Genomic DNA, 53,957 nt, shown 5'->3' on the forward strand with positions numbered 1-53,957 from the left:
CCTGCTGACCCGCGCTGCCATCAAGGAGATGCTGATCCCCTCGCTGCTGCCGGTGTTGTCGCCGATCGTGATCTATTTCCTGGTGCTGTGGATCACCGGCTCGAAGTCGGATGCCTTCGCCGCCGTCGGCGCCATGCTGCTCGGCGTGATCGTCACGGGCCTGTTCGTCGCCATCTCGATGACGGCGGGCGGCGGCGCCTGGGACAATGCCAAGAAGTCGTTCGAGGACGGTTTCATCGACGCCAACGGCACCAAGCACCTCAAGGGCTCCGAAGCCCATAAGGCCTCGGTGACCGGTGACACGGTCGGCGATCCCTACAAGGATACGGCAGGCCCCGCCGTCAACCCGGCGATCAAGATCACCAACATTGTCGCGCTGCTGCTGCTGGCCATCCTGGCCCATCACTGAGCTTTCGCGATAGTCTATGGCGGGTGAGGGAGGGCAATGCCCTCCCTCATTCGTTTTGAAGCGGCAGCCATGGTTCTGACCGATGATCGAGACGCGCCTCCTGCACCAGTTCGTCGTCCTCGCCGAGGAACTGCATTTCCATCGCGCGGCCGAGCGCCTGCATATGGCCCAGCCGCCGCTCAGCCAGGCCGTGCGCAAGCTCGAGGAGAAGGTCGGCGCCCGCCTGTTCACACGCAGCAATCGTCATGTCGCCTTGACCGATGCCGGGGCCGCGTTTCTGGAGACGGCGAAAGCCTGCCTGGCAACCCTGGAGCAGGGAGCCCTGCGCGCACGCCGGATCGAGGCGGGACTGGCGGGTCGGCTTGCCATCACCTTTGTCGGCACGGCCCGCCGCGATCTGGTTCCACTGGCACTGCGAACCTTCCGCTCCCGTTTCCCGGAGGTGGAACTGGTTCTGCGCGAGGCGACCACGGCCAAGCAGATCGAGGCCCTGCGAGGCAAACAGGCCGATATCGGCTTCATGCGCTGGCCGGGCGTACCGGCAGCCGATATTCGCTTCGAGCGGATCGAGCGTGAGCCGGTCCTGGCGGCCTTACCCGACGATCATCCCCTCGCAGCCGGTACAGCGATAAGGCTCGAGCAACTGGCCAGGGAGGATTTCATCATGACTCCTCGCGACGAGGGAGTGAGCTTCCATGACCAGTTGATCGCCCTATGCCGCCATGCAGGCTTCGAGCCGCGCATCACCCAGGAGGCCTGCGAGATGCAGACCGTCGTCGGCCTGGTGGCAGGCGGCCTCGGAGTGGCGCTGGTACCGGCCTCGGCCACCCAGGAGAACCGCAAGGGCGTGGCCTTTTGTCCGATCGTCACCACCGCACCGGATGAATTGAGCCACATGGACATGGTTCTCGGCTGGCGCGCCGATATCGCCTCGCCGATCCGCGACAGCTTCATCGAAATCGTCAGCCGGTTGAGTACGCTTGATATGTGATAACTATCAATCGATTATCTATAATATATTTTACAATGATCGTTGGGTGATCAAAATCGCTTCCGAGCTGAGCGGGAGCGGTTGCCATGAACCTTCAGACCACGGACCGACGCGATGTCCTGAAATGTGCAGCGGCTGCCATGACGGCGGCCTTTGCTCGGCATACCGGCTCCAGCCATGCCCGAAGGAGCAGGAAATCAATGATCTATCAATTGCGCATCTATGAAATATTCGAGCACAACAAGGCAGCTTTCCATGCTCGCTTTCGTGACCATGCCGTCCGTATCATGAAGACCTATGGCTTTGATTTCGCTTCGCTATGGGAGACGACCACGCCGGAGAGGACGGAATTCGTCTATCTGCTGCGCTGGCCGGATGCCGAGACCATGAAAGCAAGCTGGGATCGCTTCATGGCCGATCAGGAATGGCAACGCATCAAGGACGAAACCGTGGCCCGTGACGGCAAGATGGTCGGCGTGATCGAAGATCGCGCCATGCAGGCTGTCGACTACGCGCCCTTGATCTGAGAGGCGGCAATTTCCCCTGACGCAGGCTCTCTGCCTACCTTTCCGACCGCGTCTTTCATGTCGGTTGACAGGATGGGGAGAACGCGCAAGCTGGATTGGGGTTGAGCCGAAACAACCCGGTATGCTCCTCGATATGCGAGGGCGGCCGGGTTGGCCGCGACCCGCGACGATCCAACGAGACTCAGAGGAGCGGAGGGATATATGGCCCGCAAGCGCGACGTTCCCGGGATCAGAGCCTATGACAGCCCCGCCGGCGGCTGGGGTGCCCTCAAGGCGACGGCAGCGGCCGTGCGCACGCAGATGGAAGTGCTCGAGGCGCCGCTGACCTTCCTGCGGATGAACCAGCCGGACGGTTTCGACTGTCCGGGCTGTGCCTGGCCGGACAAGGAGCACCGCTCGACCTTCCAGTTTTGCGAGAACGGTGCCAAGGCGGTGACCTGGGAGGCGACGAGCAAACGCGTCACGCCGGAATTCTTCGCCGATCACACCGTGACCGAGCTCCTGGGCTGGAGCGACTATCACCTCGAGAACGAGGGCCGCCTCACCCATCCGATGGCCTATGATTCGGAGACGGATACCTATCAGCCGATCGAATGGGACGATGCCTTCGCGCGGATCGCCGCCGCCTTGCGCAGCCTGCCCGATCCAAACATGGCCGAGTTCTACACCTCTGGCCGGGCCTCTAATGAGGCGGCCTTCCTGTTCCAGCTCTTTGCCCGCGAATATGGCAGCAATAATTTTCCCGATTGCTCCAACATGTGCCACGAGGCGACCAGCGTCGGCCTGCCGCAATCGATCGGCATCGGCAAGGGCACCGTCTCGCTGGAGGATTTCGACCATTGCGAGCTGATCCTCTCGCTGGGCCACAATCCGGGCACCAACCATCCGCGCATGATGGGCACGCTGCATGAATGCTCGCGCCGCGGCGTGCCGATCATCGTGTTCAATCCGCTGAAGGAACGGGCGCTCGAGCGCTTCGCCGACCCCCAGAACCCTGTCGAGATGGGGACCTTCGGTTCCACGCGGATCGCCTCGTCCTATTATCAGGTCAAGGTCGGCGCGGATGCCGCTGCCCTCAAGGGCGTCATGAAGGCCCTGGTCGAGATGGACGAAGCATCGGACAACAAAGTCCTCGACCACGATTTCATCGCCAATCACACACGTGGCTTTGCCGAGTTCGCTGCCGACCTCGCTGCGACGTCCTGGCAGGCCATTGAGGCCATCAGCGGCTTCAGCAAGGCCCAGCTCGGCGAGGTCGCGACGGCCTATGCCCGTTCGAACGCCACCATCGTCGCCTATGGCATGGGCATCACGCAGCACAATCGGGGCACTGCCAATGTGCAGCAGATCGCCAATCTCCTGCTGCTGAAAGGCAATTTCGGCAAGCCGGGGGCCGGCATCTGCCCCCTGCGCGGCCATTCCAACGTGCAGGGCAACCGTACGGTCGGCATCACCGAAAGGCCCAATGCTCCCTTGTTCGAGGGTATCGAGCGTACTTTCGGCTTCAAGCCGCCAAGTCATCACGGCCATGACGCGGTGGCCGCCATGGAGGCGATCGACGCAGGCAGCTCGAAGATCCTGATCTGCCTGGGCGGCAATTTCGCGGTCGCCATGCCGGATCCCGAGCGCAGCCATGCCGCCATGCGCAAGCTCGACCTGACGGTGCATCTCGACACCAAGCTGAACCGCTCGCAGCTTCTCATCGGCAAGCAGTCACTCATCCTGCCGGTATTGGGGCGGACCGAGCGCGACATGCAGGCGAGCGGGGCCCAGGCCGTGACGGTGGAGGATTCGATGTCGATGGTGCATGCCTCGCGCGGCAAGCTGCCACCGGCCTCCGAATATCTGCGCTCCGAGACGGCCATCGTCGCCGGCATCGCCATGGCGACGCTGCCCGACAGCAAGGTCTACTGGGCCGAGATGGTGGCCGATTACGATCTCATCCGCGATGCGATCGAGAATGTCCTGCCGGACTTCAAGGATTATAACCAGCGTATCCGCATCCCCGGTGGCTTCCGCCTGCCCTTGCCGCCGACCGAGCGCATCTGGCCGACCCCATCGGGCAAGGCCGAGTTCCTGTCCTTCAAGGGGCTGGAAGAGGATACAGCCAGCGCCGACGCCGACGTGCTCAAGCTGGCGACCATCCGCAGCCATGATCAGTACAACACCACGATCTACGGCTTGAATGATCGCTATCGCGGCGTGTTCGGCCGTCGTGACGTGTTGTTCGTGAATGCGGCGGATCTGTCCCGGCTGGGACTGGAGCATGGCGATCTCGTCGAGATCGAGACGGCGCTGCCATCGGGCGAGCCGCGACGACTCAAGCTTACCGCCATTGCCTATGATATCGCGCGTGGCTCGGTCGCGGCCTATTATCCCGAAGCCAATGGGTTGGTGCCCCTCGACTACAAGGATGAGGAAAGCGGGACCCCTTCCTACAAATCCGTGCCGGTGCGGATCCGGAAAACAGGCTGATGCACAAGAAGGCCAGCCGACGGGGCGCTCAACCCGCCTTCGCGGCCCCGACACACAGGCCGTCGACGAAAACGTCGACGAGCCGCTGCACGGCTTCCAGCCAGCCGGGATGGTCGCGCATGTAGCACATGCCCACCAGGGCCCGCAGCAGATCTTCCGGCGTCACGTCCGCCCGCATCTGTCCGGCGGCGACGGCCCGGTTCAGCAGGATGCCAAGCGCCGTGGTCAGGCGATCGAAGGAATAGGCATAGAGTTCGGACGGGGCGTAGGCAGCGAGTGCCAATGCCGTCAGCATGCCTTTCTTGGTCGCGACCAGCTGGACATTGGCATGCAGCCAGCGGCGGACCGCATCGACCGGCTCTGCATCGTCCTTCAGCTGCTCCGCCAATTCGCTGAGATGATCCACTTCCTGCCGATAGACCGCCTCGAATAGTGATTCGCGGGTGGGGAAGTGGCGGTAGAGCGTGCCGATGCCGACTTCCGCCTGCCTTGCGACCGCCTCCAGACTCGCTTCGGAGCCGCCTCTGCTGAAAACGGTCTTGGCAGCCGCCAGCAGCCGTTCCCGATTGCGGATCGCATCGGCGCGCGGCTTGCGTCTTGTTTTCTCGGTTTGCTCCACCATCTGAATTCAGCCAGCCTGCCCCTTGCAAAACGGAGGGACCCTCCGTATAAATACTGCATGAGCATCAAATCAGACAGATGCTCTCCAATCAAATCGATGCCCGATTCCCTTGGGCAGCCCGTTTGCATCCGGCCGCCCAGATTGTGTCTCGCGGCCTGAAGCCTGGAGTTCGACCCGCCTGGATCGTGCTCCTCCAGAGTCTCTGAAGAGACAAGCGCCTCCGATCCGAGAGAATCGGCCTCCCTCTAAGGCGCCTTGGCCTCGGCAGCCTGGACCGTCCAAAAATCAGTCGATTGGAGCAGTGCATGACTTTCTCCATCAGCCTCACCGTCAACGGTGAGCAACGTCACGTCGAACTCGACGATCCGAGGGTGACGCTTCTCGACCTCCTGCGGGAACGCCTCGATCTCACCGGTACCAAGAAGGGGTGCGACCGTGGTCAATGTGGCGCCTGCACCGTCCTGGTGGATGGCCGCCGCATCAATTCCTGCCTGGCGCTTGCCGTCAGCCATGATGGCGCGGAGATCGAAACCATCGAGGGCGTCGCCCAGGGCGAGCATCTTCACCCCATGCAGGCGGCCTTCATCGCCCATGATGGGTTCCAATGCGGCTTCTGCACACCCGGCCAGATCATGAGTGCCATCGGCCTGATCCGCGAAGGCCAGGCCGGGGACGATCCCGAGCGCATTCGAGAAGGCATGAGCGGCAATCTGTGCCGCTGCTCGGCCTATGCCGGCATCACCGAAGCGGTGCTGGAGGCTCACCATGTCCTCGCCGAGGGCGGACGGAGGAAATCGGCATGAAGAGCTTCGATTATGTGAGACCGTCGACGATTGCGGAGGCGGTCGCGGCGGCATCCCAGCCCGGTTCTGCCTTTCTGGCCGCCGGCACCAATCTCCTCGACCTGATGAAGACAAACGTTGTCAGTCCCGACCGGCTCGTTGACGTCACCCGACTGCCGGATCTCGGCGCGATCGACTGGCTGCCCGATGGGGGCGTCAGGATCGGTGCACTCGTGCGCAATGCCGACCTTGCCCATGACCCGGCTTTCGCAAGAACCTATCCTGCTGTCGCGGAGGCGCTGCTGTCCGGGGCATCGGGCCAGTTGCGCAACGCGGCGACTGTCGGCGGCAATCTGATGCAGCGTACGCGCTGCGCCTATTTCTTCGACGTTGCCGGCGCCTGCAACAAGCGTGCACCAGGCTCGGGCTGCGATGCCCGCGGCGGCGAGAACCGCCTGCATGCGATATTGGGCTGGAGCGAAGCCTGCATCGCCACCCACCCTTCGGATTTCTGCGTGCCGCTGGCGGCTTTCGGCGCCACGGTGGAAATCGAGGGCAGGGCAGGGCGGCGCGAGATCCCGCTGGGCGAGTTGCATCGCCTGCCGGGAGATACGCCGGAGCAGGATACGGCCCTCGAGCCGGGCGACCTGATCGTGGCGGTGCGATTGCCCGCCGACGCCGCCGGCTTTGCCGCTCATGCCCGCTATCTCAAGGTTCGCGAGCGGACATCCTATGCCTTTGCCGTAGTATCGGTGGCCGCTGCCCTGCGTCTCAGGGATGGGGTGATCGATGAGGCACGGCTGGCGCTGGGCGGCGTCGCGGCCAAGCCTTGGCGGCCGCTCGAAGCGGAGGCGGTTCTGGCCGGCGCCACCCCGGACGAAGCCGTCTTCCAGCGCGCCGCGCAGGTGGCTCTCGCCGAGGCGAAGCCCTCCGGCGACAATGAATTCAAGATCGAACTGGCGCGCCGCACGCTCGTGCGCGCCCTGGCCGAAGCGGCTACCGGCACGCCGGATCGTATCCCCGCTCTGCCAGGTTCCCCTTTCTCAACCCTCCCCGGAGCCCGTCGAGATGCCTGAACTCATTACGCCCGACCTCAAGCCGAACCAGGCTCCGGCGCATGTCCGGCACGGTTCCAATATCGGCCAGCCCCTGACGCGCCGGGACGGCGTCCTCAAGGTCACCGGAGCTGCGCGCTATGCGGCTGACAACCATCCCGCCGGCATGCTCTATGCCGTGATGGCGGTTGCGCAGATTGCCCGCGGCCGGGTTTCTTCCCTCGATGTCCAAGCGGCCAAGGCCCATCCGGGCGTGGTGGAGGTGATGACGCCGGACCACAAGCCGGCCTTGGCGCAGGATCCGGATGCCAAGGATCATCCCTTCATGTTCCGGCTCGACGTGCTGCAGAACGATCGCGTGCGCTATGCCGGCCAGCCGATCGCCGTGGTGATCGCGCAGTCGCTGGAGGCTGCGACGGAAGGGGCCGCGCTGCTGGCGCCGCGCTACGAGGCCGAGACAGCGCGGATCGGCCTCGATGGGGACAGCTTCGTGCCGCCGGCCGTTGGCGTCGGCAATCCGTCGCAAGCCGTGCATGGCGACATCGAGGCCGGCTTCGCCGGGGCGGACAGGAAGATCGAGGCGGTGTATGAGACGCCCGCCCAGTATCACAACCCGATCGAGCCGCACGCCATCGTCGCGCATTGGCAGGGCGACAGCCTGTCGATCGACACGCCCAGCCAGGGCATGGCGATGGCGCAGGGCCGCATTGCCGGTCTCTTCGGCATCGCACCCGACAAGATCCACATCCGCAGCCCGTTTCTCGGCGGCGGCTTCGGCTGCAAGGGTCTCGTTGCCGGGCCGCAGATCCTGGGCATCATGGCGGCCCGCCTCGTCGGACGGCCAGTGAAGCTCGTGGTCAGGCGCGACCAGATGTATGGGCCCGTGGGCCATCGCGCTCCGACCCGCCAGACCTTGCGGCTCGGGGTTGCCGGAGACGGGGCACTGACGGCGCTCGTTCATCACGCGCGCACGGCATCGTCCACCTTCGACGATTTCTTCGAGCCTGCTGCCGGCGCTTCGCATGCGCTCTATGCCAGCCCCGCCATCGCCACCACCTATGACGCCGTGCGCACCGATACGGGAACCCCGCTGTTCATGCGGGCGCCCGGCGAGGCCACTGGTTCCATTGCCCTGGAAAGCGCGATGGACGAAGCGGCCTGGGCAAGCGGCATCGATCCGCTGGAATTCCGACTCAGGAACTATGCGGAGATCGAGCCGACCACCGGCAAACCCTTCTCCTCCAAGGCCCTGCGTGAATGCTATGCCGAAGGCGCCAAGCGCTTCGGCTGGGCCGGCCGGCCGCTGAGTCCCCGCCAGATGCGCGACGAGGCAGGCTTTCTCGTCGGCTGGGGCATGGGCACCGCCATCTTTCCGGCCCTGATGTTCCAGGCCGAGGCGCGGGCCGTGATTCGGCGAGACGGTTCCGGTCTGATGGAAACCGGTGCGCATGACATGGGGCAGGGGGCCTGGACGGCTCTCGCCCAGATCGCTGCCGACGGCCTGGGCCTCGATATCGAGCAGGTGGAATTCCGGGCGGGTACCTCCGACCTGCCGGATGCCGGTATCGCCGGCGGCTCGGCGCATACCGCCACGGCTGGCGCGGCCATCCACGAAGCCGGCGCGGCGGTGATCGCCAAGCTGGCGGAACTGGCCGTAGGCGACGAGCGCTCGCCGCTGTTCGGTGCGGGCAATGCCGGCGTGATCGCCCGCGAGGGCCGGCTCTTCCGCCGGGACGACGAAAGCCGCAGCGAGAGCTATGCCGAGATTCTCGGCCGGGCCGGCCTGGCAGAGGTCGAGGCCAGGGGACGCGGCAGCGCCGATCCGGCATCGCAGGCAAGCTATGCCATGCATGCCCATGGCGCGGTCTTTGCCGAGGTCAAGGTCGATCCCGATCTTGGGCAGGTGCGTGTCAGCCGGCTCGTCGGCGCCTTTGCGGCGGGGCGGATCGTCAACCCGCATCTGGTGCGCAGCCAGTATCTGGGCGGCATGATCTGGGGCGTGTCCTTCGCCCTGCACGAGCATGCGGTTGTCGACCATCGCTCGGGCCGGATCATGAATGCGGATCTCGCCGAATATCACGTGCCCGTCAATGCCGACGTCCCCTCGCTGGAGGCCATCCTGGTCGAGGAGCACGACCCCCATGTGAACGCGCTCGGCATCAAGGGCGTCGGCGAAATCGGCATCACCGGTACGGCGGGCGCGGTGGCCAATGCCATCTGGCACGCAACCGGCAAGCGCGTGAGGAAATTCCCGATCGCCATCGAGGAGTTGCTGTGAGGTAGCGGTCATCCCGGACGCGCAGCAGCACGAAGTGGTGCAGCGCAGATCCGGGATCGCCCAAGGAATGGATCTCGTTCTCATTGCGGTCCCGCGTCTGCGGCGCACCACTTCGTGCTGCACCGCGCGCGGGATGACGGTGGACTACACCCGGTCGCAGAGCATTTCGCGGGCGGCGTTGTGGCCGGGGGCGCCGGTGACGCCGCCGCCGGGATGGGTGCCGGAGCCGCAGATATAGAGCCCCTTTATCGGCGTGCGGTAATCGCCGTAGCCGAGCATCGGCCGGGCCGAGAACAATTGGTCGAGCGACAGGGTGCCGTGGAAGATGTCGCCGCCGACAAGGCCGAACACGCGTTCGAGGTCGAGGGGCGTCAGCACCTGGCGCCCGAGCACGCTCTGCTTGAAGCCAGGAGCGTAGCGCTCCACCGTGTCGATCATCAGGTCGGCGACTTCCTCACGATGGGCATCCCAGCTCCCGCCGTTCGGCAGATACGGTGCCACATATTGGCAGAACAGGCTGGCGACGTGCTGGCCCTTGGGCGCGAGCGTGTCGTCGAGCGTTGAGGGGATTAGCATCTCGACGATGGGCTGCCGGCTCCAGCCGAGGCGGCGGGCCTCCAGGAAGGCATCTTCCATATAATCGAGGCTAGGCCCGATGATGATTCCGGCGGTGTGGTGGACGCCCTGTTCCTTGCCGGGTAGGGCAGTAAAGCTGGGTAATTCGGAGAGCGCGACATTCATGCGCAGCACGCCCGAGCCGCATTTGAAGCGGCGGATGCGCTGCAGGAAATCGGCCGGCACGGCTTCCTCGGGCACGATCTTGTCGAAGAGCAGGCGCGGGCCGATATTGGCCGCCACGGCCTTGGCCCGGATGACCCGGCCATCCTCCAGTTCGACGCCGGCTGTGACGCCTTTCTCTATGATGAGCCGGCGGACCGGGGCCTCCGTCTCGATTTCCGCACCGGCCTCGCGGGCAGCCTTGGCCATGGCCTGGGTGATGGCGCCCATGCCGCCGACGGCATGGCCCCAGGCGCCCTTCTTGCCGTTCACCTCACCGAAGACGTGGTGCAGCAGCACATAGGCCGAGCCCGGCGTCGAGGGGGCGGCATAGGAGCCGACGATGGAATCGAAGCCGAACAAGACCTTGGCTTCCGGGCTTTCGAACCAGCCGTCGAGATAGTCGCTCGCCGATTTGGTGAAGAGGTCGAGCAGCACGCGGCGATGATGCATGTCGAGCTTGGACAGCCGATGCCCCAGCTTGCCGGCGCGCAGCAATTCCGGCAGCGAGCCGAACCAGCCGTCGTCGGAGATGTTGGGCGGCGTCTCCAAAATGAGGTCGCGCAGCACGTCGGCAATGGTGTCGATCTCGTCGCAATAGGCCGGGAAGCGGGCGGCATCCTTCTGGCTGAACTTGGCGATCTCGCTCTGGGTGCGGCCTTCGCCGGAGAGGATGTAGCGTCCGTCGGGGAAGGGGAAGAAATTGGAGGCCTGGCGCTCGACTACCTTGAGGCCGTGACGCTCCAGCTCCATGTCCCGGATGACCTTGGGATTGAGCAGGCTCACCGTGTAGGAGGCCATGGAATTGCGGAAACCCGGATGGAACTCCTCCGTCACTGCGGCGCCGCCGACGACGGAACGGCGCTCCAGCACCTTGACCCGCCGGCCAGCTCGCGCGAGGTAATAGGCGCAGGTCAGGCCGTTATGGCCACCGCCGATGATGACCGCGTCATAGGGAGTGTTCGCGCTGTGGACCGCGGGCGAAGTTGCGTCAGCCAATTCCTCGAAGCCTTCTTGTTATGACGCAGCGGCTGGCGCCGCGGACGTCCCGTCGGCTCCTTCTTATGCCGCCTATGCCGCGCCTCCAAGAGGCGGATGTGGCACCTGCTGTGACGCTTCGGCTTCTCAGCCGCGGGCAGCTTCCAGGATATGCTTGCACTCGCCGAGTTCCAGCAGCACCGTCTGCAGCCGTCGGCGACGCTCGTCGCCCAGCGACAATCCACTGCCGCTTTCAGCCTGCGCGACCGGAGGCGGCGCGGGGCGCGGCTCGCTGCGCATGGGCGGTCCCGCGAGGGATGACAGCGGCAGCGAGGCCTGGACTGGCGGCGGCTCGTAAGCTTCGGACTCTTCGTCGAAGACGGGCTCGATCCGATCATCGCGCTCGTCATAGTCCCCGGCCGGATCACCCGGTGCAGGAGCCTCCGCCTCCGGCCATTCGGCCCGCTCACGGCGGCGCTCTTCCTCGTCCGCCCGCGGGATCACCGCGACGGGTGGTACATAATCCTCATTCTGCGCGCGGCCGATCTCGATCACATGCCGGTTGCCACGCTCCTTGAGGATGCGCTGCACGCCCTTGATGGTGTAGCCTTCGCCATAGAGATAGTAGCGAATGCCCTTGAGCAGATCGATGTCGTCAGGGCGATAATAGCGACGCCCACCACCGCGCTTCAGCGGCTTGATCTGGCTGAAGCGGGTTTCCCAGAAGCGCAGGACGTGCTGGGGCAGGTCGAGATCCTCGGCGACCTCGCTGATGGTGCGGAACGCGTCAGGTGCTTTTTCCATGCTGCCGGACTCCCGAGCGGAAAGCGGCGAATCGTGCCTTTCCCCTATCACTCGTCCGATTCTGTGATGAAAGACAAGCGTTTATCACTTGTTTCCAACCCAAAACTTCATCGGATGGTAGTTTGAAACCGTTTGAGGAGGAAAGAGATGCCCATTGCCGACAGGCGATGACGGCTGTCGCTGCGGGCCGCTTCAGGGATGCCTCGCCATGCGGGCGGCCAGCGCCGGCAGACCGGAATTTCCCATCTCGCAGAAAACAGGACTGATTAGTCCATTATTGATTTGGCTGGCCGAGGCCAATGCCCGACTAGTCGTCGGTGACGCCATCGACATTCTCGCCATTGATCTGGGCCTTGAGAATGTTGGAAGGCTTGAAGACCATGACACGGCGCGGGGAGATCGGCACTTCCTTGCCGGTCTTGGGGTTGCGGCCGATACGCTCGCCCTTGGAGCGCACGACGAAGGAGCCGAAGGACGACAGCTTCACCGTCTCGCCCCGTTCGAGGCAGCTCGAGATTTCATGCAGGACCATCTCGACCAGTTCCGACGACTCGGTCCGCGACAGGCCTACTTTCTGGTAAACCGCTTCGCAAAGATCTGCTCTTGTGACGGTATTTCCCGCCATCGCTTTCATGCCCCACGTTGGACAGGCTCCGTGAAGAGGCCACCTGTCTGTTATCCGTTCGATGCAGCCCGGAACGGCGGGAAGCCTGTCCCGCCACGAATCCGCCCCGCAAATCATCCCAGCAGGGCCGGCACTGAAGTCCCGACTCTATGTCACTGAAAACGCGAAGCTATTGACGAAATCGGTCAAGGTCAACCACCAATCGAAACCGGTGTTCGCTTCGACCTCGGTTCGGTAACCGTCAAATTCGTCAGACTACCAGCGGATCAGGGCCGCGCCCCAGGTGAAGCCGCCGCCCATGGCCTCCAGCAGGACAAGGTCCCCTCGCTTGATGCGCCCGTCCTTGACTGCCGTGTCGAGCGCCAGGGGAATCGAGGCCGAGGAGGTGTTGGCATGCTCGGCAACGGTGAGCACCACCTTCTCCGGCGGCAGGCCAAGCTTTTCGGCCGTAGCGTGGATGATGCGGGCATTGGCCTGGTGCGGCACGAACCAATCCACCGCGTCATAGGGCAGGCCGAGATCGTCCATGGTGTCGATGATGATCTGCGGCACCATGCCGACGGCAAGCTTGAAGACTTCCTTGCCGTCCATGCGCAGTTTGCCGACCGTGCCCGTGGTGGAGGCGCCGCCATCGACGAAGAGCTTCGATTTGTGCCGCCCGTCCGAGCGCAGCTTGGTGGCCAGCACGCCCTGATCGTGGATCGAACCGTCATTCATGGTGGCTTCCACCACCACGGCGCCGGCACCATCGCCGAACAGCACGCAGGTGGTACGATCCGACCAGTCCAGAATACGCGAATAGGTCTCGGCGCCGATGACGAGCGCATGCTTGGCCGAGCCCGAGCGCAGGAAATTGTCGGCGATGGAAAGCCCGTAGACGAAGCCGGTGCACACGGCCTGCACGTCGAAGGCAGCGCCGCCTGTCATGCCGATATTGGCCTGCACGGTGGTGGCCGTAGCTGGGAAGGTGTTGTCGGGCGTCGAGGTCGCCAGCACGATCAGGTCGATATCGGAGCCCTTCAGGCCGGCATCGGCCAAAGCGCGCTCGGCCGCCTTGGTGGCGAGATGCGAGGTGAATTCACCCTCTGCGGCCTGGTGGCGGGCGCGGATGCCGGTGCGCTGCACGATCCACTCGTCGGAGGTGTCGACGAGCTTGGACAACTCGTCATTGGTGACGCGTTTCTCGGGCAGATAGGAGCCGATGCCCCGGATAACAGAACGGATTGTCGCCATTATGCAGCGTCCGGATTGCTGGCGGCGGCCATCACGGCGCGGTGGTCGAAGCTCAGGCTTTCGGTGATTTTCGTCATGAGTTCTTGTTTCACCATATCATAGGCCAGATCGATGGCGGCAGCGTAGCCTTCGGCATTGGCGCCGCCATGGCTCTTGATCACGATGCCGTTGAGGCCGAGGAAGACGCCGCCATTGACACGGTTGGGATCGAGCTTTTCGCGCAGGGCCTGGAAGGCACCGCGGGCGAAGAGATAGCCGATGCGCGCCATCAGGGTACGCGACATCGCCGAACGCAGATAGGAGGCGATCTGCTTGGCCGTGCCTTCGGCGGTCTTGAGCGCGATATTGCCGGCAAAACCTTCGGTCACCACCACGTCGACGGTGCCCTTGCCGAGGTCGTCGCCCTCGACGAAACCATGATAGGTCAGGTCAGGCAGGCTGGTCTCACGCAGGATGCGGCCGGCCTCGCGCACCATTTCGAGACCCTTGACCTCCTCGACACCGACATTGAGCAGGCCGACGGTGGGGCGCTCCACGCCCAGCACGATACGGGCCATGGCCGCGCCCATCACCGCCATGTCGATCAGGGCGTTGGAATCGGCGCCGATGGAGGCCCCGACGTCGAGCACGATCGATTCGCCCCGCAGGGTCGGCCACAGCGCGGCGATGGCGGGACGGTCGATCTCGGCGAGCGTGCGCAGGCAGAAGCGTGCCATCGCCATCAGCGCGCCGGTGTTGCCGGCCGAGACGGTCGCATCGGCTTCATCCTTGTTGATGGCATCGATCGCCAGCCACATCGAGGATTTCTTGCGGCCATAGCGCAGGGCGTGGCTAGGCTTGTCGTCCATGCGGATGGCGACATCGGTGTGATGGACGCTGGAAACGGCCTGAAGGCGCGGGCGGGCGGCCAGCAGCGGGGCGATGGCGGCTTCATCGCCATAGAAGGAGAAGCTCAGGTCGGGATGGCGGGTCAGCGCCAGCTCGGCGGCCGGAATCACGACCGTGGGGCCGTGATCGCCCCCCATCGCGTCGAGAGCGATACGAATTTTCGAAGCCCGATTGTCGGAAGCCATGAAGTGTTCGGTTGCCCTGTTGCGTCTGGCCGCTGTGCACGGCGGGGGAGGCGCTGCGTTTTGCAGCAAAAGACCATGCACCACAAGAGTGTAGCGAAGGTTGACGGCCGGAATTTAGGCACGGCCAGGATGTAGAAGCCGTCGATTGACCGATTCTCACGTCAAAATCATGGTGAGGAAGGGCGCGATTGCAAGAAAATGCACGCTTGCCTCACTTCGCCCCGCAGGACACTTTCTCAGGCGCCTCAGGACGCCAGCCGGAACCTCCCGCCGGCAACGGCCTCGCGGACGGCCGCCAGCATGGCGGCACGATCCTGCCCTTCCGTCGCGATGACATGGCGCTCGAGCGCACCCAGATCGGAGAATTGCCGGTGCAGCGCGGTGATCGGCTCGGGGTCGCTCAGGGTGTCGCCGCCGCGCAGGCGGCAGCGCTCGATCGCAGCTGCCAGGAGCGGGCGCAGCACCACATAGTGGACCGGCAAGGCGAGCGCCCTGAACGGCGCCAGGAACCAGGGACCGACAATGCCGTCCAGGATCACGAAATAGCCACCACGAGCATAGGCTTGCACTGCACTGACCAGAACGTCGATTACCACCATATTCTGATGATGGGCTTCAGCCAGATAGGGCGCGATCGCGCCATTCTTGATGAAATGCCAGAAATCGTCGGCGTGCAGATGCACGGCCGGCGCGCCTGGTTCGGACGCAAGGGCTTGTGCCGTCGTGGTCTTTCCCGAACCCGGAGGGCCGGTGAGAATGAGGATCTGGCCTGCAAGGTCGGTCATTGGCTCAAACATAATTGGCGGACAAGGAAGGTCGCAGCCTTATTGAGCTTGCATCGAAGCGGCGCAAGTCTTTGTCATCGCCGTCACGGGGCATCGATTGCGCCTGGTTCGGAGCCGACCCCAGGAAGCGAGTCGATAGGCGTCAGCACTCCACCGCATTGACGGCGAGGCCCCCCTGCGAGGTTTCCTTGTATTTGGACTGCATGTCCGCGCCGGTGACGCGCATGGTGGTGATCACCTGGTCGAGGCTGACCTTGTGGGTGCCGTCGCCACGCAAGGCGAGGGAGGCGGCGGCGATCGCCTTGTTGGCCCCGAAGGCATTGCGTTCGATGCAGGGAATCTGCACCAGGCCGCCGATCGGATCGCAGGTCATACCGAGATGATGCTCCATGCCGATCTCGGCCGCGTTCTCGACCTGGGCGATATTGCCGCCGAGCGCGGCGGCAAGCCCGCCCGCCGCCATCGAGGCCGCGACCCCGACCTCGCCCTGGCAGCCGACCTCGGCGCCCGAGATCGAGGCGTTCATCTTGAACAACATGCCGATTGCGGCGGCCGTGAGCAGGAACTCGTCGGCGCCGGCCTCCGAATAGTCGCAGAAATCCCGATAGTAGCGCAGTACCGCCGGTACGATGCCGGCAGCGCCGTTGGTGGGCGCCGTCACCACCCGCCCGCCGGCAGCATTTTCTTCGTTCACGGCGATCGCGAAGAGGGAAACCCAGTCCATCACCTCGTGCGGCGCGCGGACATTGCGGCCGATATCGGTGAGCAGGCGATCGTGCAACGCCTTGGCGCGGCGCTTTACCCGCAGTCCGCCCGGCAATTCGCCCTCCTGGCTCATGCCGCGGTCGATGGCGGCATTCATGACGGACCGGATGCCGGCGAGCCGCTCGCGGATGGTGGCTTCGGGCTGGCTCGCCATTTCATTGGCGAGCACGATGCCGCCGATGCTCAGATTGTGCTCGACACCAAGGCGCAACAGGTCGGCGCTGCTGCCGAAAGGGTAGGGAACGTCCACCGTCGCCAGCGTCGCTGCGCTTTCCCCCTCGGCCAGCACGAAGCCGCCGCCGATGGAATAGTAGAATTCCGTGGCGAGGGCAGTGCCGCCCTCGTTCCAGGCCGTGAAGGACAGGGTGTTGGGATGGCCCTTGGGTTGCGTCTTGCGATCGAAGACGATGTCGCGGTTGTGCTCGAAGCTCATGGCCCGGCGGCCGCCGAGGGCGAGCATGCCCTTGCTGGTGGCGTCTTCGACGATCGCGGCGACGGTCTCTGGATCGACGGTTTCCGGTTCCTCGCCGGCGAGGCCCAGGATCACGGCGATATCGCTGGCATGCCCGTGACCGGTCCAGGCCAGCGAGCCGTAAAGCACGGTTTCAATCCGGTGGGTGTGGATGAAATGGCCCTGCTTGCGGAGCGACTGCACGAAGCGATTGGCGGCACGCATGGGGCCGACAGTGTGCGAAGACGAGGGGCCGATGCCGATCTTGAAGATGTCGAAGACACTGATCATCGGCGTTGAGTTCCCACCAAACTGTTGCAGCTGGACCCTCACAATCGAAACGCACCACCATCGAGTGGAGCGTAACAAATGTTACACCAACTTTCGTTGCACAGGAAACTTGCGCGAAGAGGCCCGAATTGCTACCCCAAAACCGACGCCGGTTTAGCTCAGCTGGTAGAGCAACCGCCTTGTAAGCGGTAGGTCGCGAGTTCAAGTCCCGCAACCGGCACCAAAAACGCCTTAAAAATCAATAGTTTATGAGGTGTTTTGATTTTCGCCGATGCCGTTTTGTCGGATCGGGCGGTTAGAAATCCGACAAAACGTCTATTTTTGTTCCTGAAGTTTAGTGGCTTTTGGCCGTCAAAAGTGGTGCAGGGAAGCCTCTACGGCCGCCTCGCTCAGCCATCCTTGCGGGTTGCCCGCCGCTTTTGGGCGACCTTGATCAGCTGTTTTTCGGTCGCCTTCACATAGGTCGGCAGCACGTTGGACTTCTGGCGCGACTGGGCGCGGATCTCCGCGTCGGTCAGCTCGGCATCGCCGCCCTCGGTCAGGCCGCCATGGCGGAAGGAGCGGAAGGACAGTTCCTCGCGCAGGCCGGCGGCCAGGATCAGCTTCTTCACGTGCTTGCGGAAGTCATCGATCCGGTCGTTGATCACCCATGGGCGATGCGCCTTGAGCCTGGGGTCGATCTTGTCGCGCAGGATCAGCGGGCCGCCGCCGATTCGGTCGGCGACCATGCGATCCATTCGGGCCATCAGCTCAGGATAGAGGGGCGCGCCCTTGCTGTCGAACAGGGGGATCCAGACGAGTTCGTTCGTCTTGTTGTGAACCACCTGCGCGTGCCCGGGCCGGTTCTTCGGCCGGTAGTCGTCGCGGGTGAGGCGCATCATGATGTCGTCCATGCGTTGCCACCATTCCCAGGCGATCATCGCGGCCGTGGCGATCGAATGGCTGCCGACGCTGTCGCAATAGTCGACGAACGCCCGGTACTCGTCATAGGTCGCTGTCGGCGTCGCCTCGTGCTTTTCCTTCAATCCCATCTTCGAGAAGGGATTGGCGGCCGGGACAATCTTCGGGTTGCGCCGATGGGCGACAAACCAGGCGCGTCGGCAGGATTTCATGGCGTGGTTGATGGTCGTGCGACGCTCGCGTTTGACGGGCGCGCCTTTCTCGTCGACCACTGGCTTGCCGTCGTCATCAAGGACTTCGACATAGAGCAGAGCCTCATGAAGGCGCTCGGTCACGCCGGTGTGGATATCGGCAAGGGGGAGCGCGCCGAGGCGGCGGCCGTCCTTCAGCACGTAGTTTCCAACCAGGCCGAAGCCGTATTCGTGATTTTCCTTCTGCGATCGGGAAAGCCCTGTGTATTTGTCGCTCGCCTTGTAGTCGGCCACCATCCAATCGAACGTTCCCCGCTCCGCTCGTGCTGGCACGATATCGGCGGCGCCCTGCGTCCGCCAGGAATCGAAGGCGGCGATCAGCAGGGCGGCACGCTCGCGCATCGCGGCGAAAACCGAAGGCAGGGTTTCATTGTCGAGCTTGCAGGGGCCGCGCGGATCGTCGGCGGCCGGTTGCCGCGCCCAGCTGGGTACCTCGAAATAATAGCTCAGGGCGCCGTTCTTCATGCGCCTGGCGCGGACATATTTCGGCAGCGCCGTCTTCGATTGTTTGGGCACGTCAGATAAGGTCCGCGACATCGATCGTTGCCTTATGATTGGCCGGGCCGCCGCGCTTGGCAAGCCAGTCGTCGCAGAGGCTGCGGTACCAGAGCGGCGCGCGGCCGCGACGGTCATGCGGTCGCGGCGCGACACCCTTCACGACGCCGCGGCGCAGCTCGGCCGTGTCGTGGAAACCGAGATAGCCGGCAGCCTGTTCGGCGCGAAGCACGGCCGGCCAGTTGGTGGGGAATTCGGCGGGAAGGGTGCGGGGCGCGGACATAGCGTTAGGCCCCCTTAACGATGGCTCTAAGCCGTGCGGGATTTAGGTTGAGCCGGCGACAGAACGCGTCATACGCTTCTGCCGCACGATACCCGCCTCGCATCGTCCCCGTGTCCTGCCAGAGCAAAAATGACGCAACGCAAAGGATGTCGTGGCTGGCCTGATCATCCATCGGTCGATTGATCGTCTTGAGAGGCTGCTGCGGCGCGCCACCATCCCTTGCGATGTATTTGTCGGCGAGAGCTTTTGGATCGAGCGTTTTGCGCATTTCAGGCCGCCTTCACAGCTTCGCAGGTGATCGCGCGCCTGGCGGCGTCGCGGCGTTTCTGATTGAGCTTGTGAGTCACCATCTCGGTATGGACGACGCAGAGGCGTCGCCGGCAGAGATGGTCGAGCTGCTTTCGCGGCGGTATTGGCCCGTGTTCAACGACGAAGTAGGCGATATGCGGCGCGACCGTTCCGCCATCCAGGCTCATGCGGCCATAGCCGGCGCCGCGGCCGCTGTCGCCGGAGGTCGGGCCCGTCCAGAGTCTGCAGGGCGTGGTGAGGCCGAGCCCGGGCGGCGGCGGCACCTCGACCGTGCGGGCCAGGATCTTCTCGCGGATGCGGTCGCGGCGCGAGGTCATGTGGGCCCGCTTCCGGAACTTGAGAGGAAGCCAGGCGGGAATGCGCCTGCCAGCAACTGCTCGACCGTCATGGTCTCGATCTTCGGATCGTCAATCTGCGCTGCCATCGCTTGGAGGAGGGCAATGAGGGCCAGCGTGTTGTCGGGGGAGTAGGTCGCAGTCAGGCCGGTAGCGGCCGACAGTCGAAGTTGATCGATTACCGGCTTGATAAAGTTCTGCCATTGGCCGGCGACCGGCCAGGATGACAATCGGGTCTGCAGCCCGTTCGCTTCCGATGTCCGGTTAAACTTGCCGATCACCGCCCGCTCGGCATCGATGCCGTAGTGCATGGCGACAAGGTCAAGGGTGATGATGCCGTCGGCGATCTCCTCGGCCAGGTGTTCGATCGTGTCGCGCGAGCCCCTGACGCCGATGCGTTCGCGCTCCAGCTTCTTGACGACGTTGCAGATCTCGCCGACTTCGCCGGCAAGCTCCGTAGTACGGAAGGTGGCCGACAGCTTTTCTCCGCCAATATCCCATTCGACATTGCGGGCGATGTTGGCAGCACGGAGGGCGCCAAGGGTGAGGGCGTTCGGCATTTCAGTGCTCCTTCGGGAGGTCGAGGCCCACCACGTAGGTTCGGCTGTTCTCGCCTTCGAGTTGGTTCAACTCGGCGACGAGGCGGGTAATCTCGCTGCGCAGCGTGGCGGCGCGATCGGGGCTGGCGCTTGCTTTTTCGGCGGCCTCGATCATGTCGGCGGCGACGTCGCGAGCCTGGGCGACGGAGAGGTAAAACTGCTCGTACTTTGGCGGCCAGGCCGGCCCGGGCGCCGTGACGGTGAGCATGACGGTCGATCCGACCGCCTGGACGATATAGCTGTTAGGCATTGGTCTTCCTCATCGGCATGAGCACGAACTGCGCGGCGGCGCCGGCCGAGGGCTCGAACAGGAAGGGGGACATCGGATCGCTGACGCGCATCAGCACCTGGTCGCCGGGGCAGTGGGCGAGGATGTCGAGCAGGTAGCGCGAATTGACGTAGATCTTCATCGGCTCGGGGCCGTCGAAGCTGGCGTCGAGTTCATCGCCTCCATCGCCGACGTCGATAGAGCGGCACGAGAGGCTCACCTTGTCTGCTTCCAGCGCCAGTTCGATCTCGCGGCTCTTGGCTGTGGAACCGATGGCGGAGACCCGATCGACGGCGGCCGCCAATTCGGCGCGCGCCGCAGCGAGCGTCAGGCCGTTGTCGCGCGGGATGACGCGGGCATAGTCGGGAAACGTGCCGTCGACTAGCTTGGACTGCAGGACGGTGTTTGCGGCCGAGAGCCGGATCATCGTCTCGGCGATCTCCAGCTTCACCTCGCCGGCCGTCTTGAGCGACGACAGGAATCGGGATGCCTCGCCGACGAAGCCGGTGGGAACGATGATGCCCGGCATGCCGGTGGCATCGGCCGGAGCCTCGACCTGATCGCGCGCCAGGCGGTGCCCGTCGGTCGCGACGGCGCGCAGCACGGCTGTGCCGGCATCGTCAACGGCGTGCAGGTAAATGCCATTGAGGTAGTATCGCGTCTCCTCGGTCGAAATCGCGAAATCGACCGTCGTCAGCAGTTGCTGCAGCGCGGCGGCCGGTATGGTGAATTCGCGGCGCCATTCCTGCGGCTGCATGGTGGGATAGTCGAGCGCCGGCAGTGTCAGCAACGTGAAGCGGCTGCGGCCGGAGCGGACGATGACGCGGGTATCCTCGGCCGTCATGCTGACCTGCGCGCCATCGTCGAACTTGCGCACGATGTCGCTTATGGCGCCGGCCGGCACCGTGAGCGCGAAGGCCTCGCCATCGGCCGGCACCGTCGCCTCGATCCGCATGTCGAGATTGGTCGAGGTGAGCGTGACGGAGCCGGTGTCGGCGACGATCAGCACGTTGCCGAGGATCGGGATGGTGTTCTTGCGGTCGATGATGCGTGAGACCGCCTGCAGGGCAGCCCAAAGGCTTCCCCGCTCCATGGTGATGGTGGCTGGCATTAGAAGCGAATTCCTGTGACGGGGATGGCGCCGGCCTTGCCGGTTTCGCACCAATAGAAAGAGGCGTCTTCGGGGGCGTCTTCCCTCTGGTACATCCAGACGTTGCCGATGCTGTCGGGGTCGACGCTCCAGTCGGCCCATTCCTCGTCGACCTCGCCGAGGCTTCGATGCTGTTCGAAAGCCAGCTGCAGATCATTGGCTACGGAGATCGGGTCGACATGGCCGTAGACGAACAAGCCCCAGGGCTCGCCATCTTCCGTCCTGAAAAATTCGACGAGCCTGGTCATCGATCACTCCATGCCGAGGGCTTGGAGGTAGAGTTCGAGGATGGCATCTTCCTCGGCGCGCTCGGAAGCGGGCTTCTTGCGGAGCGAGACGATCTTGCGAAGGGCGGCGGTGTCGAAGCCGTTGGCCTTGGCCTCGCCATAGACTTCCTTGATGTCATCGCCGATGGCCTTCTTGTCCTCCTCGAGGCGCTCGATGCGCTCGATGATGGATTTCAGCTGATCGGCGGCGACGGAGGTTGCGTCGGTCATTGAAGGTTACCTTTGGAGCTTGCGAACGGCATCGTGCAGCCCGTCGAGGGCCGGGATCGCGCGTTCAAGGTGAATGAGGGCTTCGAAGAGATCGCCGCGCCGCAGGCGGGCGACGGCTTCAAACAGTTCTGGATCTTCAGAAGCGTCGTCGCTGAGGAGCGTAATCAGGCTGGGCTCTTTGCCGGCGATCACATCGCCATCGTCGTCCCAGGCGCAGAACTCGACGTTGCGCGATGTCAGCTCTTCGAAGATGTCTTCATCTTCGGCCTCCTCCAGCAGGACGGGACCTGCCTGGGGATCGTCGAGGAAGCCTTCGATATCGTCCTTCACGCTTTCCAGCGTTTTGACGAGGTCGCTCAAGACCCGGTGGCGACGGCGAGTTGGTGTGGAGGCAGGGGGGGCAGGTACATTCACGGCCGGTTCATCCTCGCCTTGAGGGAGGGGGCAGCGGCGAGGGCGGCCGGCAGGTGCTGTTCGATCTCGTCGCTGGTGAAGGTGGCGCGGCGCAGGGTGCTGCGCAGGCGCTCCATGTCGTCGCTGCCTTTGAGCACGACATAGAGCGCGATCTCATAGGCCGTCTGGTGCATCGGCCTGGGCTCAGGCCGCGCGGGGGCGCTCGCCGGGAAAGAGCGGGCTGGTACGGCTGATGGGGGTGGAGGTGACTTCCTCGATCACGGCGGCGCCGTGCTGCTCGACCTGCTCGGGCGTCCAGCCCTTCGACCAGAAATAACGCTCGGTGATGCCTTCGAAATCGCCGCGCAGCTCCTCGAAGGCGCGGGCATCCTCGGCCATCCGGTCGCGGATGGCGACGCCGTCGGTCATGTGGTGGCGGGCGCGCGGCCAGATATAGCCATCATGGGTGGCGCGCTTGGCGTCGAGGGTGCGGGAGGCAGGGCGCACGGCGGCGCCGGTAGCAACTGCAGGCATTGGGGTTCTCCATCGCATGGAAGGGCGGTCTCGCCGGTTGCGATAGGAACGGATATTGAGCGATATTTTTATCTTGTCAATCAGAATTACGCTAAATTTATCGCTTTCAAATTAGCGCTTTGCTGCTGTAGCGTCGCTGCTGGGTTCCAAGGGGTTGAAAATGAAGGTCTTTCAGGGAGTGATTCTCGCCGCGGCCGGGCTTGTTTTGGCGAGCTGCACGACAACGGGAGGACAGGGGCAGGGCGAGGCCGCCAGCATTGCGGGCAACGTTCCACCAAACTATCGCGGTGCCGTGGTTGAGAATTTGCGACAATCACTGAAGGATCCTTACTCCGTCCGATCGGCGGAGATCTCCCAGCCTAAGATAGGGTTCGCAGGATTGCTGCGCGGCGGGAATGTTCCGGTGGTCTGCGCTAAATTCAATGCGAGGAACAGCTTCGGGGCGTACACCGGCGTTGAAGAGCATGTCTTTGTCTTCAAGGGCGGCAGGATATTCGACAGTTACAGCGGAATGAACGCTGCGTGTGGTGATGCCGCCTACGCGCCCTTCCCTGAATTGGAGCGGGCGCCGGGATAGTCAGATCCCGAATAATTCGTTCATGGTGAGCACGCGATGAACGTGAAGAATGGTCGCAGGCGCGAAACTCATCTCCATTGCGGGATTAAGCTGTGAGGCGACGATTGTGCCGTCTGGCTTGCGGCGAACGAAGTTCTTGATGAAGGATTTGAGTTCGCCGTGTTCGCTGCCGCGGGTCTGGATAATGACGCTGTCGCCGGGGCGTGCGGGCTTCCTGGCGTGCACAAACCGTAACTCACCGGATTTGTGTTCTGGAAACATAGAGTCTTCGACAACATAAATTGCGTAGACGTCTTTGACCCCCATGAGGGCTGGCGGACGTCGAACATACTCGATCACGTCGCCCTCTAAACTAAAGCCTTGAAACTCATCTACATATGCCCCCGCAGCGGTGCCATACACCGGTATATCCTGCGGCATTGAGTATCTCTCAGGCCGATCGATGGGCGCAAGTGCAATTTCATCTTGCGCTTCGGCGCGAGGTGCTTCCTTGGGGCCGCGCTCCTCTTCCAACCATTCCGAAGTTGTATCGAGCGCTCTTGCGATCGCGCGCACTGTTTGCCCGCGAGGGGATTTCGATTTCCCCTCCAGAATGTTGCGTATGGCGCTATCCGACAAGCCGGCGGCCTTCGACGTGGGGGTCGGATCAAGGCCGAGGTCAGTCAGGCGCTCTTTGATGCGGTCTGCGATCGTGCGGTTCTGGGGCATGAGATAATATTATCGTATTTTACCGTGGATAGATGGCGCTAAGATTATCCTTGACGAAGCGATAAAATTATCGCTTCTATGGGCCATGAACGCGATCGATGCACTCTTGTCCCTTAGTGGCTCTTTTGCTGGCGCCCGGCGGCTCTCTCAGTCCCGCGTCTCGACCTTGGTGTTCGGAGACGGGACGAGGCTCAAGCATCTGGAGGCTGGCGGCGACATGGGTGCCAGGCGTGTCGAGCGGGCAGTCCAATGGTTTTCAGACAATTGGCCCGAGGGTCTCCCGTGGCCTGCCGGCATAGTGCGGCCTTCCTCCGCCCTCCCTGTCGTTGACGCGCAGGGGGCACCTGCCGCCGAGGCGTCCGCCTCCGCCTCGGCGGCTCTTTCCGTTTCCGAGAGGGCCGCCTGATGCCGGCTCTCCTCGATCCTCGCCATGGCGGCATCGAACATGCGGAAGAAATTCCGTTCGATCCGCGTCTGTTTCGCCTTCGCCATGTCCGGGCGCCTCCGTTGATCTGACGCCTCAGCTTTTCTCATCAGCCGTCTGTTTTCGCACCGAAAAAACACAGGAGTGTTTTTCGTGACCACTATCGCTTTGCCTGATGGCCTGATGGCCATGATCAAGGCCGCTACCCGGGCTCTCGTGTTGGCCTGCGGCGGGGCGGCCACAGTGAAAAGCCTCACCGGCGCTTCCGATGGCCAGATCAGCCGCTGGCAGGGCGACGCCTATCCCGACGTGATCCCGGCCTGGGCCGTCGGCGTGCTGGAATTCAACTGCCAGCAGCCGGCGTTCACCCGGATGATGGCGGGCCTGACCGGCCACCGACTGACGCCGATCGCCGAGGATGGCGGCGATACGCCGGGAGCACGCGACTTCGTCGGCGATCTGGTGAGCGTGGCCGGCGCCGCCAGCAAGGTCACGGCCGGCATGAGCGATGCGCTCGCCGACGGCAAGGTGACGCCCGGGGAAGCGAAGGGCGGCCTTGCCAATATCGCCACGCTGGAACGCGAGCTGACCGTCGCCAAGCGCCGCCTCTCCGTCGTGGCAGACGGCGCGGCATGAGGGAAGGGGATCAGATCTTCCTCATCGTGCTGCCCTTCGCGCTGCCGATCGCCTTCACCCTGGCCTGCGCTCTCGTCTGGGGCGCCGAGGCCGCCGTCAACCGCGCTCTGCGCAAGCGGAGGCGCTCATGATCGAGACGCTCCTGTTCCTGATCTGGCTGGTGGCCTGCGGCGTTCTCGTCTTCGTCGCCCTGATCCTGGCCATGGTCATCGCGGCGCCTTTCGTCGCCATTCTCGTTGGCTGCTGGGAAGCTTGGCGGGGGCGCTCATGAACGACCTCGCCGGCTATCATCGCTTCCTCGAAGGCAAGCGCGTGCTCGATCCCGCGACGGGTATCGCAACGCCGATCGACCTGCCTGCCGTGATGTTCCAATTCCAGCGCGACATCACCCGCTGGCTGCTTCGCCGCGGTCGCGCCGCCTTGTTCGCCGGAACCGGGCTCGGCAAGAGCCTGATGGAACTGGCCTGGGCCGATGCCGTGCATCGCCATACCGGGCGGGACGTGCTGCATCTGGCGCCCCTGGCCGTGACGGCGCAGATGGTGCGCGAGGGTCGGAAATTTGGGCTCGGCGGCCGGCATGTCCGCTCGCAGGCCGAGGTCACGGCCGGCACGTCGATCACCAATTACCAGAAGATCGAGCATTTCGACTTCTCGCATTTCGGTGGCGTGATCCTCGACGAAAGCTCGATCCTGAAATCGACCGACGGGCATTTCCGCAACCGGCTGATCGCTGCCTGTGCCCAGATCCCGTTCCGCCTGGCGGCGACGGCGACGCCGGCCCCGAACGACTTCATGGAACTCGGCAACCATGCCGAATTCCTGGGCGTGATGTCCTACACCGACATGCTGGCGACTTTCTTCACGCATGACGGCGGCGACACGCAGAAATGGCGCCTGAAGGGCCATGCCGAGGAGGCCTTCTGGCAGTGGATGGCCTCGTGGGCCGTGCTGATGCGCAAGCCTTCCGATCTCGGCTATGCCGATGAGGGCTACCAGCTGCCGCCCCTACGCCAGATCCAGCACAATGTCGCGGTCGAGTACGCGCCGAGCGCAGAGACGGGCCTGCTGTTCCCGATGCAGGCGGCCACGCTGCAGGAGCGGCTGGCCGCCCGGCGTTCAACCGTAGGCGAGCGGGTTGCCCTGGCGGCCTCGCTGACACCGCGCGACCGTCCTTTCGTGTGGTGGTGCAACCTCAACGCCGAGAGCACCGCCCTGACGGCCGCCATTCCCGGCGCCGTGGAAACCAAGGGATCGGATCTCGACGACGTCAAGGAGCGCAAGCTGCTGGATTTCAGCGAGGGCCGCATCCGCGTGCTGGTGACAAAGCCGACCGTCGCCGGCTTCGGCATGAACTGGCAGCACTGTGCCGATACCGGCTTCGTCGGGCTGAACGACAGCTATGAGCAGATCTATCAGGCCGTGCGGCGGTTCTGGCGCTTCGGCCAGGACAAGCCGGTGACGGCGCATTTCATTGCGGCGGAGACGGAAGGGGCTGTCGTCGCCAATCTCCGCCGCAAGGAGGCCGATGCCGAGCGCATGGCGGCCGCCATGGTCCGCCACATGGCCGACCTTTCATCCACCGAAATCAGGGGAACGACGCGGGCCGTGCCGGCCTACAATCCGGCCATGCCCGTTGCGCTCCCGTCCTGGCTGGGAGCCGCAGCATGAAACAGACCGCGTCCATCTGCGCCGTCGAGCAAGTCGTCACGCCCGACTACGCCCTCTACCAGGGCGACTCGTGCGAGCTGATCCGGGCGATCCCGGCCGACAGCGTGCATTTCGGGGTTCATTCCCCGCCCTTCGAGGGCCTCTACAAGTTCTCCAATTTCGACCGCGACCTTTCCAACAGCGAGGGCGCGACGTTCTGGGAGCACTATGCCTTCCTGATCCAGCAGCTCTATCGCGTGACCATGCCGGGCCGCCTGCATTCGGTGCATTGCATGCAGCTGCCGATGTCGAAGATCCGGCATGGTGCGATCGGCATGCGCGATTTCCGGGGCGAGGTGATCCGCGCCTATGAGGATGCAGGCTGGATCTTCCATTCCGAGGTCTGCATCTGGAAAGATCCCGTCATCGCCCAGCAGCGCACCAAGTCGATCCGCCTGCTGCACAAGCAGGTGGTGAAGGACAGCGCCATCAGCGGGCAGGGGCTGGCCGACTATGTCGTCAGCTTCCGCAAGCCCGGCGACAATCCGGAGCCGATTTCGGGCGGGTTCGAAGCCTTCAGCGGCACCGATCTCGATATCTCCCGCGAGGCCTATGACCGGCATGCCGCCGCCCTGCGGGCCGAAGGCGGCCAGCCCTGGCCCTTCGAGCAATGGGTGTCGGTTCGGGTGTGGCAGCGCTACGCCTCGCCGGTCTGGATGGATATCGACCAGACCAACACGCTGCAGTACCGCACGGCGCGCGACGAGAAGGACGAGCAGCATATCTCGCCGCTGCAGCTCGACGTGATCGAGCGCTGCATCGATCTGTGGTCGAACCCGCGCGACGTGGTGCTGACGCCGTTCCTCGGCATCGGCAGCGAGGTCTACAGCGCGGTGAAGATGGGCCGCCGCGGCATCGGCTTCGAGCTGAAGCCGAGCTATTTCCGCCAGGCTGTGAAGAACGTCGCCGAGGCCGTCACCAAGGGATCGAACGACATGTTCGAGCAGGTGGCGTGATGGCGGCCTCTCTCAGCAAGACGCAGCGCTATGCCCTGCGGGGCCTCGCCGACCGTGCCGGATCGGGCGCCATCACCAAGACCGGTACCGTGCTCGCGGCCGGCGAGATCATCGGCACCTATTACGGCGATCAGCTCGTCGAGGCGATCGGCAGCGCGACGTGGGTGCGTCTGATGACGCTCGGCATGGTCGAGCCCGACGGGCCGAAGCGGCTCCGGATTACGGATCTCGGCCGGGCTCAGATCGTGAAGATGGGGAGGGCGGCGTGATGCATAGCCTCCTCCGCAAAGAGCTCCCACTTTTCAAAGTCTTGCGGGCACATCCTTCCGGTACGGCGACCTATGTTCTCCGTAACGTCCTCGCTGGTTCCGATCGTTCCCTCACGACCCGTCAGGTCCGTTCCAAGCTCAAGCAGCTGGAGCGCGAGGGCCGGGTGCAGCGCGTCCCTTCCTACTCGGCTTTGGATCATGCCTGGGCCGTGAAGGAACCGGCACCGATCCCGGCTCGGGATGGCTATTTCCTGACGCAGTGCGAACATTGCGGGTGGCGAGGCTCATCCGAGCAATGCACTGAGCATGCCTATTGGGATGACGCCGACGTTATCTGCCCGGCGTGTCATAGCACCTTCCTCTGTGACGAAATCGAGGAGGGCGCGCCATGCTGAAGCGTTTCCTCCTCTCCATTGCCGATCGACGGCCGCCAGATGTCACCATCGGCGGCAAGGACAATCCCTATATGCGCCGATGGTGGGTGATCCCGCGCAATCGCTGGTTCAACGTCTACCTGCATCATTTTCTGCGGAGCGACGATGACCGGGCCTTGCACGATCATCCCTGGTGGAATCTCTCGATCCTACTTCGGGGCGAATATACCGAGCACACAATCGCCGATGGCGGTGTGAACGTCCGGACGGTGCGCAAATCCGGTCAGTTCAAGTTCCGGGGCGCCAGCTCGGCGCATCGCATCGAGCTTCATGCCGGCCCGTGCTGGACGCTGTTCCTCACCGGCCCGATCGTCCGGAAGTGGGGCTTTCACTGCCCGAACGGCTGGCGCCATTGGAAGGATTTCACCGCGTTCCGGAAGACCGGCAACGGTAGTGAGATCGGCCCTGGCTGCGGGGAGGGTGATTGATGCCCACCTCTCGCAGCCTGCGCAGCGATGTGCGCAATCCGGTCCTAGCGCTGCCAAGCGCTGAAGATCTCACATCCCTACCGCCAGAGCAGCGCGTTGTAATCGCTCGCCTGCTGCGCGAGCTGTCCCTCGACGCTCGCGCTAGGGCCAACAAGAGTTGGCGCCAGAACAAGGGGCCAATGGCCGTCTATTGGAAGGCCGTCGGCGTTTATGCCGGCCATCTTTGCCGTGCGATCAGGCCAGACAAGTCTGCTTCTCCCTCGCAACCTTTCACTTCGGAGCCGGCAGAATGACTGCGCTCGCCATCGATCCATCTGAGATCAAAATCACCAACTATCGCTCCGTTCGTGAGCGCCTCATGTTCGGCGGCTCGGTGCCGAAGGCTGTTCAAGCCGCTTTGGAAAGGCGCGAGCGTGCAATCGCCCGCCGGGAAATGGCGGTCGCCCAGATCGAGGTCAGTCAGGCCGCGATGGCCTTGAAGCTCGCCAAGCGCGAGGAAGAGCTCAATGCTCGGGCCTATCGGCTGAGTGGACGTGAGAAGGGTTTCGCTCAGCGCGAACGGGCGGCAGATCGGCGCTTACGTGCGCAGCGCGGCGATCAGATCAAGCCCGAGGCGCAGTCGATCGTCGAGGCCGAGGAGGTTTCGCGGCCTCGGCCTCAACTGCGCGAGATCCTCGCATGCGTGTCCCGGCGCTGGAGCATCGAGATCGATGATCTTGTGTCGAAGCGACGGACCAGTGCGTTCGTTTTCCCCCGGCGCGCCTATTACGCGATTGCCCGCGAGCTGACCTTGCGCTCGCTACCGGAGATCGCTCGTCTGTGCGGCCGGGATCATACTACGGCCCTGCACCATGTCAGGGAGGCTCAATCGATCATCGATCGCCTGAGGGTGGAGCTCGGCCGGCAGGCCGATCTGTCCGCTTGGATCGATGCCATCTATCGCGAAATGAACGGGTGACGCGTGGGTATCGAACATGTCACCTGGGCGCTGCGCAGGGTGCGCGGCATCGATACGGCTGCCAAGATGGTGCTGATCAGCCTGTCGAACTTCGCCGACGCGGCCGGCCTGTGCTGGCCTTCCGTCTCGACGATCTGCGCCGATACCGGGCTGTCCGAGGCCACGGTGAAGCGTCGGCTTGCCGATCTCGTCAAACTCGGCGCCATGACGAAGCACGAGCGGGCCGGCGAGGGCAAGCGCCAGAAGTCCAATATCTATGCGCTGGATATCGCCTGGATGGGGCCGCCGGAGCCGGAGGCGGGGACCAGCGGCCGCATGCTCCATGGTGTGCCGCTTGATGAAATCGGCATCTTCGAGGGTGAGGTTGACGCAACGGATGGGGTTCACAGTGAACCCCATCATGGGGCTCAGGCTGAGCCTGATGGGGCTCTGTGTGAACCCCATAGGGGGCTCACCGTGAGCCCCCCGTTATCACTGAACCGTCAATTTGATCCATCAGGGAAGGAAGAAGAAGAAGCGCGCGCACTCGAAACGATTTTCCAAAAGATTGTGAAGATCGCGAACCCTGGTCCGACGGAGAGCCTGCAGCGGGGACGCCTGGCGCTTGGGGCCTTGTCTGCCGATGAGATCGAGCAGGCGGTGAAGCATGCGCCAGCCTTCTTCGCGGCGATCGATGCCGAACGGCGCAAGCGGCCGAGCATCGCGATCTACCTGACGGAACGGCGCTGGGAGGCGGTTGCCCGGCAGGCGACGATGCGGCCGAGTGAGCGGACGGGCGGCCGGGTCTTTGTGCGCCGCGACAGCGAGGTCTGGGTCCTTTGGGCCAAGCACTTGGGCAAGGATCCTCGCACGCTGCCGACCCTGCATTCGCGGGAATATGGCTGCCTCGGCTGGTATTTCGGCACGACGCTCTATCCGCCCAAGCGAGACGGGGAGGCGGCCTGACCATGCGCCTTCCCTCGCCAAACCTCGATCAATTCCTCAATCCCGAAGGACGGGCAATGCAGGGCGAAAGCGCGCGAGTTCTCCGCTGGCACGTGGTCTATCTCAGCCTGCGCGGTGCCGCCCTGGTGCCGGGCTGCGAGGAGGATGGCAAGCTCAAGCGAAGCCGGGCAGAGGATCAGCTCGCCGCCAAGGGCTTCTCCATCTTCCGGCCAAGGCATAAGGTTCACAAACTGATGCGCCGCAAGGTCATGACCTCGACCGGTCGCACGATCAAGACGGAACACGTCGAGGTCAGCCGGTTCCTGTTTCCGCGCTATGTCTTCGTCGGCGTTACCGGATCGCTCTCCTGCTGGGATATCCGCCAGGTCGACGGCGTCGAAGCGATCCTCTGCACCAACTACGTGCCGGCTGTCATCCCGCACGACAAGGTCGAGGATCTTATGGCGGCCTGCGATATGGGTCTGTTCGACCACGGATCGGCCTTCAAGGTCTCTCGCGATGTCATCCTCGTCGGCGTGCTGCGGGGCACAACGGTTCCGACAGAGGAGCCCGTCAAGGTTGGCGGCAAGGTGAAAACTGCGGTCAACCTGTTCGGACGCGAGCACTATGTGCGGGTGCCCGTTGACAAGATCAAGATGGTGAGTTAGCCATCGTATCAGGATGAATCGCGCTGGATGGGCGTATGCTGCCAGTGACAAGCGATCCCAGGTAGCGGACAATCCGTTTCTACCCCAATGTAGGTTTATGCCCGGAGCGCAAGCTGCCGGGCTTTTTCATATCTGAAGATAACAGCTGCTTTCAGGGCATTGCCCGCGAGGTCCTCGAATTGAGGGCTGGCAGCTGATCGGCGCATGCAGCGGCACGGAAGGACGTGCGAGCAAGCATCAATGGAACCTCCCGGCTTAGGTAGCCTGTGCTACGGTCAAGAGAGGCTCTCCGCGAAATTGGTGGAGCAGGTATCAAGCCCTGTCTGCATGAACCGTTCGATTGGCTCCCTGACGCCAGGAACCCAATGGCCAAGCTTACAGCCATGAAGCCTTCGCTTCGCTCGCCGCCTCCTCTCCTCTCCACGCCACCCAAGATCGCCGACAGGTTCTACCTGACGAAGGAGTGGCGCGACCTGGTCGCCTCGATCAAGCGAGAACGCGGCCCATACTGCGAGGCCGTGCTGCCAGGCGGCCAGGTCTGCCGCTCCAGCCATCGGATCATCGGCGACCATATCCACGAGCGTCGCGATGGCGGCGCCGATCTCGATCGCAACAACGTACGGCTTCTGTGCTTCGCCTGTCATCAGGCCAAGACGGCAGCCGCACGCAAGGCCAGAGCAAGAGGGCAGGTGTAGTCATGGCGATACCGACACCAGAGAACGCGCGCTTTGAGGTGCGCCTGAGCCAGATGGGCAGGATGCGGGTCTACTTTGATGGCAAGATGCTGCCCTGTGTTACTAACATTAAGCTTGAGGGCGAAGGTCGCGATCCTGCATCTGTAACCATCGTCCTATATGGCGGCGGCGTGCGGCTCGTCACTGAGGAGCCTGAGGTCGCAACGATCGACCGTCTGATTGCCGAAGGCCAGATCTGATGCTGGTTGGCATGGTAGAGGGCGCGACCCGCATCATCGGCAAAGCGCAGGGCTACATCGGCTTGCCGCTGCGCGACGAGATGGTGAACTGCACGGTCAATGGCGAGGGCACACCTGCCATGGTGTCGGCCTGGTTCCCAACAGCCGATGAACTTGCCCGCCTCAATGCAGGCGCGCCCGTCCACCTCCGCATCCTCGGCGAGGCGCACCCTCCCGTCGCGGTCGAAGTCGGCGAGGCGCCGGCCGAGCCGGCCCCGACCCCCTGACGCAACGGCAGGGGGGGTATCGAAAGTCTGGAAGGCCGCCAAGCCCCTACCGCCGTCCCTCTCATTCGCGGGTTTTTTTCGTCATGGCAGATTTTGAGCCGGCCTTTGACCTGCTTGGCGACCCCATTCCGCCCAATCACGGCAAGAGGGGTCGCCCGCAACATGTGCCGACCAAGGAAAACTCTAACAAAATCATGCTCTTATTGGCGCAGGGTTGGCCTGATGCTCGCATCGCTGGAGCGATGGGCATCACGGTTCCCACGCTGAAGAAGCATTATTTTTCTTTGCTGCGTTCCCGTGATGTCGCCCGTGATCGCGTCGAGGCGATCGGTCTGCTGACCTATTGGAACCAGGGGCGGGAAGGCAACGTCGCGGCCATGAAGGAATTCTTCCGCCGGCACGATGCTTCGATCGGGCCGATCTTCGAGGACAAGGTAGATCGGGAACAGGAGCGGGCCGGCAAGAAGGAGCAACTCCGCCAGGAAGCCAACAATCCGCCCGATGATTGGGAAGCGGTCATTCCGTCTCAGACGCACTGACGATGGTCGACCTTTCGTGCCGCGACTGGTTCGCGAAGCTCCAGGCTGGGCGGCCTCCGCTGCCCGACAATCTGCCGCTCGACGCTGAAGAGGCGAGGGCGGCCGTTGCCGTCTTCGAGAAGCTGCGCCTGCCCGATGTTCCCGGGAAACCGCTCCTTCGTGATGCCGCTGGCCCGTGGGCAAAGGCCTTTGTCAGTGCGATCTTCGGCCTCGTCGATATGAGCGAAGACCGCAAGGTCATCGTCAACCGCAAGGTGCGGCGTTTCGTTCAACTCGTCCCGAAGAAGAATTCGAAGACGACGAACTCGGCCGCCATTATGTTGACGGCGCTCCTGCGCAACCGTCGCCCAAATGCGGAATTCCTCCTCGTCGGCCCGACACAAGACACTGCCGGCCTTGCCTATGACCAGGCTGATGGCATGGTCGGGGCCGATCCCTGGTTGAAGAAGCGGTTCCACACTCGGGATCACTTGAAGACGATCGAGGATCGTAAGACGGGCGCGACACTCCAGATCAAATCCTTCGACAATCGCGTGATGACCGGACAGAAGCCGGTCGGCGTGCTGGTGGACGAGCTGCATGAGCTCGGCAAGTTCCACTATGCACAGAAGGTCATGGCCCAGATCGATGGCGGCATCCTCGCCAATCCGGAGGGGTTCGTCATCATCATCACCACGCAGAGCGACGACCCTCCCACGGGAGTGTTTGCCGCCGAGCTGGAGCACGCCAGGCAGGTGCGGGACGGAGAGCTTGTCGATGGCGAGACGCTGCCGATGCTTTATGAGTTCCCGATCGAGATCCAGGCGGCCGATGTCAAACCCGGCGAGTTGAAGCCCTGGGAGGATCCGAAGCTCTGGCCGCTGGTACTGCCGAATCTCGGTCGTTCCATCACGATCGACCGTCTCCTGCCGAAATTCCGTGAGGCCAAGGCCAAGGGCATCGAGGCCTATTCGATCTGGGCCTCGCAACACCTCAACGTCCAGATCGGCATTGCGATCACGGGTACCAGTTGGCGCGGAGCGCATTACTGGCTCGGCGCCGCCGACATCAAGCCCGTAACGCTGGAGACGATCATCGCACGCTGCGAAGTCGTCACGGCAGGGGTAGACGGCGGCGGCCTGGACGATCTGCTCGGCCTCGCGGTGATCGGCCGGGAGCGAGGTACGCAGAAATGGCTGATCTGGTTCCGGGCGTGGGCTCATGACGATGTCTTCGAGGAGCGCAAGGAGATCGTCCCCAAGCTTGAGGAGTTCATTGCGGAAGGTTCCCTGACGCGATGCAAGGAGCCGACGCAGGATATCGAAGAGGTCGCCGACGTCATCGAAAAGCTGTTCCAGGCCGGTCTTCTGCCGGAGGAGCATGGCGTCGGCTTCGATCCGTTCGGTGTTTCGGCGATGGTCGACGAGCTGGCGCAGCGTCAGATCTTCACGTCAGAGCGCGGTGGGCCAGTAACTGCCGTCTCGCAGGGCTTCAAGCTCATGGCGGCGATCAAGGGCATGGAGCGGAAGCTGAAGGACGGCACGCTCAAACACGGCGGCCAGGCCCTAGCGAGTTGGTGCGTGAGCAACGCGAAGGCGGAACTCAAGGGCAGTTCCGTGGTGATCACGAAGCAGGCGGCAGGCTGGGCAAAAATCGATCCCCTGGTCGCCGCTTTCAACGCCTTCACGCTGATGGCCCGCAATCCCGAGGCCGCAAGCGGCAACATCGACAGCTATGTCGACAGCCTGAGGAAAAGCCGTGAAGCTGTATAAATGGCTGCGCCACAAGGCGGGCAATTTCATGTCGATGCGGTCGGCCTGGTCCAAAGGCTGGAGTGGATTGCAGGCCTATTCGGGTGAGGCGGTCAATGGCGATACCGTGCTCGGCTTGTCCGCTGTCTGGGCTTGCGTCAACCTATTGGCTGGCACAATCGGTTCGTTGCCACTCAATGTCTATCGAGCCGGTGGCGCCGGCGGGAAAGTCATCGCCGAGGATCATCCTCTCTATCGCCTGCTCCACTCGAGCCCGAATGCCGATCAAACCGCGCTCGACTTTTGGGAGTATGTGAGCGCGAGCCTGGAGTTGCGCGGAAATGCCTACGCCCAGATTGACCGTATTGGCAGTCGGGTCACGTCTCTGATGCCGATCCATCCAGATGATGTCAGTGTGCGGCGCCTTCTCACCGGCAACCTGGAATATACTTGGTCACTGAACGGCAAGGTCCACGTCTCCGGCGAACAGGATATTCTTCATATCCGTGGCTTCGGTGGCTCGGCTCTTGGCGGCTACTCCACCATTACCCATGCCCGCCACTCCTTTGGGCTAGCGATAGCGATCGATCGTGCGGCCGGATCGACCTTCCGTAATGGGCTCCGCCCTTCGGGGACGCTCACCTTCGAGAAATTCCTCACAAAGGAACAGCGGGACGTCATCGAGGAAGGGCTCGCGGAGAAATTTGCCGGTGCCGTCAATGCCGGGCGTCCCTTCGTGCTCGAGGGCGGATCGAAGTGGGCGCAGCTCACCATCAATCCGGAAGACGCGCAGATGCTGCAGTCGCGCGGCTTCAGCGTTGAGGATGTCTGCCGTTGGTTCGGCGTGCCCCCTTTCATGGTCGGCCACACGGAAAAGACGACCAGCTGGGGGACTGGGCTGGAACAGCAGGTGCTCGGCTTCGTCAAATTCACGCTTCGCCGCCGCTTGAAGAGGATCGAGGCGGCCCTGGAAAAACGGCTTCTGTCGGCATCCGATCGCGCCAATGGAATCTCGATCGAGTTCAACATCGAAGGGCTATTGCGGGGTGATAGCGCGGGTCGAGCCCGCTTCTATCAGCAGATGACAGCGATCGGCGCGATGACGATCAACGAGGTTCGCGCGCTCGAGGGTCTCCCGCCCGTTCCGGGCGGTGATGTCCCCCGCATGCAAATGCAGAACGTCCCCATCACCCAGGCCGGCATCGGCCACAACGGCGGCCCGCCGCTGGAGGATAATCCATGAAGACCAAGGATTTCGCCCTGCAGGTCAAGGATCTCGGCGACGATGGCACCTTCGAGGGCTACGGTTCGATCTTCGGAAACGTCGACAGCTATGGCGAAAAGGTTCTTCCTGGCGCCTTCATCGATAGCCTGGCGCGTCACAAGCGCGAGGGCTCAAGCGTCCTGATGCTCTGGCAGCACAATTCCGATGCACCGATCGGCGTCTGGGAAGATCTCGCGGAAGACGCCAAGGGATTGTGGGGCAAGGGCCGGTTGATCCTCGAGGTGCAGAAGTCCCGCGAGGTTCACGCCCTGATGAAGGCGAAGGCGATCGGCGGTCTGTCGATCGGATATCGAGAGCAGGATACCGATCAGGAGGGCAATGTGCGCCTCCTCAAGAAACTCGATCTCTACGAGATCTCTCCGGTGTCGTTCCCGGCCAATCGCCGAGCTCGCATCGAGAGCGTCAAATCCGAGCGCATGGAGGAGATCGCCCGTCGCTTTCGCGATGGCGACCCCATGCCCGTCAAGGAATTCGAGGAAATCCTGCGAGAGGCAGGGTTCCCGAAAAGCGCAGCCGTGCAGATCGCCTCTGTCGGCTACGCCAAGGCCATTCGGAGAGAGTCCGAGGGCGAGAAGGCGAACGATATGGCCGCGTTCTTGAACGCCTTGCGCGGCTAGCTTCTTCCCGAAAAGGAAACTCAAATGAACAGGCACTTTTTTACGTCGTCTGCGGCCGTGATGCTGGCCGCCGGTGGTGTTGCCCGCTTGGCGTCTGGCTTCGGCCCGCGCATCTGCTTCGAGGCGCCCGACATTGGCAACAAATCGGTCGCGGACTTGGCCGCCGAGATCAAGGCCGATCACAAGAAGGCGATCGACGCTGTCAAGGCCATCGCCGAAGAAGCCCTTGGCAAATCGAAGTCCGGTGAGACCTTGGCGACCTCGCTCAAGGAGAAGGCGGACGAAGCCCTCACCAAAATGAACGGTCTCACCGAGCAGGTCGCCGAGATTGAGCAGAAGCTTGCCCGCTCGGCCGCTGGCGGCCAGGAGGAGGCGAAATCGTTCGGTCAGAAATTTGTCGAGACGGCCGAGTTGAAGGCCCTCGCCGATGCGCCGAGAAGCGGCGGCGCCGCGAGCATGTCGGTGAAGGCCGACATTACGACGGCGACGACGGATGCTGCCGGCTCCGCTGGTGCTGGTATCGTGCCGAACCGCCGGCCGGGTGTTCTGCAGCTGCCGCAACGACGGCTGACCATTCGGAGCCTCCTGACGCCCGGCAATACGGATAGCCCTCTGATTCAGTATGTGCAGGAGACGGGCTTCAACAACAATGCGGCGCCTGTTGCCGAGGGGGCCGCAAAGCCTCAATCGGATATCAAGCTCACCGACAAGGAAGTTTCGACCAAGGTCATTGCGCACTGGTTCCGTGCCTCTCGCCAGATCCTGTCGGACTTTCCGCAGATCCGCTCCATGATCGACGGTCGGCTGCTCTATGGCCTCGCTCTCAAGGAGGAGGGCCAACTGCTCAACGGTGACGGCACCGGAGAGAACCTGCTTGGCCTCATCCCGCAGGCGACCCCTTTCGCGGTTCCCGCGGGGTACACCGCTCCCGCTCCGGTGACCGGTATCGATACGCTGCGCATCGCTCAGTTGCAGGCCGTGCTGGCTGAGTATCCGGCCACTGCCCATGTGCTCAACCCCATCGACTGGGCCAGCATCGAAACCCTCAAGGATAGCGAAGGACGCTACATCATCGGCAATCCTCAGGGCACCCTGGCGCCGACCTTGTGGGGACTGCCTGTGGTCGACACGCCGGCCATGACCGTTGGCAAATTCCTGACGGGCGCGTTCCAGCTCGGTGCGCAGGTGTTCGATCAGTGGACGAGCCGGATCGAAGTCGGCTTCCAGAACGATGACTTCACCCGGAACAAGGTGACAATCCTTGCCGAGGAGCGCCTCGCGCTGGCCGTCTATCGTCCCGAAGCCTTCATCTACGGCAACGTCCAGCCGCCTGCCGGTCCCTGATCGGCAGGTCAAGGCCGGCTCTGCCGGTTTGAACTTGAGCGGCGGGCAATGGTGCCCGCCGTTTTCATAGGAGACGACAAATGCCGAAATACAAAGTCCTCCGGCCTTTGGATGCCGGTTCGGAAAGCTTCGCCATTGGCGCTATCCGTGAGCTTTCGAAGTTGGATGCTGCCCATCTGGTTCGGCTCAACTGCCTCGAGGAGGTCATCGAGACGGAGGCCGGCGGGGCGGGCGACGGCGGAGACGGTGGCGAGGGCGGAGGCAAGCAGGAAGGTGAAGGCCTGAACAAGGCCGAGACTGATCCCGATAACAAGGCCGAGCCTTCCGCTCCGAAGAACAAGAAGGCCGGAGCCTGATCATGCGGCTTTCCGTCGTGACGCCGGCAACGGAGCCGGGCATCACGGTTGACGAGGCGAAGAGGCATCTTCGCGTCGAGCATACCGAGGATGACGCCTATATCGGCGGGCTGATCGAGGCGGCATTCGTCTGGATCGATGCGCCTGAGGGCTGGCTCGGCCGCGCCGTGCGCGGGCAGGGTTTCGAGGCCCGCTTCGCCGGCTTCTGCCAGCGTCTCGGCGGCTACCGGGTGCCGTGGCTGTCCCTGCCGCTGCGCCCGGTCGCGGCCGTCACGGCGGTGATCTATCTCGACCAGGCCGGCAATGAGCAGACGCTCGCGCCGGCTGATTACCGCTTCGCCGATACCGAACTCCGGCCGGCGCCGGGCAAGTCCTGGCCGGTCACGCTCGACGGTCCGGAAACTGTGCGCGTCCGCTTCACGGCGGGCTATTCGGAGATCCCGGCACCGATCCGGCAGGCCGTGATGCTCCTCGTCGGGCAGTGGTATGCCGCGCGTGAGGCCGTCGGCAAGAGCGACCAGGCCGAGCTGCCGTTCGCCGTCTCGAATCTCCTTTCTCCCTATCGGGTCTGGACGGTCTGATGCTCGGCGCCGGCAAGAGAAATCACCGCATCCGTTTCGAGCGCCAAGTGGCGCATGACGATGGGTACGGCAACGTCACGCAGGGCTGGGAAGATCCGCTCGACCTCGGCTCGCGCTGGTGCGGGCTGTTGCTGCCGCCGCGGTTCGGGGCGGAGCCGGTCGAGGCCGGGCGGCCCCAGGCCAGCCAGCGGGCCGTAATCACCGTGCTGCGCGACAGCCTGACGACGGCGGTCACGGAAGCCGATCGGGCGGTGTTCGTCGCCGGTCCCTACAAGGGCCAGGTCGCGCAGATCCGCGCGGCGCGGCCGCGCACCGACAACGCCGAGATCGAGTTCGATCTCGAAATGGGAGTGGCGGTCTGATGCCGCGCGTCGTCTTCCTCGCCGATTTCGACTATCGGCCGTCTCAGCGCGTCTGCGTCGCCTACAAGGCCGGCCACTCCCTTCTCATCCCTCGCGCCCATGCTGACGCCGCTCGCGCGGCCGGAGTTCTCGCCGATGGCCATGCAAAACCGCGACAGGCTGCTGAAGAAGCTGGCCAAGATCCAGGGCAAGCCCCGCGCGGCGATGCGCAAGGCCCTGGAGCAGAGCGCTGAGGAGATCGTCGCGCTGCAGAAGCGCCTGGCGCCGAAGCGGACGGGAGCCCTTGCCAATAGTATCGGCTACAGCTTTGGCGGCCATGTGCCCGACAACGCCAATGTGCGGGGCGTCGGGGGCGGGCAGGGCGGCGATCCCGATCTCACGGCGGTAATCTATGCGGGCGACAAGGATGCGTATTACGCGGCATTCGTCGAGTTCGGCACCGCCCCTCATCCGGCGGGCGGGATGTTCGAGGGAGCGGAAAACCCGGGCACGCCGGCTCAACCCTTCTTCTATCCCGCCTATCGAGCGCTCCGGAAGCGGGCGAAATCCCGCGTCTCCCGCGCCGCGTCCAAGGCCATAAAGGAGGGGTCGAATGGCTGATCCTTCCCTCGCCCTACAGGGCGCGATCTATCCCCGTCTCCAGGCCGATTGCCCCTCGGTTTCCGGCCGGGTCTATGACCGGCCGCCGCAGGCCGTGGTGTTCCCCTATATCGGCCTGGGCGAAAGCCAGACGGTCGACGACAGCGCCGATTGCGTCGACGGTGTCGAGGTCTTCCTCACCCTGCATGTCTGGTCGCGTGCCGTCGGCCGGGTCGAGGCGAAGCGGATCGCAAGCGAGGTCCGCTCCAGCCTGCATGAGGCCGAACTCGACCTCGGCGCAAACTGGCATTTCCATCTGATCGAGCATCGCAGCACCACTGTGATGGACGATCCCGACGGCGTCACCAGCCACGCCGTGATCACCTTCCGCGCCCTGATCGACGCGCACTGATCTCATCCATTTCGCAACGCCGGCCGGGCCGGCTTTTTAAAGGAGGCCGTCATGGCTCGTCCGACTACGTTTTCCTATGGCAAGGGCCGCCTGCTGATCGGTGACGGCGCCACACCCGAAGTCTTCGTCGCGCCTTGCGGGTTCAACCAGGCCAATGTCACCATCGACAAGGCCACCAACGACACGACGGTGCCCGATTGCGACGATCCGGACGCTGCGGTGTGGTCGGAGAAAGACGTCACCACCATGTCGTGGACCATGCAGTTCCAGGGCGTTCTGGCCAAGGAAAGCTGGCCGCTCTATCGCAAGGCGACCTTCTCCTCGGCCCCGGTGAATATCCACTTCGAGATCAAGGGCGGCGGCGCCGATGTTGCCACGCCGGATCTTCGCTTCGCCGGCCAGGCTCATATCAAGGTGCAGATCCAGGCGCAGCGCGGCGAGAAGTTCCAGGTCACCGTCGATCTGGAAGGAACCGGCGAGCTGGTACCGTCCGACATCCTGATCGCCGCCTGATCGCGGGTGATCCATGGATTGCGAAGTGTCCTTCGATTGGGCGGACGGAACCTATCCGTTTGCCCTTCGGCTCGGCCAGATCGAGGAGCTGCAAGAGAGGGCCGATTGCGGCCCTCTCGCCCTGTTCGAGCGCCTGAATAATGGAAGCTGGCGGGCCGGCGATCTTCGGGAGACCATCCGCCTCGGCCTGATCGGTGGCGGATGCGAGCCCGTCAAGGCGCTCGGCCTGGTGCGGCGCTATGTCGATGCCCGGCCGCTAATGGAAAGCCTGATGCCGGCCCGGGCCATCCTCGCGGCGGCCCTTTGGGGCGTTGAGGATGATCAGCCAAAAAAATCACGTCGGGCACGCAAGCGGAGGCCGCGCCCCGACGAAACGGAAAGCTCCGCTTCTCCGAATTCTACGGAGCCGGCGCCGTAATGGGCTTCACCCCGGCCGAGGTCGGGGCCATGAGCCTGTGGCAATATAATTGCGCTTGGTCAGCCTTCGTTGCGGCGAAGACCGGCGAGCAGGGCGTTTCGACCATGACGGAGGATGACTTCGAGGCCGCTGCCAGCATGATTTAGGTATTTGATCCGGCTTAGATTGCGGTCACTTGTCGCTATTCTTGCGATGGATGAGTATCGTTATAGGCCTTGGTCTGGGCTTGGGTACAATGGTTCAACATCACCCAGTCAGTTTCGCCTTTCTCATTCGTCCAGCGTTCGCGGCATAGGGAGGTTATCTTCCTTTTGATTTCCAAGTCGGCAGCGTTCTTTGGCGACGAAGGCGGCGTCTCTTCCTTCGCAATATCGACTGGAACCTGGGGCTCGCAAACATCACCTAAAGCTCGCTTAGCTCCCTGCAGGTCAAAGGTAACGGCCGGGTATCCTTCAACGGTCGCGGTGAGTGTCCGGCCTTTCATTATAGCTTTCTGCAGCTTCTTGAGCCTATCTGCGAATTCGGGCTCAGAAACTACGAAATCATTATCGCCTAAACGTATTGCCAGAAAGATTTCACCGTCGACGGTATAAGAAATTCCGTAACCTGATGGTTCTAAGTTCTTGTAAACAACAATTATGTGCGCGTTTTGATCCCCCGGTGAGACATGACCGCAGCTTATTATAAGTTGATCACCATTTTTATTGGTGTTCGTAACTTCATAGATGCCTTGGGCAAACATTGTTTCCCAATTTCCGATCTTCTCCGCGCTCGCGTTCTGTGAAGCCGTGACGAGCATGCCCGCAATCAAGGCCGTGACTAATCGAGACATGGAACTTCCCTAATGGCAACGGATGTTGAACGCCTCATCGTTACCCTTGAGGCCAGCACAAAGAAATACGAAAACGCCCTGGCCAAGTCTGCGGCGGACACCGACCGCAAGACGCGCGCCATGGAGCAGCGTTTCAGCCAGCTTTCGTCGAAAATCGATTCCAATATGGCGCGCGGTAACAAGGCGCTGGCGGAAGGCTTCAAGACGTCCGGCATGGAGCGATCGTTCAGCGGCATGGCCTCGAGCCTGGGCGGCATCAGCCGTGGCGCCTTGGTTGCAGGCGGAGCGATCGCGGCGGCGGGTGCCGCAGCGGCCGTGATGGCGGAAAAAGTGATTTCTGCTGGCGACAGCTGGAACCAGGTCGGCAACCGCTTGAAGACGGCGGGCGTCGCCTCCAAGGATCTCGCCGAGGAACAGAGCCGCGTCGCCGAGATGGCCCTGCGCTCCCATGCCAGCCTGGCGGCGACGGCCGATCTCTACGCCAAGATGATCAACGCCGCCAAGGCGTTCGGGGGCTCCAACCAGCAAGCGGCGGACGCGACGGAAGCCGTCGCCAAGGCCTTGAGCCTGGCGGGGGTCAGCGGCCAGCAGGCCGAAGGGGCCATCGTGCAGCTCGGCCAGGCTCTCGGCAGCGGCGTGTTGCGCGGCGACGAATTCAACTCCCTGATCGAGAGCCTCGGCACCTCCTCGCCGCTGATCAAGGCCATTGCCGCCGAGTTCGGCATTGCGACCGACCAGTTGCGCAGTTTCGCGGCCGAAGGCGGGTTGACCTCGCAGCGGGTTTTCAAGGCGCTCGTCGCCGCCAAGCCGGCGATCGACGACATGGCGAGGGATGCCGTTCCCTCGCTGTCCCAGGCATGGACCGATCTCGACACCAGCATCACCCATGCTCTGGCCACGATGGGTCAAGGCACGGGCGTGGCGTCTGGCCTCTCCAATGCCATGACCGGCGTCGCCAGGGCCATCAACGACGCGGCGAACGCCTATGACGCCTGGTCACGCAAGAGTTTCAGCCCGACCTTGGTCGATGACCTGCAGAAGGCGCAGGGCATGGTCGACAGCCTCGAATTGAAGCTCAAGAATCGCCAGGCGCGGGGCGGCGACGATGACGAAATCCGGTTCCTGCAGCGCCAGTTGGATATGTGGAAGCCCATCCTTGCCACCATGGAGCAGGCTGCGAAGGTGCAGGAGAAGATCACGCAGGATGCCAAGGAGGCCGCTGCCCAGAAGCGCGAGCAGGACTCTACGGTGCCTAGCGCCGCCGACAAGGCCGTGATCGACAAGGCCGACCGCGCGGCGGGCATCGATATGAGCGATCGCGACAAGAAGATCGCTGCCGCGGCCGACAAACTGGTCGAGGCCCTGAAGAAGGCGGGCAGCAAGCTCTCCGAGACGGCAATGCAGAGCTATGCGACCGCCGAGGCGACCCGGCAATACAATGCCCAGGAAGCGCGGCGCCTGGCCGATGAGGGCACCTCCGGCACCCGCTCGGATTATCTGAACCGCATGTACCATGTCGAAAGCGGTGGCAGGGCGAACGCCCAGGCAGAGACTTCCACGGCCGCGGGCATTGCCCAGTTCACGGAGGGCACGTGGATGCGGATCATGAAGAAGTATTTTGCCGACCAGATCGCGGGCATGTCGCGGCCCGACGTCCTGAAAATGCGGTACGACCCCAGCCTGTCGAAGCAGGCCGCCGAAAAGCTCACCATCGAAAACGAGGATTATCTCAAGCAGTTCGGCATCGCCATCAACGACACGACCCGCTATCTCGCGCATTTTCTTGGTAGCGCCGGCGCCAGGGCCGTGCTGCTCGCCGACAAGGGTACGCCGGTCAACCGGGTGATCGGGGCCGACCAGGTCAATGCCAACAAGAGCATCCTGCAAGGCAAGACGGTCGATGAGGTCATCGCCTGGGCCTCCCGCAAGATGAATGCCGGGCGCATCGCCGCCGGTGACCTGACGCCGGAAGAGAAGACACAAAAATCGACCAATGACATCCTCGACAAGACGAAGGAAGACACTGCGGAGATCAAGCGCAATACCGAGGCCCTGACGCAAAATGCCTATCAGAAGGCCTATAATGCGAAGATGGCCGAGCAGCTCAAGGATGCCAAGGCCAAGGAAATCCCGATCACGGACGAACTGCGGCGCAAGCTGGAGGATGAGGCAAAGACCTATGCCACCATGGCCGCCGCCGAGGATACGGCCAAGAAGCAGAAGGCCGGCCAGGAAATCCTCGACAAGACGAAGGAGGACACGGCGGATCTGCAGCGCAACAGCGAGGCCTTGACGCAGAATTCCTACCAGGTGGCCTATAACGCCAAAATGGCCGAGCAGCTCAACGACGCCAAGGCCAAGGGCATCCCGATCACGGATGAATTCCGGCGCAAGCTGGAGGAAGAGGCGCGCAGTTACGCCAGCACGGCGGTCAGCGGCGACCAGCACAAGAAGCAGGTCGAGAGCCTGAAGAACCTTTATCAGGAACTCGGCGACATGTCCGTGGATGCCCTGGCCGGCATCCTCGACGGCTCGAAGAGCGCCAAGGAAGCCTTGCAGGATATGCTCAAGATGCTGCTGCGCATGATGCTGCAGGCCTCGCTGATGGGGCAGGGGCCGCTTGCCGGCCTGTTCGGCGGTGGCGGCGGCCTCTTCGGCGCGCTTGGCGGGCTCTTCGGCGGCGGCGGCGTAAGCATCGGTGCGAATGGCCTGCTTTCCGCCGATTCGTTCGATGATGGCGGCTATACCGGCCCGGGCGGCAGGAAGACGCCCGCCGGCGTGGTGCATAAGGGCGAAGTCGTCTGGTCGCAAGCAGACGTCAGGCGCCACGGCGGCCCGGCCATCGTCGATGCGATGCGGCGCGGCCTGCCGGGCTTCGCCAATGGCGGCCCGGTCGGCATGGCGGCGCTATCGCAGCCGCGCATGTCGGATCTTCCCAGGCAGAGCGCCCGCCCCGTGAAGGCCGGCGACCTCAATCTGAAGATCGACCTTGCCGGCGCCAATGGCGATGCCACGATCGAGCGTATCGTTCGCCGGGGCGTCGGGCAGGGTATCGCGGCCTATGACAAGGGTCTGCGCTACAGCCAAGCCAACCAGTGGCGGTCCGCGTGATGGCGATCGAGACCTGGCCTACCATTCTGGTGCCCCGCACGCCGATGTGGTTTCTCAAGCCGATGATCCAGCAGGGACCGTCTACCTTCAGCGGCCGCTCGCAGAAGGGCGCGCCATCGGCGGGCTATTGGATCGCGACGCTTGGCGATATCCTTGTGAACACGTCCGATCGCATCCTGGAGCTCCGTGCCCTGGTGGCGGCGCTCGAGGGTGGTCTTGGCCGCGTTCTGATCGGCCCTTGCGAGTGCGGGCGAGTGCCGCGCCCTCCTGGCTGGCCGCGGCGGCATATCCCGTTTTCCGACCAATCCTATTTCGATGACGGAGCCGGTTTCCAGCAGAGCGGTATCGCTATTGAGATCGCTGCGCCGATCACGGCCGGTTCAACGCGGCTCGAGGTCAACATCCTGCAGGCGGGCGAGCTGCGCCGCGGCATGTATTTTTCGATCGACAACCATCTTCACATCATCACCTCGGTGCCGGATGTGCAGGAGGGGCGTGCCAGTTTCAGTTTCCTGCCGCCCGCCCGTGCTGCGGCCGAGGCTGGCGCCGAGGTCGAATTCGCCCGGCCCCGGGCAGTGATGCGGCTGTCGAAGGCCGACACCGGGCAACTATCGCTCGACATGAACCGCCGCGCCTCGCCAACGATCGAGCTCGAGGAGGCCTTCGATGGAATTTTCTGAGGCGATCGAGGCCCAGCTGCGGGGCATTACCGTGCGGCGCGCCACGCTGGTGTGGTTCGATTTCAAGTCGAAGCCGATCGGCCTGCACAATGGCGTCGGCCCCCTCACGACCAAGGATGGCCGCAACTGGAACGGCCTCGGCGGCCTGGGCTCGGTCGAGGGGCTGGAACAGGCCATCAACGGGGCAGCGCCGGAAATGCGGCTCTCGGTGTCCGGCATCGACCCCGACTTCATCACCAAGGCCAAGGCGGAAGCCGACGAATATCTCTACCGGCCGGTGATCGTCTTCGCGCAATTCTTTCATGACGATTGGAGCTTGCTCGACGAGCCCTGGGCCATCGCTTGGGCGCAGATGATGTCGCTTACCGTGGCGCGCGAATCGGCGGGCCAGGGCGATGGGTGGGTGCGGACGTTGACGATCTCGGCTGAGACGCCCTTCGCCGGCAAGCGCCGGCCGCGCAATTCCTTCCTGACCGACCGCGACCAGCAGACCCGCCACCCTGGCGACCGGTTCGCGGAGCGCACCATGGGGATCGAGTCTCACCTCATCCGGTTTCCGGCTTTCTAGGCAACGACGCGCCAGACATGCTCCTGACATTCCTGAACAACCTGGCCCGCCGGCCCTTCCGGTGGGGAGAGTGCGATTGTTCCCTCGCCATCGCCGATTGGTGGCAATTGAACCACGGCGCCGACCCGGCGCCCTGGCTGCGCGGCGCTTACGTTGACGAAGCCGGATGCGCCGCCCTGCTGGCCGCCCACGGCCATCTGCCCCGCCTCATGCGCCGGATTGCGGCCGAGGCCGGGGCGGCACGCTCGACAGGCGACAGGCCAGGGGACTTCGCCGTCATTCGTCTCGACAGCCGCTGGTGGGGCGCCATCCGCACACCGTCCCGCCGCTGGGCCGTCAAGGCCCATGACGGGCTCTGCATCATCTCGAATTGCCGCGTTGTGGCGGCCTGGAGCATCTAATGCCCGCAGCCATTGTCGGCCTGATCGCGGCAATGGGCGTGCCCGGCCTGGTCACGACCACCGGCGCGCTCACCACGATCGGCACTGTGGTTTCCTCCGTCATCGGCCTCGGCCTGTCGCTCGGCGCTTCCTATGCCCTGCAGCTGCTCAACCAGCCCAAGACGAAGAAGCCTTCTGACGTGCAGTCGGTGGTGCGGCAATCGGTGCCGCCCCGCATGAAGCATTATGGCCGCCGCCGCATCGGCGGCACTTTGGCGATGATCGAGAGCTGGTATAACGGCCTGATCCAGATCATCTATCTCGGCGAGGGACCGGCCGACGCTATCGAGGCCTGGGATATCGACGATCGCGTCTGCACGCTCCAAGGTGAAACGCCCGTCGGCTTCCGGGGCGCCGGGCTGATGACGATCGTTTACAGGCTCGGTACGGAAGATCAGGCGGCCTTTCCCCGCACCATGTCGATCTATCCTGACCTGTGGACCCCGGCGCACCAGGGCAAGGGCTGCATCGCCGTCGAACTGGTGGCCCGCAATGTCGATCCGGAAGTGGTCAACATCGCCTATCCCAACAAGTTTCCGGTGCTGCGGGCGACGGGTCGATGGGCGATCATTTACGATCCGCGAACGGGGGAAACGAAGTGGTCGAACAATCTGGCGCTGATCATGCGCGACTACCTCACCCATCGCGATGGGCTGCAGATCCCTGCCGCCTATATGGACGATGAGGATTTCAAGCAGGCCGCTGCCGACAGCGACAGCGTGCTGCCGACGACAAGCGGCGGCACGGTTGCCCGCTATCACGGCGCGCTTTCCTATGCGCTGACCGACGATCCGCAGGATATTATCGCCCGCCTGATCCGGGCGACCGATGGGCGGTTGATCATCAAGGGCTCAGGCAAGATCGGCTTTTCCGTCGGCGTCTGGCGCGCGCCCGACGTCACCATCCCCGATGGCGTGCTGGTTTCCTATGAACTCAAGGACAGTTCAGGGCCGCTCCAGCAATCAAACGAGATCGTCATCCAATATGAGAACGAGCTCGGCCGCTATGCCCAGGCCACGGCGCAGCCCTGGCGCGACGAGGCCGATATCTCGGCAAGCGGGCAGACCAAGACGGCGACGCTGGAATGTTACGAGATCCAGAACCATAACCATGCCCGTCGCATCGCCAAGATCGCCTGGCATCGCAAGTCGCCCCGCTGGCAGGGCACGGTTCGAACCAACCTCTATGGCATGAAGGCCAAGGATGAGCGCTTCATCCGCCTGCAGGTTGCCGATCTCGATATCGATGACACCTTCGAGGTGCAGTCATGGTCACTCGACGACAACACCATGACCGTGACCATGGAGGTGCTCTCCTTCGACGGCTCGATCTATGACTTCGATCCGGCGACCGAGGAGGGTACGCCGCCAACCGTGCCGATCGAGCCGAACTCGACCGACCTGCCGCCGCCCCAGAATGTTGTGGTGACGGGCGGCCGGCGCGAGATCACGGCCGGCACCTATGCGGCGACGATCCTGGTGACGTGGACTGTTCCTGCCAATGCCGGCAATGCACGCGGCGCTGTCGAGATATCCTTGGCCGATGCCGATGAGTGGACGCCCGTCGCGGTCTCGGGTGGGGCTGTTCGCGCGGAGGCCGCGCCGCTGCAGGATGGCGCGCTCTATGATGTGCGCGTGCGCCTGGTCGGTTCCGGCGGTACGCCATCGGATTGGGTGCTGGTCGAGAACATCCTCGCCACCGCCGATCCCGATGCACCGGCCGAACCGACTGGCGTGACCGGCGAGACCGGTCCGCAGCCCAATGGCTACACCATTCGCTGGACCGGCCCGAACAGCGCCAATTTCCGCGCGGTCAGGGTCTATCACGCCACCGCCGACAACGCGGCATCTGCCACTGTCATGGCCACGGTCTACGGCGCCGCGTCGCAGGCCGGGTCCTATGAGACGGCGAGCCTGTCCGCCACCACCGATCACTATTTCTGGGTTGCCGCCATCAATGGCTCCGGCGTCGAGAGCGCCCGCGTCCCCGCGATTTTCTGATCGCCCACCCCACACTCAAATCGACCCGACCCGGCTTCGAGCCGGTTTTTTTGATGAGGTTTTCCATGGCCGATTCTGCCTTCACCGCGCCGGAGCTCATGAAGGCCTGGCTGCGGGATTTCCGCACGCCCGGCGTTCCGTCGAGCGGCGTCAACGAGCCTGACAAGGCCGAGGGACGTGCCGTCGCCGACGCCCTGGGTACCGAATTGTCGGCGCTCAAGGCCGGGCAGATCTCCGGCAAGCTCACCTATGCCACGCGAGCCGAGCTCTACGCCGATCTCTCGCCGGCCGAGAATGTCGGTGCGGAGGTGTGGAACGATCCCGATCCCAATCTGAACGGCGTCTACCGCAAGGTCGGGGCACCCGGAACCGGGAACTGGCAATATCTGTCGCCGCTCGGCAATTATCAGATGCGCTCAGAGATCGATGCGCTGGAAGTCAGCGTCGGCCAGGTCTCGGCCAAGCTCGCAACCATGCCGCTCTGGTACACGGTCGACGGCGGCCGCTATGGCGGCGAGGATCTGGTCTTCGCCTCGGTCTACAACAACGGCGTGATGCAGTTCGGCGTCACCGTAAGCGGCCGCTTCGTCGTTCCCGGCGAACTCGAAATGGCCGGCGAGAGCGACCTTGCCTATGCCGTTACCTTCGCGGACGGCCTGCTCGGGCTCGGTGTGCCTCGCGACGGTTCCCGCTTGAAACTGCGGGGCTGGCTGATGTCGGCTGCGAGCGCAGCGACGATCACCCATCATCTGCTCCTCGGGCAGTCCAACGGCATCGGCGCCGACGCAATCCCGGTGGTGACCAGTTCGGAGCGCTATCATTCGCTGATGTTCTCGGGCGGCGAGATGACCTTCGCCTGGAACGGGCCCTATGCCACCAACCCGGCCGGGCGCCCTGCCAGCCAGTTCGAGCTTGTTCCGCTCCAGCAGCAGATCGAACAGGCCAATACGGGCGAGAGGGTGTCGTCGGGCATCGCCGCGCAGCTCAAATCGGCCAATGCGGGTGGCCGTTATTCGACGTCCAACTTGAAGGATACCGCGCCCTGCCATCTGTTCTCGGGGCCGACGATCGGCTCGCGCTATCTCAGCGAGATCGATTGGCGCGACGTCAACAATGAAGGGCAGTGGGTCACCTTCATCGACGACCTGAAGCGGGCAAAGCAGTCGGCCGCCAATCTCGGCTATGACTATGCCGTCGGCGCCCTTCACCTCACCAATGGCGAGAACGAGGCCGGAAACGGCAAGATCAGCCCAAACGGCGCGGTGCTGACCTATGCCGCGATGCGAGCGACCTTCGCGGCCGATATCGTCACGGCGCGGCAGAAATGGCAGCAGGCCATTCGCGACAACACCGGCCAGCCCGACCAGGTTGTGCCGATGTTCATCGAGCAGGTGAATGGCGGCCTCGCCATGCCCATGGGTGCTGCCGTGGCGGGCGCGCAAGTCGATGCGACCGTCACAGACGAAGACATCATCATGGTCGGCCCGCATTATTACGTGCCCTCGGCCATGAACAGCACCTATGCCAACGGTACCCATGGCGCCACAGTGCATATGTCGGCCGATGGCGTGCGCTGGCGCGGCGAGCAGCGCGGCAAGGTCATGCGGCGCGTAATGCAGGAGGGGCGGCGCTGGACGCCGCTCAAGATCCGCAGCGTCACCCGGGTGGATGACACGCATATCCGCATGAAGTTCTGGGTGCCTTATACCCCGCTGGCATTCGAGGATTACCATCTACCGACGGCGCCCAGCCAGGGCTTCCATGTCTTCGCCGGCACGCCCACAGCCGTCGGCAGCGAGAAGACCGTGACCGCCGTAGCTCTCACGGCTGCCGACGAGGTGACGCTGACGCTCGATGCCGCGACGCCCGTGGCGGCGGGGTCGCAAGCCCTGGTGCAGTACGGGCTCTCGCAATGGGCCGACAAGGGCCTGTGCACGGTGACGGCCGTTCGCGATGGGCCGGCCAATGGCTATGGGGTTGCGACGGTCGAGGTGAAACTGTCGGCCGATATGAGCGCCCTGACGGCCCGCTATCTGCGCGAAGGCTGCTTCAAGTTCATCCAGTACAGCGCCAACGCCTCGACGCTGGTTGTCCGCGCCGCCTACCTCGAAGGCGGCGTCACCGTGCTGCGCGGCGAGAAGACCGCGACCGACTACACCAACACGATGGTGGCCGATGCCAGCCTGACGCAATTCCTACGTGACCGGCCGTGGGGCAACCTGCGCGACAGCGACCCCGCCCTCTCCGTCTACACCTTCACCGATCCCAGCTACGGCACGCGGCAGGGCCAGTACTACCCCCTCAACAACTATTGCTGCCAATTCTCGGAGGCTATCATCACATGACCAGCACCCTCGTCATGAATCTCGGCATCGCCCCGCCGCCTGGCGCCAAAGGCCCGCGGCTCATTCCACGCACCTCGGATGGCTTCCCGGCACGCGGCATCACTCATCATTTTGGGTTTACCGATGCCGCGATCGGCGCCGGGCTCCTGGACAGCATCTCGGGCCAGCGCTTCCCTGTCGACAATGCGGCCGGCACCGCCCAGCTTGCGGCCAATGGCGGCCTGTTTCTTCAGGGTGTCCGGACGCTCCTCGGCCCGAACGTCGACGTCACGCCGCCCTGGACCATCCTGTTCGCCAGCACCATCGCCGCGCCCGTCGCCGGCAATCCGGCTTTGCAATATCTCAAGGTGGGCACCTTCGGCGTGCGCGGCTTCCATGCCTTCACCGCGCTCGGCGCCAACCCAGGGGCGGCAGACCTGTTCTATGCCGGCCTGCAGCGCACGAAGAACGGCGCGCAGAACGGGGCCTGGACCAACACGCCGAACCCGCAGGCTCTGCAATACGGTAAGTTCGGCATCTTCGTGGTCCGGGCCGATGAAAACTGGAATGTGACGCTGGAGACGCGCCGGGGCGGGCTGGTGTCGCAGTTCTCCGAATACTGGCCGATCAACGAGATCCTCGGCCCCGACGGACAGCACGTCACCAGCCAGCAGCTGACGCTCGGCTCGATGCTCGGCTCCATGGATGGCGGTAGCGCGACCTATGAAAGTCTGTCGACCTATAGCGTCGCGCTTGGCGACGACGAGATCGACATGTGGGTCACGAGCGCGGCTGCCATTGCGACGGCGCGCGGCCGGGGCTGATCGCTTCCTCCTTCCAACCGTCTGTCCGCCGCCCTCGAGGCGGTTTTTCTTTGTCCGGAGCCTTTCATGAAACGAGATGACGCGGCCCTATTCAGGGCCATCCGCCCGCTGATCGGTGGCGCCGACAAGAAGCTGACCGCCGACCAAGTTGCCGGCGTGAATGCCTTGCTCGCCGCCTTCGACCAATACGGTGACGGCGACTTGCGCAAGCTCGCCAACATCCTTGGCCAGGTCCAGCGCGAGACCGGCGGCCTGATGACGCCCGTTCGCGAGGGCTTCACGAAGACCGATGCCGAGGCCCGGGCCTATGTGAAGCGGCAAGGCTACAAATACGCCAAGCCGACCAAGTACGGCGGCCAGGTGGCCTATGGGCGCGGGCCGATCCAGAACACCTGGGATTACAATTACGAGAAGATGGATAAGCGGCTGGGCCTCAATGGCAAGCTTCTCGCCAACTTCGATTTGGCGCTCGATCCCGTCATCGGCGCACAGATTGCCGTCATCGGTATGATGGAGGGCATCTTCACCGGCAAGAAGCTGGGCGACTACTTCAACACCGTCACGAACTGGCAGCAGGCCCGACGCGTCGTCAACGGCATGGATCACGCCGATGAGGTGGCGACTAACTCCAAGCGCTTCCATGCTGCGCTGCTGGCCTCGATCGAGCCTGATGCGAATTCGGACATGGCGGATATTATCCCGGCTCCTGAGCCGCCCCCGCCTGCCGCTGCAAAAGAACCGGTGCATTGGGCCGGCGCCGCCACGGCGGCAGGCGGCGCCGTGGTGGCGACGCAGGCCACGGTGCAGAGCATCAATTCCACCGTGACAACGATCCGCGACACGGCCAGCCAGACTGTCGATACCGTCACCACCATCAAGGAGGGCTCGCAAGGCCTCGCCGCCTGGCTGCCGTCACCGCCGATGATGGTGTTCCTCGGCGTCATCCTCATCGGAATCGGGATCGCCACGATCTATCTGCGCCACCGCCTGGCGAAGGAGCAGGGGGTATGATCCAGTGGCTCGATTTCCGACTGTTCGGGAGCGGTCGCGGCCTCGCCGCGCCATTCTTCGACCAGCGTTTCTATTGGCTCTCCGGTCGGTTCTACACGTTCATGTCCGGTTTCGGCGCCCAGTTGCACAGCTTCCAGTGGCGCCACCCAAAGCCCGGCGAGCGGCGGCGCCTATGTGGCCGAGAGTTCGTCGTGTTTCACAGCACGCGCCATGGCCCGCGCGTGCAAGTGGCATGGGCCATGGTCGGTATGCCTCGCGATATCAACAAGGCGAATGAAGCCCTTCGACTGCTCGAGCATGATCTAGGGAGTAGCTACAGATGACCTTTCTCCTCTGGCTTCTGTCCCTCCGCAACGAGATCTCCCCCAAGGGCTGGCTGACCATGGCGGGCATCGTCCTGGCGATCGTGGCAGCCCTCTATTTTCGCCAGCACTTCATCAACCAGGGCGCCAGCGACGCCACCACCAAGATCGAAAGGGCGAACGATGCGAATCTCTCGAAGGCAGATCGGGCAGAGCAGGATGCTCGCCGTTGCTTTGCTCTTGGTGGCCGGCGCGACGCTGCTACAGGCCTGTGCGTCGGTCCCGGTCAATAGGCCCTGCGGGGT

The 53,957-nt window shown here is 63.7% G+C and carries 66 protein-coding genes and 1 tRNA gene (1 of these 67 only partly in view); 45 read left to right on the forward strand and 22 right to left on the reverse strand.

Annotated elements, in window-relative coordinates:
• The 4 genes from QM672_RS07420 to QM672_RS07435 form a co-directional block, all read left to right on the forward strand.
• Window positions 1–409, forward strand: partial view of a sodium-translocating pyrophosphatase gene (locus QM672_RS07420; RefSeq protein WP_311935473.1) — the end only. The gene continues 1,742 nt to the left of window position 1, outside the view; only the last 409 of its 2,151 coding nucleotides appear in the window; its start codon lies beyond the left edge, outside the window; the stop codon is at window positions 407–409.
• A gap of 82 nt (window positions 410–491) precedes the next feature.
• The gene (locus QM672_RS07425; RefSeq protein WP_415081610.1) at window positions 492–1,400 is read left to right on the forward strand and encodes a LysR family transcriptional regulator; all 909 of its coding nucleotides are present in this window, start codon (window positions 492–494) and stop codon (window positions 1,398–1,400) included.
• A gap of 200 nt (window positions 1,401–1,600) precedes the next feature.
• Window positions 1,601–1,927: an NIPSNAP family protein gene (locus QM672_RS07430; protein ID WP_367623175.1), complete on the forward strand. Its 327-nt coding sequence runs from the start codon at window positions 1,601–1,603 to the stop codon at window positions 1,925–1,927.
• Between the two features lie 201 nt (window positions 1,928–2,128).
• Window positions 2,129–4,402, forward strand: a complete 2,274-nt coding sequence (locus QM672_RS07435; protein ID WP_415081612.1) for an FdhF/YdeP family oxidoreductase — start codon at window positions 2,129–2,131, stop codon at window positions 4,400–4,402.
• Window positions 4,403–4,430: 28 nt separating this feature from the next.
• Here the strand turns inward: QM672_RS07435 and QM672_RS07440 are convergent, their stop codons facing one another.
• On the reverse strand, window positions 4,431–5,024 hold the full coding sequence (locus tag QM672_RS07440) for a TetR/AcrR family transcriptional regulator (RefSeq protein WP_415081614.1): 594 nt from the start codon (window positions 5,022–5,024) through the stop codon (window positions 4,431–4,433).
• A gap of 305 nt (window positions 5,025–5,329) precedes the next feature.
• On the opposite strand from QM672_RS07440, the gene QM672_RS07445 reads away from it, so the two are divergent.
• From QM672_RS07445 to QM672_RS07455, 3 genes are read left to right on the forward strand one after another with little or no spacing between them, the layout of a single operon-like run.
• Entirely contained in the window at window positions 5,330–5,827 is a 498-nt protein-coding gene (locus tag QM672_RS07445; RefSeq protein WP_311935463.1) for a (2Fe-2S)-binding protein, read from the forward strand.
• Complete coding sequence (locus tag QM672_RS07450) at window positions 5,824–6,882, forward strand: FAD binding domain-containing protein (RefSeq protein ID WP_415081617.1); 1,059 nt, start codon at window positions 5,824–5,826, stop codon at window positions 6,880–6,882. The genes QM672_RS07445 and QM672_RS07450 overlap by 4 nt, the downstream gene beginning before the upstream one ends.
• A complete protein-coding gene (locus tag QM672_RS07455) occupies window positions 6,875–9,139 on the forward strand; it encodes a xanthine dehydrogenase family protein molybdopterin-binding subunit (RefSeq protein ID WP_415081619.1) in 2,265 nt (754 codons plus the stop codon). The genes QM672_RS07450 and QM672_RS07455 overlap by 8 nt, the downstream gene beginning before the upstream one ends.
• 144 nt (window positions 9,140–9,283) lie before the next feature.
• Here QM672_RS07455 and QM672_RS07460 read toward each other — a convergent pair whose 3' ends face one another.
• The 7 genes from QM672_RS07460 to QM672_RS07490 form a co-directional block, all read right to left on the reverse strand.
• A complete protein-coding gene (locus QM672_RS07460; protein WP_415081621.1) occupies window positions 9,284–10,915 on the reverse strand; it encodes a phytoene desaturase family protein in 1,632 nt (543 codons plus the stop codon).
• A gap of 126 nt (window positions 10,916–11,041) precedes the next feature.
• Window positions 11,042–11,698, reverse strand: a complete 657-nt coding sequence (locus QM672_RS07465) for a MerR family transcriptional regulator (RefSeq protein ID WP_367623169.1) — start codon at window positions 11,696–11,698, stop codon at window positions 11,042–11,044.
• A gap of 307 nt (window positions 11,699–12,005) precedes the next feature.
• Window positions 12,006–12,323: an integration host factor subunit alpha gene (locus QM672_RS07470; protein ID WP_105862006.1), complete on the reverse strand. Its 318-nt coding sequence runs from the start codon at window positions 12,321–12,323 to the stop codon at window positions 12,006–12,008.
• Between the two features lie 255 nt (window positions 12,324–12,578).
• Window positions 12,579–13,556: a beta-ketoacyl-ACP synthase III gene (locus tag QM672_RS07475; RefSeq protein ID WP_415081624.1), complete on the reverse strand. Its 978-nt coding sequence runs from the start codon at window positions 13,554–13,556 to the stop codon at window positions 12,579–12,581.
• Window positions 13,556–14,629: a phosphate acyltransferase PlsX gene (plsX, locus tag QM672_RS07480; protein WP_311935449.1), complete on the reverse strand. Its 1,074-nt coding sequence runs from the start codon at window positions 14,627–14,629 to the stop codon at window positions 13,556–13,558. The genes QM672_RS07475 and plsX overlap by 1 nt, the downstream gene beginning before the upstream one ends.
• A 245-nt stretch (window positions 14,630–14,874) precedes the next feature.
• Window positions 14,875–15,414, reverse strand: coding sequence for an AAA family ATPase (locus tag QM672_RS07485; RefSeq protein ID WP_367623168.1), 540 nt, complete (start codon window positions 15,412–15,414; stop codon window positions 14,875–14,877).
• A 142-nt stretch (window positions 15,415–15,556) separates the two neighbouring features.
• The gene (locus QM672_RS07490) at window positions 15,557–16,921 is read right to left on the reverse strand and encodes an L-serine ammonia-lyase (RefSeq protein WP_415081627.1); all 1,365 of its coding nucleotides are present in this window, start codon (window positions 16,919–16,921) and stop codon (window positions 15,557–15,559) included.
• A gap of 147 nt (window positions 16,922–17,068) precedes the next feature.
• Here QM672_RS07490 and QM672_RS07495 point away from each other — a divergent pair.
• Window positions 17,069–17,144, forward strand: a tRNA-Thr gene (locus QM672_RS07495).
• 166 nt (window positions 17,145–17,310) lie between these two features.
• Here QM672_RS07495 and QM672_RS07500 read toward each other — a convergent pair.
• Genes QM672_RS07500 through QM672_RS07555 form a run of 12 tightly spaced genes read right to left on the reverse strand, consistent with a single transcriptional unit; the run spans window position 17,311 to window position 22,935 of the window.
• On the reverse strand, window positions 17,311–18,588 hold the full coding sequence (locus QM672_RS07500) for a hypothetical protein (RefSeq protein ID WP_415081629.1): 1,278 nt from the start codon (window positions 18,586–18,588) through the stop codon (window positions 17,311–17,313).
• A gap of 1 nt (window position 18,589) precedes the next feature.
• The gene (locus tag QM672_RS07505; protein ID WP_415081631.1) at window positions 18,590–18,850 is read right to left on the reverse strand and encodes a helix-turn-helix transcriptional regulator; all 261 of its coding nucleotides are present in this window, start codon (window positions 18,848–18,850) and stop codon (window positions 18,590–18,592) included.
• A gap of 4 nt (window positions 18,851–18,854) precedes the next feature.
• The gene (locus QM672_RS07510) at window positions 18,855–19,118 is read right to left on the reverse strand and encodes a hypothetical protein (RefSeq protein WP_415081633.1); all 264 of its coding nucleotides are present in this window, start codon (window positions 19,116–19,118) and stop codon (window positions 18,855–18,857) included.
• Between the two features lies 1 nt (window position 19,119).
• On the reverse strand, window positions 19,120–19,476 hold the full coding sequence (locus QM672_RS07515; protein ID WP_415081635.1) for an HNH endonuclease: 357 nt from the start codon (window positions 19,474–19,476) through the stop codon (window positions 19,120–19,122).
• Window positions 19,473–20,054, reverse strand: a complete 582-nt coding sequence (locus QM672_RS07520) for a MazG-like family protein (protein ID WP_415081637.1) — start codon at window positions 20,052–20,054, stop codon at window positions 19,473–19,475. The genes QM672_RS07515 and QM672_RS07520 overlap by 4 nt, the downstream gene beginning before the upstream one ends.
• A 1-nt stretch (window position 20,055) precedes the next feature.
• Complete coding sequence (locus QM672_RS07525; protein ID WP_415081639.1) at window positions 20,056–20,343, reverse strand: hypothetical protein; 288 nt, start codon at window positions 20,341–20,343, stop codon at window positions 20,056–20,058.
• Window positions 20,336–21,472 carry a DNA polymerase III subunit beta gene (dnaN, locus tag QM672_RS07530; RefSeq protein WP_415081641.1) on the reverse strand — a complete coding sequence of 379 codons (1,137 nt, stop codon included), beginning with the start codon at window positions 21,470–21,472 and terminating at the stop codon, window positions 20,336–20,338. The genes QM672_RS07525 and dnaN overlap by 8 nt, the downstream gene beginning before the upstream one ends.
• Window positions 21,472–21,759: a hypothetical protein gene (locus QM672_RS07535; RefSeq protein ID WP_415081643.1), complete on the reverse strand. Its 288-nt coding sequence runs from the start codon at window positions 21,757–21,759 to the stop codon at window positions 21,472–21,474. The genes dnaN and QM672_RS07535 overlap by 1 nt, the downstream gene beginning before the upstream one ends.
• A 3-nt stretch (window positions 21,760–21,762) precedes the next feature.
• On the reverse strand, window positions 21,763–22,008 hold the full coding sequence (locus tag QM672_RS07540) for a DUF2312 domain-containing protein (RefSeq protein WP_415081645.1): 246 nt from the start codon (window positions 22,006–22,008) through the stop codon (window positions 21,763–21,765).
• A gap of 6 nt (window positions 22,009–22,014) precedes the next feature.
• On the reverse strand, window positions 22,015–22,368 hold the full coding sequence (locus QM672_RS07545; RefSeq protein ID WP_415081647.1) for a hypothetical protein: 354 nt from the start codon (window positions 22,366–22,368) through the stop codon (window positions 22,015–22,017).
• A 50-nt stretch (window positions 22,369–22,418) separates the two neighbouring features.
• Entirely contained in the window at window positions 22,419–22,595 is a 177-nt protein-coding gene (locus QM672_RS07550) for a hypothetical protein (protein WP_415081649.1), read from the reverse strand.
• Window positions 22,596–22,605: 10 nt separating this feature from the next.
• Window positions 22,606–22,935 (reverse strand): hypothetical protein, encoded by a 330-nt coding sequence (locus QM672_RS07555; RefSeq protein WP_415081651.1) that lies wholly within the window; start codon window positions 22,933–22,935, stop codon window positions 22,606–22,608.
• Window positions 22,936–23,095: 160 nt separating this feature from the next.
• Between QM672_RS07555 and QM672_RS07560 the strand changes: the two genes are divergently transcribed.
• A complete protein-coding gene (locus QM672_RS07560; RefSeq protein WP_415081653.1) occupies window positions 23,096–23,512 on the forward strand; it encodes a hypothetical protein in 417 nt (138 codons plus the stop codon).
• On the opposite strand, the gene QM672_RS07565 is transcribed toward QM672_RS07560, so the two are convergent.
• Window positions 23,513–24,220 (reverse strand): helix-turn-helix domain-containing protein, encoded by a 708-nt coding sequence (locus tag QM672_RS07565; RefSeq protein ID WP_415081655.1) that lies wholly within the window; start codon window positions 24,218–24,220, stop codon window positions 23,513–23,515.
• Between the two features lie 577 nt (window positions 24,221–24,797).
• Between QM672_RS07565 and QM672_RS07570 the strand changes: the two genes are divergently transcribed.
• The 26 genes from QM672_RS07570 (at window position 24,798) to QM672_RS07695 (ending at window position 41,706) form a co-directional block, all read left to right on the forward strand.
• Window positions 24,798–25,280, forward strand: coding sequence for a hypothetical protein (locus QM672_RS07570; protein ID WP_415081657.1), 483 nt, complete (start codon window positions 24,798–24,800; stop codon window positions 25,278–25,280).
• Window positions 25,277–25,411 (forward strand): hypothetical protein, encoded by a 135-nt coding sequence (locus tag QM672_RS07575; RefSeq protein WP_415081659.1) that lies wholly within the window; start codon window positions 25,277–25,279, stop codon window positions 25,409–25,411. The genes QM672_RS07570 and QM672_RS07575 overlap by 4 nt, the downstream gene beginning before the upstream one ends.
• A complete protein-coding gene (locus QM672_RS07580) occupies window positions 25,408–25,551 on the forward strand; it encodes a hypothetical protein (RefSeq protein ID WP_415081661.1) in 144 nt (47 codons plus the stop codon). The genes QM672_RS07575 and QM672_RS07580 overlap by 4 nt, the downstream gene beginning before the upstream one ends.
• Entirely contained in the window at window positions 25,548–26,948 is a 1,401-nt protein-coding gene (locus QM672_RS07585; RefSeq protein ID WP_415081663.1) for a helicase, read from the forward strand. Before QM672_RS07580 ends, QM672_RS07585 begins: the two co-directional genes overlap by 4 nt.
• Window positions 26,945–27,943, forward strand: coding sequence for a DNA-methyltransferase (locus QM672_RS07590; RefSeq protein ID WP_415081665.1), 999 nt, complete (start codon window positions 26,945–26,947; stop codon window positions 27,941–27,943). Before QM672_RS07585 ends, QM672_RS07590 begins: the two co-directional genes overlap by 4 nt.
• Window positions 27,943–28,212, forward strand: a complete 270-nt coding sequence (locus QM672_RS07595) for a hypothetical protein (RefSeq protein WP_415081667.1) — start codon at window positions 27,943–27,945, stop codon at window positions 28,210–28,212. Before QM672_RS07590 ends, QM672_RS07595 begins: the two co-directional genes overlap by 1 nt.
• Window positions 28,213–28,600: 388 nt before the next feature.
• Window positions 28,601–29,074 carry a hypothetical protein gene (locus QM672_RS07600; protein WP_415081669.1) on the forward strand — a complete coding sequence of 158 codons (474 nt, stop codon included), beginning with the start codon at window positions 28,601–28,603 and terminating at the stop codon, window positions 29,072–29,074.
• Window positions 29,075–29,363: 289 nt separating this feature from the next.
• The gene (locus tag QM672_RS07605) at window positions 29,364–30,032 is read left to right on the forward strand and encodes a helix-turn-helix domain-containing protein (RefSeq protein ID WP_415081671.1); all 669 of its coding nucleotides are present in this window, start codon (window positions 29,364–29,366) and stop codon (window positions 30,030–30,032) included.
• Between the two features lie 3 nt (window positions 30,033–30,035).
• Window positions 30,036–30,977 carry a helix-turn-helix domain-containing protein gene (locus QM672_RS07610; RefSeq protein ID WP_415081673.1) on the forward strand — a complete coding sequence of 314 codons (942 nt, stop codon included), beginning with the start codon at window positions 30,036–30,038 and terminating at the stop codon, window positions 30,975–30,977.
• A 2-nt stretch (window positions 30,978–30,979) separates the two neighbouring features.
• A complete protein-coding gene (locus QM672_RS07615) occupies window positions 30,980–31,624 on the forward strand; it encodes a transcription termination/antitermination NusG family protein (RefSeq protein ID WP_415081675.1) in 645 nt (214 codons plus the stop codon).
• 365 nt (window positions 31,625–31,989) lie between these two features.
• A complete protein-coding gene (locus tag QM672_RS07620; RefSeq protein ID WP_415081677.1) occupies window positions 31,990–32,319 on the forward strand; it encodes an HNH endonuclease in 330 nt (109 codons plus the stop codon).
• Window positions 32,320–32,321: 2 nt separating this feature from the next.
• Entirely contained in the window at window positions 32,322–32,558 is a 237-nt protein-coding gene (locus QM672_RS07625) for a hypothetical protein (protein ID WP_415081679.1), read from the forward strand.
• The gene (locus QM672_RS07630) at window positions 32,558–32,824 is read left to right on the forward strand and encodes a hypothetical protein (RefSeq protein WP_415081681.1); all 267 of its coding nucleotides are present in this window, start codon (window positions 32,558–32,560) and stop codon (window positions 32,822–32,824) included. Before QM672_RS07625 ends, QM672_RS07630 begins: the two co-directional genes overlap by 1 nt.
• Window positions 32,825–32,907: 83 nt before the next feature.
• On the forward strand, window positions 32,908–33,363 hold the full coding sequence (locus QM672_RS07635) for a hypothetical protein (RefSeq protein ID WP_415081683.1): 456 nt from the start codon (window positions 32,908–32,910) through the stop codon (window positions 33,361–33,363).
• Window positions 33,364–33,365: 2 nt separating this feature from the next.
• The gene (locus QM672_RS07640; protein ID WP_415081685.1) at window positions 33,366–35,114 is read left to right on the forward strand and encodes a terminase large subunit; all 1,749 of its coding nucleotides are present in this window, start codon (window positions 33,366–33,368) and stop codon (window positions 35,112–35,114) included.
• Complete coding sequence (locus QM672_RS07645) at window positions 35,101–36,336, forward strand: phage portal protein (protein WP_415081687.1); 1,236 nt, start codon at window positions 35,101–35,103, stop codon at window positions 36,334–36,336. The genes QM672_RS07640 and QM672_RS07645 overlap by 14 nt, the downstream gene beginning before the upstream one ends.
• Window positions 36,333–36,995 (forward strand): HK97 family phage prohead protease, encoded by a 663-nt coding sequence (locus tag QM672_RS07650; protein WP_415081689.1) that lies wholly within the window; start codon window positions 36,333–36,335, stop codon window positions 36,993–36,995. Before QM672_RS07645 ends, QM672_RS07650 begins: the two co-directional genes overlap by 4 nt.
• A gap of 24 nt (window positions 36,996–37,019) precedes the next feature.
• Window positions 37,020–38,339 carry a phage major capsid protein gene (locus QM672_RS07655; protein ID WP_415081691.1) on the forward strand — a complete coding sequence of 440 codons (1,320 nt, stop codon included), beginning with the start codon at window positions 37,020–37,022 and terminating at the stop codon, window positions 38,337–38,339.
• 80 nt (window positions 38,340–38,419) lie between these two features.
• A complete protein-coding gene (locus QM672_RS07660) occupies window positions 38,420–38,695 on the forward strand; it encodes a hypothetical protein (RefSeq protein WP_415081693.1) in 276 nt (91 codons plus the stop codon).
• A gap of 2 nt (window positions 38,696–38,697) precedes the next feature.
• Window positions 38,698–39,276: a head-tail connector protein gene (locus QM672_RS07665; protein WP_415081695.1), complete on the forward strand. Its 579-nt coding sequence runs from the start codon at window positions 38,698–38,700 to the stop codon at window positions 39,274–39,276.
• Window positions 39,276–39,638 carry a head-tail adaptor protein gene (locus QM672_RS07670; protein ID WP_415081697.1) on the forward strand — a complete coding sequence of 121 codons (363 nt, stop codon included), beginning with the start codon at window positions 39,276–39,278 and terminating at the stop codon, window positions 39,636–39,638. Before QM672_RS07665 ends, QM672_RS07670 begins: the two co-directional genes overlap by 1 nt.
• 135 nt (window positions 39,639–39,773) lie before the next feature.
• Complete coding sequence (locus QM672_RS07675; RefSeq protein WP_415081699.1) at window positions 39,774–40,238, forward strand: HK97-gp10 family putative phage morphogenesis protein; 465 nt, start codon at window positions 39,774–39,776, stop codon at window positions 40,236–40,238.
• Window positions 40,231–40,629 carry a DUF3168 domain-containing protein gene (locus tag QM672_RS07680; protein ID WP_415081701.1) on the forward strand — a complete coding sequence of 133 codons (399 nt, stop codon included), beginning with the start codon at window positions 40,231–40,233 and terminating at the stop codon, window positions 40,627–40,629. Before QM672_RS07675 ends, QM672_RS07680 begins: the two co-directional genes overlap by 8 nt.
• Window positions 40,630–40,680: 51 nt before the next feature.
• On the forward strand, window positions 40,681–41,142 hold the full coding sequence (locus QM672_RS07685; RefSeq protein ID WP_415081703.1) for a phage tail tube protein: 462 nt from the start codon (window positions 40,681–40,683) through the stop codon (window positions 41,140–41,142).
• A 25-nt stretch (window positions 41,143–41,167) separates the two neighbouring features.
• Window positions 41,168–41,560, forward strand: coding sequence for a gene transfer agent family protein (locus QM672_RS07690; protein ID WP_415081705.1), 393 nt, complete (start codon window positions 41,168–41,170; stop codon window positions 41,558–41,560).
• Window positions 41,560–41,706, forward strand: a complete 147-nt coding sequence (locus QM672_RS07695) for a hypothetical protein (RefSeq protein WP_415081707.1) — start codon at window positions 41,560–41,562, stop codon at window positions 41,704–41,706. Before QM672_RS07690 ends, QM672_RS07695 begins: the two co-directional genes overlap by 1 nt.
• Window positions 41,707–41,741: 35 nt before the next feature.
• Here QM672_RS07695 and QM672_RS07700 read toward each other — a convergent pair whose 3' ends face one another.
• Window positions 41,742–42,392, reverse strand: a complete 651-nt coding sequence (locus QM672_RS07700) for a hypothetical protein (RefSeq protein WP_415081709.1) — start codon at window positions 42,390–42,392, stop codon at window positions 41,742–41,744.
• 12 nt (window positions 42,393–42,404) lie between these two features.
• Here QM672_RS07700 and QM672_RS07705 point away from each other — a divergent pair, with 12 nt between their 5' ends.
• The 10 genes from QM672_RS07705 to QM672_RS07750 all read left to right on the forward strand — a co-directional run bounded on the left by QM672_RS07705 (window position 42,405) and on the right by QM672_RS07750 (window position 53,945).
• Window positions 42,405–45,503 carry a tape measure protein gene (locus tag QM672_RS07705; protein ID WP_415081711.1) on the forward strand — a complete coding sequence of 1,033 codons (3,099 nt, stop codon included), beginning with the start codon at window positions 42,405–42,407 and terminating at the stop codon, window positions 45,501–45,503.
• Window positions 45,503–46,183, forward strand: a complete 681-nt coding sequence (locus QM672_RS07710) for a hypothetical protein (RefSeq protein ID WP_415081713.1) — start codon at window positions 45,503–45,505, stop codon at window positions 46,181–46,183. Before QM672_RS07705 ends, QM672_RS07710 begins: the two co-directional genes overlap by 1 nt.
• A complete protein-coding gene (locus QM672_RS07715) occupies window positions 46,170–46,751 on the forward strand; it encodes a hypothetical protein (RefSeq protein WP_415081715.1) in 582 nt (193 codons plus the stop codon). The genes QM672_RS07710 and QM672_RS07715 overlap by 14 nt, the downstream gene beginning before the upstream one ends.
• A gap of 17 nt (window positions 46,752–46,768) precedes the next feature.
• A complete protein-coding gene (locus QM672_RS07720) occupies window positions 46,769–47,152 on the forward strand; it encodes a DUF6950 family protein (RefSeq protein ID WP_415081717.1) in 384 nt (127 codons plus the stop codon).
• Window positions 47,152–49,191: a hypothetical protein gene (locus QM672_RS07725; RefSeq protein WP_415081719.1), complete on the forward strand. Its 2,040-nt coding sequence runs from the start codon at window positions 47,152–47,154 to the stop codon at window positions 49,189–49,191. Before QM672_RS07720 ends, QM672_RS07725 begins: the two co-directional genes overlap by 1 nt.
• A gap of 65 nt (window positions 49,192–49,256) precedes the next feature.
• The gene (locus QM672_RS07730; protein WP_415081721.1) at window positions 49,257–51,536 is read left to right on the forward strand and encodes a hypothetical protein; all 2,280 of its coding nucleotides are present in this window, start codon (window positions 49,257–49,259) and stop codon (window positions 51,534–51,536) included.
• Entirely contained in the window at window positions 51,533–52,339 is an 807-nt protein-coding gene (locus tag QM672_RS07735; RefSeq protein ID WP_415081723.1) for a hypothetical protein, read from the forward strand. The genes QM672_RS07730 and QM672_RS07735 overlap by 4 nt, the downstream gene beginning before the upstream one ends.
• Before the next feature lie 66 nt (window positions 52,340–52,405).
• Window positions 52,406–53,350 carry a glycoside hydrolase family 19 protein gene (locus QM672_RS07740; RefSeq protein WP_415081725.1) on the forward strand — a complete coding sequence of 315 codons (945 nt, stop codon included), beginning with the start codon at window positions 52,406–52,408 and terminating at the stop codon, window positions 53,348–53,350.
• Entirely contained in the window at window positions 53,347–53,673 is a 327-nt protein-coding gene (locus QM672_RS07745) for a hypothetical protein (RefSeq protein WP_415081727.1), read from the forward strand. The genes QM672_RS07740 and QM672_RS07745 overlap by 4 nt, the downstream gene beginning before the upstream one ends.
• Window positions 53,670–53,945: a hypothetical protein gene (locus QM672_RS07750; RefSeq protein WP_415081729.1), complete on the forward strand. Its 276-nt coding sequence runs from the start codon at window positions 53,670–53,672 to the stop codon at window positions 53,943–53,945. The genes QM672_RS07745 and QM672_RS07750 overlap by 4 nt, the downstream gene beginning before the upstream one ends.
• Window positions 53,946–53,957: the final 12 nt, after the last annotated feature.

Origin of the sequence: Labrys sp. (in: a-proteobacteria) (assembly GCF_047605565.1) — a bacterium.
In the GTDB taxonomy this organism is placed as follows: domain Bacteria; phylum Pseudomonadota; class Alphaproteobacteria; order Rhizobiales; family Labraceae; genus Labrys; species Labrys neptuniae.

Bases quoted from the DNA above. Each gene is read 5' to 3' on its own strand.
- QM672_RS07425 (WP_415081610.1), top strand. From the start codon at position 492: ATGATCGAGACGCGCCTCCTGCACCAGTTCGTCGTCCTCGCCGAGGAA.
- QM672_RS07430 (WP_367623175.1), top strand. From the start codon at position 1,601: ATGATCTATCAATTGCGCATCTATGAAATATTCGAGCACAACAAGGCA.
- QM672_RS07435 (WP_415081612.1), top strand. From the start codon at position 2,129: ATGGCCCGCAAGCGCGACGTTCCCGGGATCAGAGCCTATGACAGCCCC.
- QM672_RS07440 (WP_415081614.1), bottom strand. From the start codon at position 5,024: ATGGTGGAGCAAACCGAGAAAACAAGACGCAAGCCGCGCGCCGATGCG.
- QM672_RS07445 (WP_311935463.1), top strand. From the start codon at position 5,330: ATGACTTTCTCCATCAGCCTCACCGTCAACGGTGAGCAACGTCACGTC.
- QM672_RS07450 (WP_415081617.1), top strand. From the start codon at position 5,824: ATGAAGAGCTTCGATTATGTGAGACCGTCGACGATTGCGGAGGCGGTC.
- QM672_RS07455 (WP_415081619.1), top strand. From the start codon at position 6,875: ATGCCTGAACTCATTACGCCCGACCTCAAGCCGAACCAGGCTCCGGCG.
- QM672_RS07465 (WP_367623169.1), bottom strand. From the start codon at position 11,698: ATGGAAAAAGCACCTGACGCGTTCCGCACCATCAGCGAGGTCGCCGAG.
- QM672_RS07470 (WP_105862006.1), bottom strand. From the start codon at position 12,323: ATGGCGGGAAATACCGTCACAAGAGCAGATCTTTGCGAAGCGGTTTAC.
- QM672_RS07475 (WP_415081624.1), bottom strand. From the start codon at position 13,556: ATGGCGACAATCCGTTCTGTTATCCGGGGCATCGGCTCCTATCTGCCC.
- plsX (WP_311935449.1), bottom strand. From the start codon at position 14,629: ATGGCTTCCGACAATCGGGCTTCGAAAATTCGTATCGCTCTCGACGCG.
- QM672_RS07485 (WP_367623168.1), bottom strand. From the start codon at position 15,414: ATGACCGACCTTGCAGGCCAGATCCTCATTCTCACCGGCCCTCCGGGT.
- QM672_RS07490 (WP_415081627.1), bottom strand. From the start codon at position 16,921: ATGATCAGTGTCTTCGACATCTTCAAGATCGGCATCGGCCCCTCGTCT.
- QM672_RS07505 (WP_415081631.1), bottom strand. From the start codon at position 18,850: ATGTCCGCGCCCCGCACCCTTCCCGCCGAATTCCCCACCAACTGGCCG.
- QM672_RS07510 (WP_415081633.1), bottom strand. From the start codon at position 19,118: ATGCGCAAAACGCTCGATCCAAAAGCTCTCGCCGACAAATACATCGCA.
- QM672_RS07515 (WP_415081635.1), bottom strand. From the start codon at position 19,476: ATGACCTCGCGCCGCGACCGCATCCGCGAGAAGATCCTGGCCCGCACG.
- QM672_RS07520 (WP_415081637.1), bottom strand. From the start codon at position 20,054: ATGCCGAACGCCCTCACCCTTGGCGCCCTCCGTGCTGCCAACATCGCC.
- QM672_RS07525 (WP_415081639.1), bottom strand. From the start codon at position 20,343: ATGCCTAACAGCTATATCGTCCAGGCGGTCGGATCGACCGTCATGCTC.
- dnaN (WP_415081641.1), bottom strand. From the start codon at position 21,472: ATGCCAGCCACCATCACCATGGAGCGGGGAAGCCTTTGGGCTGCCCTG.
- QM672_RS07535 (WP_415081643.1), bottom strand. From the start codon at position 21,759: ATGACCAGGCTCGTCGAATTTTTCAGGACGGAAGATGGCGAGCCCTGG.
- QM672_RS07540 (WP_415081645.1), bottom strand. From the start codon at position 22,008: ATGACCGACGCAACCTCCGTCGCCGCCGATCAGCTGAAATCCATCATC.
- QM672_RS07550 (WP_415081649.1), bottom strand. From the start codon at position 22,595: ATGCACCAGACGGCCTATGAGATCGCGCTCTATGTCGTGCTCAAAGGC.
- QM672_RS07555 (WP_415081651.1), bottom strand. From the start codon at position 22,935: ATGCCTGCAGTTGCTACCGGCGCCGCCGTGCGCCCTGCCTCCCGCACC.
- QM672_RS07560 (WP_415081653.1), top strand. From the start codon at position 23,096: ATGAAGGTCTTTCAGGGAGTGATTCTCGCCGCGGCCGGGCTTGTTTTG.
- QM672_RS07565 (WP_415081655.1), bottom strand. From the start codon at position 24,220: ATGCCCCAGAACCGCACGATCGCAGACCGCATCAAAGAGCGCCTGACT.
- QM672_RS07575 (WP_415081659.1), top strand. From the start codon at position 25,277: ATGAGGGAAGGGGATCAGATCTTCCTCATCGTGCTGCCCTTCGCGCTG.
- QM672_RS07580 (WP_415081661.1), top strand. From the start codon at position 25,408: ATGATCGAGACGCTCCTGTTCCTGATCTGGCTGGTGGCCTGCGGCGTT.
- QM672_RS07585 (WP_415081663.1), top strand. From the start codon at position 25,548: ATGAACGACCTCGCCGGCTATCATCGCTTCCTCGAAGGCAAGCGCGTG.
- QM672_RS07590 (WP_415081665.1), top strand. From the start codon at position 26,945: ATGAAACAGACCGCGTCCATCTGCGCCGTCGAGCAAGTCGTCACGCCC.
- QM672_RS07595 (WP_415081667.1), top strand. From the start codon at position 27,943: ATGGCGGCCTCTCTCAGCAAGACGCAGCGCTATGCCCTGCGGGGCCTC.
- QM672_RS07600 (WP_415081669.1), top strand. From the start codon at position 28,601: ATGCTGAAGCGTTTCCTCCTCTCCATTGCCGATCGACGGCCGCCAGAT.
- QM672_RS07605 (WP_415081671.1), top strand. From the start codon at position 29,364: ATGACTGCGCTCGCCATCGATCCATCTGAGATCAAAATCACCAACTAT.
- QM672_RS07615 (WP_415081675.1), top strand. From the start codon at position 30,980: ATGCGCCTTCCCTCGCCAAACCTCGATCAATTCCTCAATCCCGAAGGA.
- QM672_RS07620 (WP_415081677.1), top strand. From the start codon at position 31,990: ATGGCCAAGCTTACAGCCATGAAGCCTTCGCTTCGCTCGCCGCCTCCT.
- QM672_RS07625 (WP_415081679.1), top strand. From the start codon at position 32,322: ATGGCGATACCGACACCAGAGAACGCGCGCTTTGAGGTGCGCCTGAGC.
- QM672_RS07630 (WP_415081681.1), top strand. From the start codon at position 32,558: ATGCTGGTTGGCATGGTAGAGGGCGCGACCCGCATCATCGGCAAAGCG.
- QM672_RS07635 (WP_415081683.1), top strand. From the start codon at position 32,908: ATGGCAGATTTTGAGCCGGCCTTTGACCTGCTTGGCGACCCCATTCCG.
- QM672_RS07640 (WP_415081685.1), top strand. From the start codon at position 33,366: ATGGTCGACCTTTCGTGCCGCGACTGGTTCGCGAAGCTCCAGGCTGGG.
- QM672_RS07650 (WP_415081689.1), top strand. From the start codon at position 36,333: ATGAAGACCAAGGATTTCGCCCTGCAGGTCAAGGATCTCGGCGACGAT.
- QM672_RS07655 (WP_415081691.1), top strand. From the start codon at position 37,020: ATGAACAGGCACTTTTTTACGTCGTCTGCGGCCGTGATGCTGGCCGCC.
- QM672_RS07660 (WP_415081693.1), top strand. From the start codon at position 38,420: ATGCCGAAATACAAAGTCCTCCGGCCTTTGGATGCCGGTTCGGAAAGC.
- QM672_RS07665 (WP_415081695.1), top strand. From the start codon at position 38,698: ATGCGGCTTTCCGTCGTGACGCCGGCAACGGAGCCGGGCATCACGGTT.
- QM672_RS07670 (WP_415081697.1), top strand. From the start codon at position 39,276: ATGCTCGGCGCCGGCAAGAGAAATCACCGCATCCGTTTCGAGCGCCAA.
- QM672_RS07675 (WP_415081699.1), top strand. From the start codon at position 39,774: ATGGCCATGCAAAACCGCGACAGGCTGCTGAAGAAGCTGGCCAAGATC.
- QM672_RS07680 (WP_415081701.1), top strand. From the start codon at position 40,231: ATGGCTGATCCTTCCCTCGCCCTACAGGGCGCGATCTATCCCCGTCTC.
- QM672_RS07685 (WP_415081703.1), top strand. From the start codon at position 40,681: ATGGCTCGTCCGACTACGTTTTCCTATGGCAAGGGCCGCCTGCTGATC.
- QM672_RS07695 (WP_415081707.1), top strand. From the start codon at position 41,560: ATGGGCTTCACCCCGGCCGAGGTCGGGGCCATGAGCCTGTGGCAATAT.
- QM672_RS07700 (WP_415081709.1), bottom strand. From the start codon at position 42,392: ATGTCTCGATTAGTCACGGCCTTGATTGCGGGCATGCTCGTCACGGCT.
- QM672_RS07705 (WP_415081711.1), top strand. From the start codon at position 42,405: ATGGCAACGGATGTTGAACGCCTCATCGTTACCCTTGAGGCCAGCACA.
- QM672_RS07710 (WP_415081713.1), top strand. From the start codon at position 45,503: ATGGCGATCGAGACCTGGCCTACCATTCTGGTGCCCCGCACGCCGATG.
- QM672_RS07715 (WP_415081715.1), top strand. From the start codon at position 46,170: ATGGAATTTTCTGAGGCGATCGAGGCCCAGCTGCGGGGCATTACCGTG.
- QM672_RS07720 (WP_415081717.1), top strand. From the start codon at position 46,769: ATGCTCCTGACATTCCTGAACAACCTGGCCCGCCGGCCCTTCCGGTGG.
- QM672_RS07725 (WP_415081719.1), top strand. From the start codon at position 47,152: ATGCCCGCAGCCATTGTCGGCCTGATCGCGGCAATGGGCGTGCCCGGC.
- QM672_RS07730 (WP_415081721.1), top strand. From the start codon at position 49,257: ATGGCCGATTCTGCCTTCACCGCGCCGGAGCTCATGAAGGCCTGGCTG.
- QM672_RS07735 (WP_415081723.1), top strand. From the start codon at position 51,533: ATGACCAGCACCCTCGTCATGAATCTCGGCATCGCCCCGCCGCCTGGC.
- QM672_RS07740 (WP_415081725.1), top strand. From the start codon at position 52,406: ATGAAACGAGATGACGCGGCCCTATTCAGGGCCATCCGCCCGCTGATC.
- QM672_RS07745 (WP_415081727.1), top strand. From the start codon at position 53,347: ATGATCCAGTGGCTCGATTTCCGACTGTTCGGGAGCGGTCGCGGCCTC.
- QM672_RS07750 (WP_415081729.1), top strand. From the start codon at position 53,670: ATGACCTTTCTCCTCTGGCTTCTGTCCCTCCGCAACGAGATCTCCCCC.